Here is a 57,671-nt window from a genome sequence, read left to right on the forward strand (position 1 = left end):
TCAACGTCGACGGCATCGAGTGGGATCGCGCCAAGTGGGGGCGCCTGGCGAAGGCCATGTTCCGTGGAGGAGCCAAGGCGACCGCGTGGTGGGCGGACGAGCTCGTCTTCGACGCGCACGCCATCGGCGATCGTTGGCGCAGGGACTTCCGTCGTGACGGTGTCTTCATTCCCTACGGTGGCGATGTGCCGGAGGACCTCCCCATCGAGCCCGGCCTGACCCACCGCGGATACGCCCTGGCGGTCGCGAGATTCGTGCCGGAGAACACGGTGGGCGAGTTCCTCGAAGCGGCGGAGACCGTCGCGAAGACGCACCACGTGGTCATCGTCGGCTCAACCGGCTACGGTGGCGAGCTCGACGACAAGGCGCAGAAGCTCGCAGACGCGAACGCCAGGGTGCACTGGCTCGGCCACGTCAGCGATGACGACCGGTTGCACTCGCTCTGGCAGCACGCTGGAGCCTATTTCCATGGACACAGCGTTGGCGGCACGAACCCGGCGCTCGTTCAGGCGATGTCGTGCGCCGCACCGACCGTGGCGCGGAACACCGTCTACAACCGAGAGGTGCTCGACGACGCGGCGGTCTTCGTCGAGCCCACACCGTCAGCCATCGCGGACGGTGTCCTCCGCCTCCTGGGCGACCCAGCTCTGCAGGAGGACCTGAGCGCTCGTGCGTTCGCTCGCGGCCGAGCGGAATACTCGTGGGAAGGCGTGTGCGCGCGCTACGAGGAGAGCCTCGACAAGCTGGCGCGAGGGCGGTCTGGGAAGAAGTCAGCCGCCGGACGCCGCTGACCACTCGACCGGCACTCCGTCCGAGGTGGTCAGCACGACCTTCTCGAGATCGGGGTACGTGCCCTTGACCAGGGTGCCGATCTCAGCGACCAAGCGCCGCCGGTCGGTGTCGCTCACCGAGCCCGAGTCTGCGCGGAGCTCGACCTGGAGCCCGTCACTGACTGAGCCGCTGACCTCGCCCACGTACCAGCTCGCGGCGCCGCCATCGTGCGGTCGATCGAACCCGTCTGCGAAGTCCTGCACCTGCCAGAGCCGTTCGAGAAGCGCCTGGGCATCGCTCCCCGAGCCGCTGCCCTGCGGTGATCGCACCGGTGCCGACACGCGGAGGGCGACCGTCCCATCCTCCGTGATCTCACCGGACTGGGGCCAGGCAGTCACGACGATCCGGTCCTCCGGATCCCAGTCGATGTCACGCTCCGAGATGTAGATCGGCGCAAGGCCTGCCTCAGCGAGCCGCGCGGCCGCCTCGTCCACGCTGAGGCCCACGACGACCGGCACCTGGGTCGCCACGGCGCTCGTCGGCGGAAGGGCCTCGCTGGACGTCGGGGGCGGCTTCGGCTGGGTGCAGTCGCTGACCGAGAAGACGAGCACCCCGGAGAGAGCGACAAGCAGCACCCCGCACAGAAGGAGGAGTGCTGTCTTGAGCGGCGATTTCGACCCACCAGTTTCTGGCGCCGTCACGAGCTTCTACGCCGCGTCAGGTTGTGCGCAGCCGACGATGGCAAATTTCGCATAGCCACCTGTTTGGTACGCGAACTCGTAGAGCCACCCCGCAGGCTCAAGTACTGCTGGGGGTGCGACGACGTCTACGGCGATCCCGCTGCAGGACTCGAAGATGGTTCGCGCGCGGGCGACGTGTGGCGTCGCAGTAACGACAGCGACCGAGGTCCAACTGTCGCGTTCAGCAATCTCCGCAATTTTCAGAGCCTCACCCGCAGTGGTGGCGGGCACCGGCATGAAGCAGTCAGCTGTGCGATCACGGCACTCGGGAATGGAGGCCTTGTCGTAGGCCCAGCCGGGCCTCCCCGCCGAGATGATCATGCGATCGGCGCGGCCTTCGTCGACGAGCTGCTGGCCGAGCGCGACACGGTCGGGCGTCGCTGGCCCGAGGACGATGACGGCGTTGGCATGCTCGACCTCGTCCGAAGCCGGGAACACGTAGACGATCGTCGCCGCTACGAGCGCCGCGACGACGACGAACGCGCCAACGGACAGCCAGAGAACGAGCCGACGCACAAGAACCTCCAGAGCTAGTAGGAAGCACGTCGTCGTGACCACCGAATGATGATGAAACGATACCCGCTCTCTTGGTGACTCGCGTGTGAGCTGACGAGCAGTTCAGTCGCCGAACACGATCGTCTCCGTGAAGTCGGCCCCGTGAGGGACCTTGACGACCACGCGCCGCTTCGCGGTCGACAGGTACGTCTTCTCGTACACGAGGAACGAGAGCTCGGACGCCGACGCCCTGGTGCCCTCGGAGAACATGAAGGTGAGCCGATTCGCCCGGTTCGCGCCCGTGACGATGGTGAACCGGTCGGTCGAGACTCTGAGCGTGGACTTGAGCTGCGAGTTCACGACAAGCGGGCGTCCACTCACCGAGCTGTCGACCACCGCACCGACCACCGCAGACGGCTGTACGGAGAACTCGATATGGTCCTCCGGGCCCAGGAGCAGGGGGATGCAGTGGTATCCGGTTCTGCCGGGTGTCTGAACGCGTCGCACAAACCGGTCCTGCTCGCCCTGCATGCTGCCGAAGACCCGGCCGGCGTTGAACCGCAGGGTCGTCGTCATGACTGGCGACTTCGCCGAGCTCACGGCGGTCACGGTGAACGCCCCAGTGGATTCCCCGGCGCCCATCACCGCACCTGAGGCGCTTCTCGAGGTCGCGATCATCGGGGTGAGGGCTTCGGCGTACCCGGTCGCCGTCTTGCCAGCGTAGGTGCCCCAGCTCCGGTCGATGGCCTCGTTGTCCCTGACCACCTTGGAGCCCGAGAGCTTCGCGACGGGCTCGTTGGAGGACAGGACGACCGTGCCTCGGGTCGGAGTCCAGAGGATCCCCGGGCCGTAGCGCGGGCGAGCTTTCGTATCACCCTCGTACGCCATGTTCTCAAGTCTGTTCAATCCGTACTGGAAGCCCAGATGGAAGTTCTTCCTCTGCACGAACCCATACCAGCGGGGCAAGATTTCAGGTGCTGTCGGTGCGGTGTCCGCCAGCAGTGTATTGCTCGACGCGGCAGTGAAGTACGGGTAGTCGGCGGCGGAGGCGCGACGCTCAGCATCGCTCGGGGCGGGCGCGACGGTCTGCACCGTCCCGAGAAGGCGACGTGGGCTGAGCAGCTCGCGGCTCCCGGAGAGCACCCTCGCCGCCCAGTCCGTGATCGGGTACATGGCGGGGTCGCTCACCCAGTTGTCGAACCAGGCCTGCACCGCTTCCTGAGAGGGGTGCAGCGCGGCGAACTCGGGAGTCACCGCGAGCAGGTCGCGACTCGGGGTCAGCGAGCTCTGCGTCTGGTTCGACTTTCCGAGGGGCGCCTTCCAGGCTCCGGGAATCGCGTCGTAGGGCTGGAAGGTGAACACGGTGTTGCGGGCGGAAAGGCCGGCGTAGTGGAAGCCTTCCACGTAGTTCGGGGAGCCATCCGGTCCTGGCGTCGGCTCGAAGAACACTGTGTGTGTAACGAACCTAGTCACCTGCTGGGCGATGTCCTCCGTCGTCGTGGCGACGTCTGCTCGCCCCATCTCGCGAGCTAGGCGAGCGATGACTGCAAGGTCCGGAACTGCAACGTTCGCCGTATACCCGTAGTCGTAGGCCTTTCGCTCCACGGTGTGGCCGCTTGTCGAGATCCCACGCTCAGCAATGATGGCCAACGTAGCGGGCACGTTTGCCAAAAGCGCCGTTCGATCGTCTGGTATCTCGAAGGCCGCGAGCACTGCCGCGGCGATCATGCCGATTGGCTGATTGGCAACGTCGATCTCAGCGCGGCCCCAGAGCTGCGAGTTGGGGTCGAGACCAGTCGCCACGGCTTCGCCGATCATGCTTCGCAGCGATGAGAGCGCGGCGTCAATTGCACCATGGTCTGCTGCGGGGGCAGTCGCGCGATCTTTCGTGAGAAGACCGAAGGTGGAAGCCATGGCCTGCACCCCGAATGCAGTGGCAGCAAGACTAGACACAACCGTCGGGTTCGGAACGGCGGCATCGCTCTGTGCGCCTGAATCCTCAGGGAAGAAGCCATCCGCGAGCTGTGTTGCTGCGTAGGTTTCTATCGCAGCGAGGAGTCGAAGCCTCAGCTCACGGTTGCCCCGGTATTCCACATTCCACGGTTCGTCGCTCGCAAGGAAGTAGGCGAGCGTGGAGATGTGCTCCTGAGTGCGCGCGTTCCACCATGTTGACGCTGCTGCTCGCCAGTACTTGCCCGTGAACCACCCTCTTGGTGCCACGTGTCGACCGGCTCCCGCCGCCATCGGTCCATCGCCGACCATCGCGTTGGTCACCGCTGCCAGGGAGCGCTCGTAGTAGGCAGCGATCGCTGATGTCTCCGTGTACAAAGCCCGGTTTGCGGGCGACCAGGTCGAACTGAGCGTGCGTATTTTCGCCAACGACGCGGTCGCGGCATGTGCGGGGTTCTGCGCCGCGAACAATCCGACCGTAGAAACAGCGCCGCCGATGATGGCCGCTCGAAGGAGGCCTCGCCTACTCAACGCATGCTTGGACGGTTCTGTCATGCTCGGCACTCCTTGCTGATCAAGGCGAAGTCGGACGTGACGCGCACACCTGCGAGACTCGCTTTTGACTGGCGGGTCAGTGTTCCCCGAAAATCGCCGAGACTTGCCGAGTCAACTGGGGATGCCCCCTTCGCGCCGTTCCAAGCCTAACCGGGTTATGTTTCGAGTCAACGAACGGAGTCTGACGATCCCGTTCGATGCTCGAGCCTTTCCCCGCGCACCTGCATCTCCGAGCACGCGCCGCTAGCGTCGTCCCATGCCGACGAAGTTCCAACCCGCCTCACGCCATGCAGCCGGGTCGAGCACGTTCCTGCCGTCGATGATCGCGCGGTTCGCGACGAGCTGAGCTGCCGCGGCCGGGTCGAGCGCACGGTACTCGGCCCACTCGGTCACCAGCACGATCACCTCGGCGTCGCGGAGGGCTTCCTCGGTCGACTCGACGTACTGAAGCTGCGGGTGGCGCCGACGGGCGTTCTCGATGCCCTGCGGGTCCGTCGCGACGACGTTCGCGCCGAGCCCCTTGAGCTGCACGGCGACGTCGAGGGCAGGCGAATCACGCACGTCATCGGACTCCGGCTTGAAGGTCACGCCGAGCACGGCGATCTTCTTGCCGTTCACGGATCCGTCCAGCGCGTCCACAGCCAGATCGATGACCCGCTGGCGACGCCGCAGGTTGATCGCATCCACCTGCTTCAAGAAGGCGACCGACTCGCCACGTCCGAGCTCTTCGGCGCGAGCCGTGAACGCACGGATGTCCTTCGGGAGGCAGCCGCCGCCGAACCCGACACCCGCGTTCAAGAACTTGCGACCGATGCGCACGTCGTGTCCGATCGCATCTGCGAGCTCCTTGACATCGGCACCGACGACCTCGGAGATCTCCGCCATGGCGTTGATGAAGCTGATCTTCGTGGCGAGGAACGCGTTCGCCGCGACCTTGACGAGCTCTGCCGTCGCGTAGTCGGTGATGATGCGAGGTGTGCCGGTGGACAGGGCCTGCGCGTAGACCTCGTCGAGGACGTCGGCCGCGGTCTGGTCAGCGACGCCGTAGACGAGGCGGTCGGGCTCGAGCGTGTCCTTGACGGCGAAGCCCTCACGGAGGAACTCCGGGTTCCAGGCGAGCGTGGCGCCGCTTCCGTGCTCTGCGACGATGGCGGCGAGACGCTCCGCAGTCCCGACGGGGACCGTGGACTTGCCGACGATGAGGTCCCCGGCCTTGAGGTGCGGGAGGAGCCCGTAGAGCGCCGCATCCACATAGGTGAGGTCAGCTGAAGCGCTGTCCTTGGCCTGCGGGGTGCCCACCGCGATGAAGTGCACCGTGGCTGAGGCCGCCGCTGCGATATCAGTGCTGAACTCGAGGTTCCCGCTCGCCGTGGCCGACGTCAGGATCTCAGGGAGACCGGGCTCGAAGAAGGGTGGCTGACCGGCGGCCAGGGCCTCGATCTTCCGCTCGTCGACGTCGATGCCGATGACCTCGTGACCGAGCTCGGCCATCGCCGAGGCGTGGACGGCTCCCAGGTACCCGCATCCGATAACGGAAACTCGCATCTGCTTCTTCTCCATGAATCTCACCCGACTGACTGAAGACCGGGCTGGGGGATGATTTCTTGAGGAACGTGCGCGTTGCCCAGTGCTCGGAGGTGTCCGCGCACTGGGCAACGCATTCGAGGACTAGTTGTTGCGCCTGGACTTCGCGCTGATGATCGGCATCTGCCCCGTGCCGATCTTGCGGTACTCGGTCGTCGGGTTGCCGGCCTCATCCGTCCCGTAGTACGCACCGTAGGCGCCGTACGAGCCGTAGGCGTAGGAGTCAGGGCCCTTGGTCGGAACCTTCGTGACGACGATTCCCGAGACCTCGGAGCCGATGCCCTCGAGCTGGGCGACCGCGCCAGCGAGCGCCGAACGTGGGGTCTGCCCGCTCGCGACGACGAGGAGCGTGCCATGGGCGAGCTCGCTCAGCACCGCACCATCGGTGACGAGGAGCAGCGGGGGCGCATCGATGATGACGTAGTCGTGCTCGGCGAGCAGCTGGTCGTGGACCTGCTGCATGGTGTGCGAACCGAGCAGCTCGCTCGGGTTCGGGGGGATGCGTCCGGCGGGGAGCACGTAGAGGCGACCACGGCCCCAGCGCTGCAGGACGTCCTTGGGCTCTGCGCGGCCGCTCAGGAGGTCGGTCAGACCAACCGATCCGTCGACGCCCATGGTGGTCGCGACCTTCGGCTTGCGGAGGTCGCCATCGACCAGGACGACCTTGGCGCCCTGCTCGGCGAGCGCGATCGCGATGTTCGCGGACGTGGTGCTCTTGCCCTCCGAGGGGAGGGAGCTCGTCACGACGAAGCTGTGGCGAGTGTTCTCGATGTCCATGAAGCGCAGGTTCGTGCGCAGAGCACGGTAGGACTCGGCCTTCGGGCTCTTCGGCTCCTCGTGCACGATGAGCGGCCGCTTGCCGGCATCCGGGTCGAACGTGATCGTGCCGATGATCGGACGGTCAGTGATCTGCGCGATGTCGTGAGTGCTCCGGACCTTCGTGTCGACGAACTGGCGGAGGAAGGCGATTCCCAGACCGACCAGGAGCCCGATCAGTGCGCCGAATCCGACGTTCATGGGCACTCGAGGGCTGACGGCGGTTCCCGAGGGCTGAGCCGACTGCACAGGTTCGATCTTCACGAGGCTGGGCGACGCGCCATCCGGCTTCTCCAGCTCGTTGACGATCACATCGATGAAGTTCGTGGCCACGGAGTTCGCGATGGACGCGGCCTGGACCGGGTCCTCGTCAGTGACCGCGATCTCGATGACAACCGTGTTGAGCTCGTTGGTCGCCGTGATCTTGGAGGCGAGTTCCGCCGGCGTCATGTTGAGGCCGAGCTCCGCGATGACCCGTGAGGTCACGATCTCCTTGTTGACGACTGTCGTGTACGACTGCACTGCCTGCCGGGCGAACGAGGTTCCCTGGTTCAGCTCCTGGACAACAGCACCGTCAGAGGAGCGCACCGAGACGTAGAGTTCCGCCGTCGAGGAGTACTTCGGTGTCTGCAGCAGCGAGACGCCGGCACCGCCAGCGACCCCCGCAAGCGTGCAGATCAAGATGATGATCCAGTTTTTGTGCAGGATTCGCAGGTAGTCGCGCAGTTCCATAAAGGTCCGTCCGTGTGTCTCTTGCGCTCGTGCCGCTGCCGCTTTCGCGGCTGGCACGAAACGGGTGGCTCGCGGTTCGGAGCGCAGGGGGTATCTCAGGCAAGCTGGGGCGAGCCCGGCCTCATACTACTGGTGTGATGTTATTGGGCTGTAAATTCGTGAAATGTGATCAATCAGTCGCAGAGTGACCACACTTCGGTGCCGAGCGACGATCAGCCGCCGATCTCCACCGGAAGGCCGGCGTCGACCGCGTTCGCGATGAGCTGGTGGCCGGCGTCGTCCGGGTGCAGGCCGTCGAGCTCGAAGTACTGGAACTCGTCCTCGAAGAGGTGACCGACATCCAGGTACTGGCCGCCGACGGAAGTGACGTCAGCCTCGATGAGCTCGCTCGTGAGCGCCAGCTGGGCGGGGTACGCCGTGCTGACCCAGAACGGCGAGACCGCGAGGATGCGGGCATCCGGCAGACCGGCACGGAGATCGGTGAAGACCGACTCGACGCCGAGCTCCTGGTCGAGCTCCGACATGTTCAGACCGCCGGAGACGATGACCACGTCCGGCTCGGCCGCGATCGCCTCTTCGACCTGGAGCGCGTAGGAGTTCCACTCCTCGAGGCCCTGGCCGTAGCTCGCGCCGCTCACGCCGAGGTTCAGCTCTTCCCAGCCGTTGGCTGAAGCCAGCAGGGTCGTCCAGCGCAGCGACGGGTCGCTCGCGCCGACACCCTCGGTGTAGGAATCGCCGATGAACGCGACGGTCAGGCCGGTGCCCGCAGGGGTCGCGGATGGCGCCGAAGCGGATGGACCACCAGCGGAGCTCGTCACCGAACCGGCGTCTTCTGAGCTGGAGATCGTAAGAATAGGTTCTGCGCCAGCCCCCGCGGGGGCCTCACGTGGCATGAACGCCAAAGCCACCAACGCGACCGCAGCGAGAGCCACGACCACGAGCAGTGTCAGCTGGGGCCAACGACGCGCACTCTGGTTGCGTGTTTTCATTTCCATGTGATCGTACCGGCCCAGCGGCCAAGCTGATACTCCCCTGGGAACTTTCGATTGCCCCGACACGCTCAAATCCCCGGGATTTAGCCCCGGAATTGGTCCGAACTTTGTCTCGATTCGCCATGTTCCGGCCCAGAAAACCGGGAAGTGTAGCGTCGAGACACGGCGAGACGGGGAATTCATGGCAGCACACGACGCGGCGAGACAGCCCGCGGCGACCCTCCCCCGCCACCGCGAACGGTGGATCGACATCATCCGCGGCGCTGCCATCCTGCTCGTCATCGCCAACCACGCCATCGACGTGCCCATGCACATCGCAGACGTCACCCCGGGCACGGTCATCGACGACCTCACCCTGTACTTCGCGCCCTTCCGCATGACCTCGCTCATGCTGCTGTCTGGACTTCTCCTCCCCCTCGCCCTCGCCAAACCGCGTGGTCGCTACTACGCCGGCAAGCTCCGCACCCTCGCCTGGCCCTACGTGGTGTGGCTCGTCATCTTCTGGATCGCCACCGAGAACGCGACCGAGTGGATGCGCCCGGACGGCTGGATCACCCGCAGCTGGCTCTGGTTCATCCTCTGCCTGTTCCTCGCCTACCTCGCCGCGCCGCTGCTCACCCGGATCCCGAGCCCCTGGTTTGCCTCCGTGCCGGTGACCCTCTGGCTGCTGAGCATCGCCGCGCCGGACGGCACCCTCTTCGACCTCGCCTACTACGGCGGCTTCTTCTTCGCCGGCTACCTCGTCGCCGAGAACCGGCACCGGCTGCGCCGCTTCGACACGACGCCGACGATGCTCGCGCTCCTCGCCGGCAGCTCGATCTTCGCGGTGCTCCTCGTGCTCCAGGAGCACGGCCTGGCCCTCGGCGGCGCGGAGACACCGGCAACCGACGACAAGGGCGCCATCGAGCGCTTCGACCTGATCTGGGTTCCCGTCGTGCTCGCCGGGATCGCGGGCACCATGCTGCTCGCGAGACGCGTCCGCGGAGCGCTCGACGGCGCGCGCCAGTCCGCGCTGTCCCGCGCGCTGCAGTATGTCGGCCGCAACTCGATCGTCTTCTACCTCGTCCACTACCCGCTGCAGATCGTGGTCGTGAAGCTGCTCGATTCCTGGGGCGTCACCGCACAGCCCATGATGATGACCGCGTGCATCCTGGCCGCACTTGCCGTAGCGTTCGCCGCTGTCGCACTCCGCCGCCGCAGCCGCGTCGTGGATGCGCTCTTCGTCTTCCCGAGACGAGAGCAGCTGAGCCCGGCACGTGCACGGTGACCCCCGCCCGCGCCCCGTCTGAAAGCCCGATGACCACACCAGCCCACGCACTCGCACCCACCGAGCGGCCGTCGCCTCGAGGCCCATCGCGCCAGGCGACCCCGCCCGCCTCGGGCCGCGAGCACTGGATGGACCTCGTGCGCGGTGCCGCGATCCTGCTGGTCGTCACCTTCCACGCCAGCGCGATCCCCATCTTCCTCATCGACGTCGCGCCGACGAGCCTCATCAGCGACCTCAACACGTTCTTCGCCCCCTACCGCATGAGCACGCTGCTGCTGCTCTCCGGCATGCTGCTCGGCCGCTCCCTCGCGAAGACCGGCCCCGCGTACTTCGCGGGCAAGCTGCGCACGCTGCTCTGGCCCTACCTCGTCTGGGGCACGGTCTACTGGCTCGTCACCATGCAGGACGGCTGGACGCAGCCCAGCAGCTGGATAGCTCTCAGCTGGCTGTGGTTCATCTTCTACCTGGCGATCTACTACCTGGTCGCTCCCCTGCTCACGCGCATCCGCGGCCCCTGGTTCGCGGTCGTCCCGCTCGGACTCTGGGCGCTCAGCGCGATCCTCTCCACCCGCGGAATCGTCCCCCTCGTCCCGCTCGGAGACCTGGCCTACTACGGTGGTTTCTTCTTCGCCGGCCACCTCATCGCGCAGTACCGCGGCCAGCTCGCGCGCTTCGAGCGGTGGCCGGTGATCATCGCCTGCACGCTGACCGCCGTCGGCTTCGGGGCCCTGCTCATCGGCCAGACCCACGGCACCTACTTCGGCCTCGACCAAGCACTCCGCCTGGTCTCCGACACCAGCTCGACCGCGCCAAGTGACGGATCCCTCACCGCCGCAACGCGCCTCATCGACCGCTACGAGCTCGTGTGGATCCCCGTCGTGCTCGCCGGCGTCGCCGCCATCATCATGATCACGCGGCGCCTCACCGGCGCGACGCGCGGCCGCGACGGCGACAGCGCCCGCTGGCTGCAGTACATCGGCCGGAACTCGGTGGTCTTCTACGTGGTCCACTACCCCGCGCAGATCATGATCACCTCGTGGGTCGGCGACTGGGGCCTGCTCGACCCCACCTGGATGCTGATCATCAACACGGTCGTCGCGATCGGCCTCAGCTGCCTGTTCTGCTGGCTGCGACGGTGGCCAGCAGGTGACGCCGCATTCGTCTTCCCCAAGCTGCGGACGAGCGGGAGCCCCGCTACGCCTTGAGCGGGGCCCCGTTGTGCACGAAACCCGCCCAGGCGGACGTCACCATGTCGTCGAGCGTGTACTGCGCGGTCCAGCCGAGCTCGTTCGTGATCCGGGATGCATCGGCCACCAGCAGCGCAGGATCGCCGGGCCGACGCGGAGCCACCTCGGGCTCGAACGACAGGCCGCTCGCGCGGCGCACCGCATCCACCACCTCGAACACCGAGTAACCCTCACCGCGACCAACGTTGTACTCGGCAGACACCGGCGTCCCCGACGCGATGGCGTCGAGCACCGCCAGGTGCGCGTCCGCCAGGTCGACGACGTGCACGTAGTCGCGCACGCACGTGCCATCCGGAGTCGGGTAGTCGTCGCCGAACACCAGCGGCGCCTTGTCCTCCGCGAGCTTCTCGAAGATCATCGGCACGAGGTTCAGGGCGAAGCGGTCGGCCAGCTCATCGCTGCCAGCACCGGCCACGTTGAAGTAGCGCAGCGAGACGGCACTGATGCCCGCCGCCTTCGCCGCGGCCTGCACGAGCCACTCGCCGGCGAGCTTCGTCTGTCCGTACGGGTTGATGGGGTTCTTCACGTCAGACTCGCGGATCGGCTCGTCCGAGCCCGTGCCGAGTCCGTACACCGCCGCCGATGACGAGAACACGAGGCTCTTCACGTTGGCCCGCTGCATCGCCTCGAGCACGTTCGCGAGGCCACCCATGTTCTGCTGGTAGTACCACGCGGGCCTCGCGACCGACTCCCCCACCTGCTTCTTCGCGGCGAAGTGCACGACGCTCGTCACCTCGAGCGCCTGCATGATGTCGGCCAGCGCGTCCGCCGCACCCGTCGTCGAGATGTCGAAGTCGAAGTGCGGCGTGGCACCGACCTTCTCCGCCGTTCCCGTCGTGAGGTCGTCGATGACAACCACCTTGTCTCCGCGAGCCTCGAGGGCCGCGAGCACGTGAGCGCCGATGTAGCCGGCACCGCCGGTGATGAGCACAGTCATGGAGAATCCCCTCAGAGGTGCGCAATCGACGCGCTCCTGCGCGCCGTTGCCGATGTCGTCGAGCCCGCCGAAGCGCGCCCTCCGACATTCTGGCAGTTCTCGGAGCCGCCCGGGCCGACCGTGGCCGATCTCCCTGATCGCGCGACTAAACGAAGCGAAACGATCATGGGAACGGGCTCAGCCCTGCCGGGCTTTCATGCGCGGGTTCTTCTTGTTGATGACGAAGACGCGGCCGCGACGACGCACGATCTGCGCACCAGGGACCTTCTTGAGCGCCTTGAGCGAGTTGCGAACTTTCACGAGGACCTTCCTTCTTGAGAATGTTTCTCATTAGACTAGCCCCATGACCTCCGATCGACCAAGCGCCCAGACCGTCACCAGCTCGCTCGGCCTGACACTCGTCAGCGGGCTCGAGACCTCGGGCCGACAGCTCGTCACCGCGCTCATGTGCGGAGAACCGAGCGGACCGACACCCGTCACGGAGTTCGGCGACGAGCAGACGAACGCCCTGGAACTCGGCGTCGACATCGCCGACGACCTCCTCCGGCAAGCCGCGGACGGACGCAGGGGCAACATCATCGTCGAGCTCTCCTCGGACGCCGAGACGCAGAGCGTCGGCCTGGCCATAGACCACGTCATCGCCGAGGCACGCAGCCACCCCTCCGCGCCGGACACCGCCGACGTCACCGTCGGGGCCAGAGAGTTCATCACCGTCGCGAGCATCGGCGACATCCGACGCCTCCTCTTCCAAGAAGGCACGCCGCTACCCGAGGATGCCAACACCTCCGCCACGCTCGCCGAGCAGCTCGAGTTCGCCACCATCGTCGTGCTCACCGGAGCCGACGCACACCCCTCAGGCCTCATCAGCGAGACCTGCACGCTCATCCAGCAGCTCAACCCGACGGCGGTCATCACCACCCCGGCCGCGGCCTCGGATCTCGGCAGGCACCTCAGACCGATCCGACCAGGGCTCGCACACCAGCTCGCCTCGACCGCCGGATGGATGCTGCGCCTCGACGACCGCATGCACTTCCCGCCAGCCCGCGGCCACATCGACTGCACCGTCTTCACCGAGCCACGACCGTTCCACCCGGAGCGCCTCGCCGCCGGTCTCGCGAACCTCACCCCCGAGCAGGTCGGGCTCATCACCAGATCACGCGGCCACTTCCGCCTCGCCAACAGGACAGATCACGTCGGCGACTGGTCGAGCACGGGAGGCAACATCCAGCTCGGGGCATCGGGCGTCACGAGCGCTGACCCCGAAGCGCCCCTCGGCACCTCGATCGCCGTCTTCGGGCGCCAGCTCCGCACCGACGCCATCGCCAGCCTGCTCCACGAGTGCGCCCTCACCGACGAGGAGCTCATCGCGGGCCCCAGTGCCTGGCGCGACTACGACGACCCGTTCCCCGGATGGGAATGACCCTCCGACCGGACGAGCCCGCCCCACCGTCCGAGACCGCCCTGCGCGGGACCGCCCTCAGCGCGCGGAGAGCGGCAGATGCATCTCGAAGGTCGTGCCGCTGCCGACCGTGCTGGACGCCTCGAGGCGCCCACGGTGCGCCTTCACGATCGCGAGCGTGATGTTCAGGCCGAGACCCACACCGGGGACCGCCTGCTTCGTGGCCGTCGTCGCGCGGAAGAACTTCGTGAAGAGGCGGTGCATCTCCTCCTCGGGAATGCCCATGCCGGTGTCCGAGACGTAGACCACGACCTCGTTGCCGTCACGCCGCACCCCGACACGGACGACGCCGCCCTCCGGAGTGAACTTGACGGCGTTCGAGATCAGGTTGTCGATCGCCTGCCCGAGCCGCATCGCGTCCCCGGAGAGGACGACGTCCTCGCCGCCGGCCTCGCCGACCAACTCGACCGACGCCTGCGCAGCAGTCGGCAGGGCCGTCTCCAGGGAAAGCCGCACGACCTCCCCCAGACGGACCGGCGAGAACTCCATCGGCACCTTCCCCGCATCGACCTGCGCGACGAAGAGCAGGTCGCCGACCAGCGACAGCAGGCGCTGCGCATTGCGCTCCGCGACGTCCAGATAGTGGCGCTGCTCGTCGTTCAGCGGGCCGCTCTCCTCATCACGTGCGAGCTCGAGGTAGCCGAGGATCGAGCTCAGCGGCGTGCGCAGCTCGTGCGAGATGGTGCCCACGAACTCGTCCTTGAGCCGAGACGCCTCGTTGACCGGCGTCATGTCGTAGGCGATGAAGATGTGGCCGACCGTCTCACCATCTGGCGTCTTGCGAGGAGCACACGTCATGAGCGCCGGCATGGGTTCGTCCTCGGCGCGCACGAGCTCGACCAGCGTGCCGGCCTGCTCGTTGCATCCTGCGGTCTCGACCAGACGCCGCAGCAGACGGTTTCCGTCCTCGTCGTCATCGCCCTCGCCGCGGATCGCGGACGCGGAGTCCTCCGAGAGGAAGTCCGTGATGTTCCGCAGGCCGACGACCTCACTCGACCTCGGCCCAAGGAGATTGCGTGCACCGGGGCCCCACGCCACGATCGTCCCGTCGAGCTCCGTCACGATGGCGATCTCGTGGACCGCCGCGTTCCAGACGCTGAGGTTGAAGGCCTCCGAGGCGCGCAGCTCACGGGTGGCCACCTCTCGCGCCTTCTCGCTCGCCTGCACCTCCAGCAGGCGTCGCTCGCGCTCCTCGGCATAGAGCCTGGCGCTTTCCACCTGCACCCTGGCACGGTGGGACATCTCGTTGATGACGCTCGCGATGACCGCGAACACCAGCGGCGTGAAGACGATCCGCAGGATCTGCGGATCATTCCACGGCGCCGTCCCCATGAGGTAGGGAAGCGCGAGCGTCACCAGCAGCGTGCCGATGGCACACCAGATCGCCCGACGCCCGGGCTCGGTCGCGATGAAGATCAGCGGCAGGAGGACGAGGGACGTGAACATCGACAGCGCCCCACCGGTTCCCACGCGGAAGAGGCCAAGGGCGAGCATGGAAGCCATGGGGAGGATCAGCCGCGTGCACGGCGGAGCTGTGTCCCACGGAACCAGGAAGGCAGCTCCCGCGAGGGCGACGACGATCACCACCCCCGTCCACGCCGGAACGGGCTCCGTGATCAGGGCCCCGGGAACGAGGAGGATGGCCCCGAGCGCTATCAGCAGGCCGAGCACCGACGCGAGCTGACGGATGGCAGGCGACGTCGTGTCGACCGTGAACTGGCCGAATGGACTCTTCACCGAGACACTCATGACTGGACCTCTCTGAGCCTGGCGACGAGGCTGGCCAGCGAGAAGGGCTTCGTCAGATAGTCATCCGCCCCCGCCGCCTCACCAGCCTCCTGCGCCACGACATTGGCATTGGCCGACACGATGATGGCGTGCGCCCGAACGTCGCCCTCCTGGGCGCGCACACGCGCGAGCACCTCGAGCCCCGACAGCCCAGGCATTGAGACGTCCAGGAGCAGCAGATCCGGCACCGACTCGAGGGCGGCCCGCAGCGCGCTCACCCCATCGCCGTACGAGCCCACGATCTCGAAGCCGGCCCGCCGCGCGGCCGTCTCGAGCAGGAAGCGGATGTCGTCGTCGTCATCCGCGATCACCACCCTCGCCGCCATCAGGTGCGCCTCGCACGCAGACGCGCGACAAGCCCCTTGACCTGCTTGCCCGTGAACGGCTTCGGGAGCACATCGTCCGAGCTCGGGTAGTCGGTCTCGTCGAGCACCGAGGAGATGACGATCGCCACCTCGGGAACCAGCTCGCAGATCCGCTCGCGCACCTCCCAGCCGCTCCCGACCCCCAGCAGCAGATCGATCACCGCGACGTCCGGGACCTCCACGCGGATGCTCGCAAGGGCCTCGTCGAGCGTTGCCGCCGACTTCGCGGCGCACCCCGCCTTCCGGAACTGCGTGCGCAGCAGCTCGCGCTGGTCCGCATTGTCGTCCACGATCAGCACCCGCAACTGGTCAGCGCTCACAGGAAGAACACCTCTCTCACGACGACCAGCACTGCGACGCCGACCAACGCCAGCGTCGCCTGCAGGTACAGGCGGTTCTCCGCTCTGGCGTCCCGCTTGATCTCCTCCGTCAGACGGCGTTCACCCAACTCGCTCATGCCAGCACGGCTCCGCTCTTCTCCGTCTTGTCCCACGTCATCGCGGCGCCGCGCGCCTCCTTGATGTAAGAGTCGAACGTCACCGCGCACAGGATGGGTCCGTAGCCGATGAGGTAGACGAGGAACGGATTCACCACCCGGCCGAACTTCGTCGAGTCGATGAGCTTCATGCCCCACGCCGCGACCATGCACAGCGAGATCCAAGCGAAGATCGCCAGGTTCCACGCGTCGTATCCGCCCTCGGTGAGCGTCAGACCGAACATCGCCGGGATGCGCTGCTCGAACAGGCCGGGGAAGAACGCCGCCAGCAGCACGACCATCGAGATCAGCCCGGGGAAGAGCAAGACCTCACGCCACGCCACCCTGCCCACCTTCGGATCGAGCTGTGCGGCGAACAGCATGATGTACACGTATGCGCAGCCCACCACGATCCAGAGCGCGCGGAACACGAGCATGGCAAGCGGCGAATCCATCAGGTACAAGCCGATGAGGCCCACCGACGAGAGCAGCATCAGCACCGGCAGCAGGAACACGCTGAACCAGAAGAGGCCGAACGAGATCGTGCCGAGCTTGTGCTCCTTCGACGGGCGGAACCAGAGGTGGCTGTACCGCTTCGTCAGCTGCACGTTGCCCCTGGCCCAGCGAAGCCGCTGCTTCCAGAGATCCCCGACGTGACGCGGCTCCTCGGCCAGCACGACAGCGTGCGGCTCGAACACCACCTTGCGGCCAGAGAGCTGCGTCTCGAACGTGGTGACCGTGTCCTCCGCCAGCGAGCTCGTGTCGATCTGCCCGCCGATGGCAAGCAGGTTCTCGCGCGAATGCAGCTGCGCACCTCCAGCGAGGCAGGCCAGAGCTCCGAGCACATTCTGCGCACGACGGCTGCCGACCTGCGACAGGACGTACTCGAACGCGATGAACCGCGTCAGGTAGTTCTTGCGCAGGCTGCCCTCGCTGATGTACGCCGTGACCGACCCCACCTCGGGGTCGGCGAGATGCCTCGTCATCTTCCGCATCGAATCCGGAAGGTAGATGACGTCGGCGTCCATGATGAGCAGCGCCTCCATCCAGTCCTCGCTGAGCACGCGACGGAGCCCGTGGTTCAAGGTGTGCGCCTTGCCCTCCCCGCCCTTCTCGCGACGAAGGTGGAACACCCGGCCCGGGTACCGACCGGCACGCTCGAGGACGACGTCAGGGGTGTCGTCCGTCGACGCGTCGTCGACGACGTACACCCTGAGCCGCTCCGGCGGGTACTCCAGGGCCATGAGCCGGTCGATGGACCCGCCGATCACCGCCCCCTCGTTCCACGCCGGGACGACGACGGCCACGTTCGGCAGGTACGGCGCAGCCTTCTCGTAGTGGTTGAAACGAGCGTGCAGCGGCACGATGAGGAACTGGTAGGCCATCGTGAAGGCCGGTATAGCGCCGATGGCGACGAACACGACGAAGATCGTCGCCAGCACCGCACCGCCGATATCGAGCCAGGCGTCGGCGCTCACGCGAGCCCCCCGGCGTCCGACGAACCGAACGCGGGCACCTCCGCCAGCAGCTCGCGAACCCGGGCATAGACGCCGACGTCAGCAGCACGGTGGCTATCCGTCGAGGCGACCAGCGTCGCCCCCTCCGAGAGAGCAGCCTCGATCGCCCGCGAACTCGGGCATACCCACTTCTCGTTCACCTCGATGGAGGTTCCCGTCTCACGAGCGGCAGACGCCCACGCCGAGAGGTGCTCCGCAGAGAGCTGAGACTCTTCGATGCCCACCTTGGGAAGGATCGAGAAGGGATGCGCCAGCTGCGCACCGCCACCGGCCGTCCGCATCGCGCCGATCGTCGCCCCGATCAGCAGATCGAGTGCATCCTCGACCGCAAGACCAGCCGCCAGACGCTCCCGCGTCTCACGCGGCGACCACGGGCCATCCGGACCAGGGAACTGATGATCGGCGATGACGATGCCATCCACCCCTCCGGCCCCCACCCGCAAGTCGCTCGGCACGTCGAGCGTGCCCCGCGCATCCATGATCTTCGCCTCGACGCCGATCACCAGCTCGACCCCGGTGGTGCGCCTCGCCGCGACGACCGCAGCCACGAAGTCCGGCACCCAGGCCGTGCTGCCGCGCACGTGATCGGTCGCCCGCATCGTCACCAGGCCGCGCTGTTCGGCGGCACGGACGTTCGCCGAGATGGGACTCTCCGCGTCGTCCGAGAAATCGGAATGGACATGCCAGTCGCCGAGCAGCAGCGCTTCGAGACCGGGACCCGCCTTCGTGTCAGTCACGAGCGAGAACTTCGTCAAAGGGCAGGAACACATCCTCGAGGAAGCGGACATTCGCGACCTCACGGAACTCGACGCGCGACGGAACCGGCCGTTCGAGCGCGATATCCACTGCGAGCGACGGCATATCGACACCGGCCGCGATCGTCAACGGCATGGCGCCAGAGAACCTCGGGTTGATCTCCAGCAGCGCGGGGCGACCATCGGTGCTGTACCGCAGCTGCACGTTTGCCACCCCCACGAGCCCAGCCGCACGGGCGCAGGCGGCGGCCGTCTCCTCGAGCTCAGCGCGGTGCACCGTCCTGCCCGCGACCGCCACGCCGGAATCGACGCGAGCACGCAGACGGGGAACCGCCGCGATCGCCTCGCCGTCGGCACCCATCACGACGTCCACGGAGAACTCGTCGCCCGGGAGGTTCTCCTGAATGAGCAGCGCAGCATCCCGCGTCTTCGCCTCGAGCTCCTCCCGCGAATGCACGAGGTGCACGCCGCGAGAGCCCGCACCGCTGCGGGGCTTCACGATGACCGGGAACACCCAGTCGCGCGCGATGCCCTCGTCGTCGAGCAGAGCCGTGGCCGGCACCAGTGCGTGCGGCTCGCACGCCTGCACCAGCAGCCACTTGTCGAGGCACGTCGCGAGCGCCTCCGCGGAGGGCGCGGCGAGCACCGCGCCGAGCTCCGCGCGTCGCGCCGCGAGCGGCGGGAGCTCCACGTCGACGGTCGACACGAGCACATCGATGCCGTCTGCGGCGACCAGGTCGATCAGCGCATCGCAGAAGCCTTCGGAGAGGCCAGGAGGAACGAGCCTCCGGTGCGCCTCATCCACGAGGTACAGGCCACTCGCCCAGCCGTCCATATCGGCGGCGAACACCTCGAGGTCATCTCGACCGAGGAGAGAGCGGATGACCGCCACCCCAGCCGGCCCGCCGGCACCCGTGACCAGGACTCGAAATCTCATGCGCGGTTCTTCTTCTCAGTCTCAGTCGTGCCCAGATTATGCACCGTCGCGAACTCACCGTCGCCGCGCTCCGCAGTGATGCTACTCGCATCCCGGATCACCTCGAGCGGCTCGCTGTACGTGCCAGTGCCGAAGCGCGACCAGTACCGTGCGGCGGAGAGCACGAAGTCCGGCGCCAGGTAGTCGCGGATGTCGGCCTGCGACGCGAATTGCGCAAGCAGACCGAGCTTCATATCCGTGAATCCGTCGACCGTCACGAACCGCGTCGGACGGAAGTCGATCGTGGACGACGGGCTCTGATAACAGGCCACACTCGCCACCCTGCGACTCGCGACGAGCGTCGCCTCGTGCACGGCACGGTGGTCTTGATGCCGGTCATTCCGAGAATGCGTGTAGACGATCGTCGGGTCGGTCTCCGCGATCACCCGCTCGATGATGCCCACCGTCGGGTCATTGTTCGGAATGGCGGTATCCGTGAGGTCCTCGAGGAAGAGACGAGCACCGAGCGACTCCGCAGAGGCAAGCGACTCGTGCTGCCGATCCGCAGCGTCACCGCCGCGGCCGCCGCGAGACAACGTCAGGATCACGATCGAATCTCCGGCTGCCGCGTGCGCCGCCAGCGTGCCGCCGACGCCGATCTCCACGTCGTCCGGATGCGCGCCGATCGCGAGGACCCGACGGCGCGGGCTGCGCGCCCGCTTGACCCTCGCCGCCTCGACGAGACGCTGCACCGTGCTCACCAGCACCGCCCCAGGGATGGGCTTCTGCAGGAACTCGTCGGCGCGATCGCGCAGGGCGCGAACCGCGTACTCGACGGAGGCGTGTGCCGTCATGACGACGACGGGCAGATCTGGCTTGATCTCGCGCAGACTCCCGAGAACCTCGAGTCCGTTCGCCCCCGGCAGCTCGACATCGGTGAGCACCAGGTCGGGGTTGAAGTCATTCACGTGCATCAGCACCGCAACCGCGTCCCGAAGCACGCGGACCTCGCACCCGAGGCGCCTCCGGAGCACCGTCTCCAGGAACTCGGCGACGTCGCCATCGTCTTCGATGATGAGAATGCGGTACGAAGCCTCTGGCATAGTCGCCAACAGTAATCGGAAAAGCAACCAGCGGCACCCGCTTCCGGCGATTCTCGAATGCGAGCGAAATACCCGGAGAATGCGAAAAAGGAATGCCTATGAACTTGCCGCCTTTCCGACGGTGCGGCAGCTCAACGACGACCGCTACGCGGCGACCGCATCCTGCGATGCCGACGGCTCCTCGCCTCCCGGAGGAATGCGACACCACGACTCCGCGATAAGACCGATAACAAGCAGAGCCACCGCCCCGGCAAGCGAGAGGACCGCGTGCCAGATGGGCTCCTCAGGCGGCACCGTGCGAGTCACCGCGAACGCCAGGACGCCGAGCGCCGCACCGGCCAGCAGCGACGACGCGAGGCTCGCCGCCCGCGCGAACGCGAGAACCCGGAACGCGTACTGCGGATCGACACGCCTCCCCTTCACCTCACGTTGTGGCCCCCTGGTGCCATGTTCTTGACGCGCGCCGTCGTTCGACGACCGGTCTCGCTCGAGCCCGGGGGCCCGCCGCCGAGACTCGGCGTCGCGACGCTCACGCCACAGACGGCGCGTGTACGCGCGGATCGGCCACGCGAGCCACAGCAGCAGCCCCGCGAGAACAGCAAGCGTCAGCGGCATGGTCAGCGGGGGCGCCACGACGGCGCGCCCTGACGTCACGAGCCACGTCTCCACACACCAGGCCAGGACACCGCCGATGACGCCGAGCCCGACGAGCAGGCCCGGCCTCGTTCTGCTCGCCAGGTTCACTGAGCGATCCGCTCGACGCGATCCTCCGCCGCCGCCCGCAGCTCAGCGACACTGCCGTGAGGGGCGAGCTGCGCGCGCGGATCGACCTCCAGCCACGGAGCGAGCACGAACGCGCGCTGGTGCGCCCGCGGATGCGGCAGCACCAGCTCGCCGCTGCTGACCTCGCCAGCCACCTGGATGAGGTCGAGATCCAGCGTCCGGCTCCCCCACCGCGTCTCGCGGGTGCGTCCATGCGCATCCTCGATCGCATGCAGCGCCTGCAGAAGCTCCGTCGACGGCAGCTCGGTGTCGACGAGCACCACCGCGTTGCAGTACGCGGGCGCCTCCTCGCTGACCCCCTCGAGGGTGAGCGCCGGGGTCTCGTAGAGGCTCGAGGCCGCGACGAGCTTCGTGCCAGGCAGCTCGGTGATGCTCCGCAGCGCCGACCTCAGCGTCGCCTCCCGGTCGCCGAGGTTCGCGCCGAGCGCGATCACGGCCTGACGGACCCGACGGGCCCGCTCAGCGGGTGCGACGTTCGGAGCGCCCCCGGAGCCGATCACGATCGCCGCGTCCGACGCCGTTCGCGCCGCCGCCGCTGCCGCCGCCTCACGGGCGTGGAAGTCGTCCTCCGCGCTCGCCGACACCGCGTGGGCCGCCGACGACTCGAGGTGATCGCCCCGCAGCGTCGGCCGGTGCCGGAGGATGCTCACCGCCACGTCCTCGAAGTCCAGCGCGACCGGCGCCTGCGGCTTGTGCACCGTGATGCGCACGGCCACGGCATCGTCGAAGCCGAACGTCGCCGACGCGAGACGCTCCGCGAGCGTCTCGATGAGATCGACCGGCTCACCCGTCACGATCGCGTGCAGCGCGTGCATCCACTCCCCGTAGTGCAGGGTGTCGCCGATGTGGTCGCTCGACGAAGCCGCCGCCGCATCGACCCACGCCTCCGCGTCGACATAGAAATCCTGACCATCGCGGCGCTCGTGATCGAAGACACCGTGATGCCCGCGCGCATGCATGCGCGTGATGAGGATGCGGTCGAGCTCAGGCTCGGGCGCGCCGGGGCGAAGAGCCGCCACCGCACCAGGCGCCAGATCGGCGCCGCCGCCACTCGCATCCGCGACCCGTTCGCGCGTGAACGCGTGCTCGTGCGCCTGCCCGCCGGCCGCGACCGCCTGGGCCGCCCGCACCTCCGCACCGCGCCGCCGATCGAGGTCCGGCTCGTGCCCGCTCATGTGGTCAGTCATCCTGTGCTCCTTCACGCCAGGAGGCGACGACATCCAACGCCACCCGGTTCGCCTCGACATTGTGGACACGCACGCCCCAGATGCCCGCCTTCGCCGCCAGCGCCGTGATGACCGCCGTCGGCAGGTCACGCTCCGTCACCTGCGCGTCCGAGCGCAGCATCTCGCCCGTGAAGCGCTTCCGGGAGGCGCCCACGAGCAGCGGGTGCCCGAGCGCCACGAACTGCTCGAGCTCGCGCAGCACCGCCCAGTTGTCATCCCTGCGCTTCGCGAACCCGAGGCCCGGATCCAGGACGATCTGAGACTCGTCGAGCCCCGCCGCGACGGCGCGGTCTCGCGCACCGGCCAGCTCGGCCAGGATCTCCGCCGCCGGGTCGCGGTAGTCGGCGAGCTCGTTCATGCGCACCGAATGGCCGCGCCAGTGGCTCAGGATGAACGGGCTCCGGCTCTCGGCGACCACCTCGAGCATCGCCGGATCGGCCAGACCACCGGACACGTCGTTGACGTACTCAGCACCGAGTGCGAGCGCAGCCGCGGCCGTCTTCGCGTACATCGTGTCGATGCTCACCAGCACACCGAGCGCCGCCAGCTCCTTGACGACCGGCAGTACGCGGGCCGCCTCCTCCTCCTGCGGCACCCGCACCGCGCCCGGCCGCGTCGACTCGCCGCCGACGTCGATGATGTCCGCGCCCTGGTCGACGAGCTCCCGAGCGCGTCGCATGGCCCGCTTCGTGCGGCGCTTCTCGCTGAACAGGTCCTCGAACCTGCCGCCGTCGCTGAACGAATCAGGCGTGATGTTCAGGATGCCCAGGATGCGCGGACGCTTCGGGATAGCCGGCTGCAGCAGGTTCGTGAAGCGCTGCGGCAGGGCGAACGGCCTCGTGTTCGTCGTCACCGGCCCAGTGTCGTCGGCCTCATCCACCGAGCTGGCGACCGCGGCTGAGGCAGCGGCTTCGGTGTCGGCTTCGGTCGGCGTCTCCGCGGCCGGAAGACCCGCACCCGACTGCGCCTCCGCAGCCGAGGCCGACACCTCGAACGCCAGCGCCTGCTCGGACCCCGAGGCCTCCTGCTCGACGAACAGCGGCGCGTCGTCCTCGCCCGCCGTCGAACGAGAGCGGCGCACCGGATCGAACCGCGCACCGCGCAGCACCTGCCCCTGCACCGCGACTGGCTGATCGGATCCGGCAGCGCCCTCGGGAACCTCGGGCGCCGAGGTGACCTGCGCCTGGGACTGCGAGCCGATCAGCCCCATGATCTCCGCCCGGGCCACCGGGTCCGACAGCTCCCCGCGCGCCGACACTGTCACCACGGTGCCGGCCTGCTGGCGGGAGCCGCGAAGCCCCGCGCAGGCGTGACTCGCCTCGATCACCGCGAGGGCACCACGCGCATCCAGCGCCGACATCATGACGTCGACAAGCTCGTCGCCGAGCCGCTCCTGCAGCGTCGGGCGTGCGGAGAGCGTCTCGAGCATGCGGTGCAGACGGCCGAACCCCACGATCGACGCAGACGGCACGTACGCGAGGTGCACACGCCCCGAGAACGGCAGCAGATGATGCTCGCATACCGACCGGAACGCGAGATCTCGCAGCAAGACAGGCTGCGACACTCCCCCGGTCACAGCCACCCCAGCATCCTCTTCGAACGGCGACTCGATCTCCGCCACCGGGAACCTCGCACTCGCGAGCGGCCCGCGCGCATCCACACCGACACCGGCGAACAGCTCGAGCGCCGCCTCAGCCACACGGACCGGCGTGCGCTCGAGCCCCGGGCGATCAGGATCTTCACCGATCGCCGACAGGAACTCTCGGACAGCCGCCTGAGCACGCACCAGGTCGATGCGCCCCACCGACCCCGAATCGATGTCGTTCATCTGCAAGTCCTCACTCCGCGTGGCCCGCGGCGCGGGTCTGGTTCCATCCTCCCGCGAATCGAACCCCGCGCGCACCCCCGGCCTCGCCGCGCGCGTCACACTCAGCGGTCCCTGTGCGAGACGCCGCCAGATTGACAAGACCCGGTGGATCTCGAGAGGGTCGAAGGACCGACGAGCAGAGGAGTCACCATGACCGGCGACCGGCCCGGCTTCCGGAGCTTCGCATCCACCCCACTCGCCATCGCACTGTGGGTCGTCACCGTCGGCGCGACCGCGCTCTTCCTCGCGCTCGGATGGAACCTGCTGCAGATGGCCATCCTCATCGTGCCCCTCGCGGCCGTCAGCATCGGCGTGACCGTCTCCGCCCTCAAGAAGGCGAGAGGCGGCACCGGCTGAGCCGCGACCCACGCAGCGCGTGAGACCCACCCGCTGACGAAGAATGCAGGCTCCCAGATCTGGGAGCCTGCATTCTTCTCGCGTGGCGTACGCTCACCGTGCGGCGTGCGGCGCGTCGTGGGGCCTAGAAGCCGAGCTCGGCTCCGCCATCCTGCGCATGTTCGATCGGGTCCATCTGGTCGACCGGGATGTGCGGCTTGAGCGGCACCGGCGGCAGCGCGCTCACGGGACGGTCGGGGCTCGACAGCCACTGCGGGCGCTCCGGGAGCTTCCGAACGGGCTTGAAGATCTCGTCGAGGCGGATGTGGTCGAGCGTCTCCTTCTCGAGCAGCTCCGCCGCCAGCTGGTCGAGAATGTCGCGGTTGTCGTTGATGACCTTCCACGCCTCGTCGTGGGCCTGCTCGATGAGCAGGCGCACCTCGCGGTCGACGGTCTCCGCAACCGACTCCGAGTAGTTGCGCCCGGCTCCCGCCTGCTGGCCGTACACCGTCTCGGCCGACGACTCTCCGAGCTTCACCGAGCCGACGGATGCGGTCATGCCGTACTCCGTGACCATCTTGCGCGCCGTCTTCGTGGCCTTCTCGATGTCGTTCGACGCGCCCGTCGTGGGGTCGTGGAAGACGATCTCCTCCGCAACGCGTCCGCCCATCGCGTACGACAGCTGGTCGAGGAGCTCGTTGCGGGTGACCGAGTACTTGTCTTCCAGTGGGAGCACCATCGTGTAGCCGAGCGCGCGACCACGCGGGAGGATCGTGATCTTCGTCACCGGGTCGGTGTGGCGCATCGCCGCGGCAGCAAGCGCGTGCCCACCCTCGTGGTACGCCGTGATGAGGCGCTCCTGGTCGTTCATGACGCGGCTGCGACGCTGCGGGCCGGCGATGACACGGTCGACCGCCTCATCCAGCGCCTCGTTGTCGATGATCTGCGCGTTGGAGCGAGCCGTGAGCAGGGCCGCCTCGTTCAGCACGTTGGCGAGGTCTGCACCCGTGAAGCCGGGCGTCTTTCGGGCGATGACACGGAGGTCGACGTCCTGCGAGAGCGGCTTGCCCTTGGCATGCACGCCGAGGATGCGGGCGCGTCCGTCGAGGTCGGGGGCGTCCACGCCGATCTGCCGGTCGAAGCGACCAGGACGGAGCAGGGCCGGGTCGAGCACATCGGGGCGGTTCGTCGCGGCGATGAGGATGACGTTCGTCGACCCATCGAAGCCGTCCATCTCCACGAGGAGCTGGTTCAGCGTCTGCTCTCGCTCGTCGTTGCCGCCGCCGATCCCCACACCACGGTGGCGTCCGACCGCGTCGATCTCGTCGACGAAGATGATGGCGGGCGAGTTCTGCTTCGCCTGCTCGAAGAGGTCACGGACTCGGCTCGCGCCGACACCCACGAACATCTCGACGAAGTCCGAACCGGAGATCGAGTAGAACGGCACGCCAGCCTCACCGGCGACCGCACGGGCCAGCAGCGTCTTGCCCGTTCCCGGAGGGCCGTACAGCAGCACGCCCTTCGGGATGCGAGCGCCCACAGCCTGGAACTTGGCCGGCTCCTTGAGGAACTCCTTGATCTCCTGCAGCTCCTCCAGCGCCTCGTTCGCGCCAGCGACGTCGTCGAACGTGACCTGCGGGCTCTCCTTCGAGACCAGCTTCGCCTTCGACTTGCCGAACTGCATGACCCCACGACCGCCGCCGCCACCGAGGCCGCCCGCGAAGAGGATCCAGATGAAGAAGCCGATGAGCAGCAGCGGGAACAGGATGCTCACCGCCGAGAGCAGCCAGCTCGGCTGAGGCACGTCGTCGTCGTAGCCGCCAGCGGGAGCAGCCGAGTCGACCGCCGACACGACATCGTCGGCGCGCGCATCCACGAAGTAGAACTGCACGTTCTGGCCGTACTCGGGGTCGGCCTGCGCGAGCTCCATGTCGACGCGGTTGTCGCCGTTCACGATGACGACCTTGTCGGCCTTCTTCTCCTGAAGAAGCTGAAGGCCCTGCTGCGTCGTCACCTCGCGGGTGCCGCTGCCGTTGATGAGACTGAAGCCCAGGCCGATGACCAGCACGGCGAGCACCACGATGAAGATCGGGCTCTTGAAAATCTTGGTAACTTGCTTCATAAGTCGAGACTCGAGTGGCGTGCTCGGTGCCTTTCAGCCGGTTCTTCGCCAGCGCACCAGGGCGCTCAATCGAAAGTCATGGTACCCGCGGCCCCCGACACCGGCGTCCAGTGTTCGCTGCAGGCGCGCGGCGCATCCGCTCGAGCGTGCGCGCCTACTCGCCGCCGTATACGTGCGGCTGGAGCACGATGATGTCGCGCAGGTGGCGGTACTGCTCGTCGTAGTCGAGGCCGTAGCCCACCACGAACTCGTTCGGCACGTCGAAGCCGACGTAGCGCACGGGGACATCCGATTTGAGCCGCTCGGGCTTGCGCAGCAGCGTGCAGATCTCGACCGAGGCGGGGCCCCGCGACTCCAGGTTCTGCTTGAGCCACGACAGCGTCAGGCCCGAGTCGATGATGTCCTCGACGATGAGCACGTGGCGACCCGTGAGGTCCGTGTCGAGGTCCTTGAGGATGCGCACCACACCGCTCGACTCCGTGCCGGAACCGTACGAGCTCACCGCCATCCAGTCCATCTTCAGCGGAATCGTCAGCTCCCGCGACAGGTCGGACACGACCATGACCGCGCCCTTCAGCACACCGATGAGCAGCGGCTCGCACTCGGCGTAGTCGCTCTCGATACGGCGGGCGATCTCGGCGAGCTTCGCCTGGATCTCCTCCTCCGTGATGAGGACCTCGCGGACGTCGTTCGGAATATCAGTAGCGCGCATCCTGGCTCCCTGGGTGGTTCAGCGCTCGACGAAGCGAGCGCGGTGTGCGAAACGGTAGAAGCTAGGCGGTCTCGTCGAGGTGGTCGTCGTGCGCGGAGGCCGTCGCCCCGAACAGGATGCGACCCTTCTCGCGCTCGACCCGGATGCCAGGCAGATCGACGGGGCCCTGCCCGCGCCACTCCGTCGCCAGCGCCGTGACCGCCATCGTGTGCCCACGAGTGAGCGAGACGCCGAAGCCCTGCTCGGCGACGATGCGGCAGATGCGCTGACGCAGCGCCGGAGGCTGCGCGACGATGCCGCCGACATCGAGGGAGATGCGGCCGTCCGCATCGGTGTTGACGATCTCGTGCGCCCACTCGAGCGCAAGCGCATCCAGCGTCTCAGAATCCTCGCGGAGCGTCGTCGCCGTGCGAGCGAGCGCCTCCGAGATGCCGGGGCCGAGCTCCTTCTCGAGCAGCGGGAGAACCGTGTCGCGAACGCGCACACGCGTGTACGCGGGGTCGCTGTTGTGCGGGTCGATCCACGGCGAGAGCCCCTGGTCTTCGCACGCCTGCACCGTCACCGCGCGGTGGATGCCGAGCAGCGGCCGCAGCAGAGCGCCAGTGACCGGCGCCATGCCGTGCAGGCTCTTCGCTCCGGAGCCGCGAGCCAGGCCAAGCAGGACCGTCTCCGCCTGGTCGTCCAGTGTGTGCCCAAGGAGGACCCACGGCGCACCCGTCTCGACGCGCACCGCCTCGATCGCCTCGTAGCGGGCCACCCGGGCAGATGCCTCGGGACCGGCTCCGACGTCTTCCACGCTCACACGCACGACGCTCACCGGGGCGAGCCCGAGCTCGGCTGCCTGCTCTGCCGCGCGCTCCGCGACCCGCGCAGAACCCTCCTGCAGATCGTGGTCGATGATGACCGCGCCAGCCTCGACCTCGAGGCGCTTCGCCTCGAACGCCGTCGCGGCAGCGAGCGCCAGCGAGTCCGGACCACCACTCAGCGCGACGAGAATGCGGTCGCCCTTCTGCACGCGCCCGAGGAGAGAACCACGGACGGCTCGACGAAGGTCGGCAACAGCTGGAGTGAGGCGAGGGCGATCTGACACAGGTACAGCCTAAACGCGCCCGCGCGAACCGTCACGCTCGAAGCCGGAACATCCCAGAAGGACGAACCCGCGAGCCGCGGAAACGGGCAGACGGCTCAACGCTTGCGACCGAAGAGGAAGTAGGAGATGGGACCCACGAAGTTCACCAGCGAGAACGCGCCCCACGCGAGTCGCGAACCCCGCACCTGGCTTGGCTTGCGGCGCAGCAGGCTCAGCAGCGCGGCCCCGAGCAGCGTGAACTGCACACCAGCCGCCAACGCCGTCCCCAACGTCAACGCGTGCGGAAGCGCCTGGCCGGTCCCCTCCCGGAGCGGGATGAACGGATCGACGTGCAGCGCTTCCTTGAGATCAACCATGGAGACCAGCATGCCACGACCATGCACCCGGCGATCATTCCGGGGTCACACAGCACCCCCGCCGCGCCCGACGCCGAACCGCGCGACGCGAACCGCGCATCCGCAGCCCCGAGCGAGGCGCATCCACTACCCTGAAGCCGAACGAAACCAACGGTTTCGTGCGGCGAGCAGCGCCACACCGGGCCCGCCGACAAGCCACACAGAATGAGCGCCACCAGGCGCAACGAAGGAGCGCCATGGGCAGCTACGACGTCGTCATCGAAATCCCGCGCGGAAGCCACAACAAGTACGAGGTCGACCACGAGACCGGCCGCGTCTTCCTCGACCGCGTGCTCTTCACCCCGTTCGTGTACCCCGTCGACTACGGCTACTTCGAGCACACCCTCGCCGACGACGGCGACCCCCTCGACGCACTCGTGCTGCTCGAGTACCCGCTCTTCCCGGGTGTCGGACTCAAGGTGCGCCCCGTCGGCGTCCTCAACATGGCCGACGAGGCCGGCGGAGACGACAAGATCCTCTGCGTGCCGGCGAAGGACCCCCGCTGGGCGAAGATCCAGGACCTCGGCGACGTCGACGACTCCACCAAGGACCAGCTCAAGCACTTCTTCGAGCACTACAAGGATCTCGAGCCCGGCAAGTGGGTCAAGGTCGAGGCGTGGGGCGACGCCGCCGCCGCCGAGGCGATCATCGAGCGCTCCATCGCGCAGTACAAGCCCGCCGAGTAGGCGCAGCTCACCGGCCAGACCGGTGACCGGCTGACGAAGCCCCGCATCCACTGCAGAAGTGGCTGCGGGGCTTCGTCGTGCGCGGAGCTTCGCGCTGCGCTTGACCAACATGAGTGCAGATCCGGGTCTCACGGCACCAATCCGCTCGAATTAGCCCCAATCTGCACTCATGTTGGTCACAGCCGGGGCGACCGATCCCGCCGCTGTCCAGCTTCCGTGACGAAACCAGCCGCAGGGGCCACAGAGCACGCCGAAGCCCGAACCGTCACGCAAGTTGGACAGAGGCGGCGGGCGGGGACAGCGGCGGCCAGCGACCGACACGACGCAGCGGCGGCCAGCGGCGGGCAGGAACAGCAGCGGACAGCGGCCGGCACGGGCGGCGGCCGGGCGGCGGCGGGCGGCGGCGGGCGCAGAAGGCTCGCAGTCACGCAGAAGGGCGGCCCCCGCCGAAGCGAGGAGCCGCCCTCTCGTGCGCGCTGACGTCAGCTGACGTCCGTGCGGATCAGTAGTAGTAGATGCCTGCCGAGGCGAGCCACGGCTTCGGGTCCATCAGCGTGCCCCAGTACTTCAGCTCGAAGTGCAGGTGGCAGCCGGTGGACGAACCGGTGGTGCCGGCGTAGGCGAGCACGTCTCCCGCGTTCACGGTCTGGCCGACGTAGACGTTGATGCCGCCGTCCATGATGTGCGAGTAGGAGACCTCGGTGCCGTTGCCGAAGTCGAGCACGACGTGGTTGCCGAAGCCGCCGTTGTAGCCGGCGTAGGTGATCGTGCCGCTGTGCACCGCGTAGAGCGGGGCGCCGCAGGTGCCGCCGTTGACGCCGAGGTCGAGGCCGTTGTGCATGCGGTAGGTGCCGAAGATCGGGTGCAGGCGCATGCCGTACTCATCGGTGACGACGCCGCTGCTGATCGGGCCGTAGTAGCCGGCGAGGACACCGTTCGGGGTCTCGGGCGTCGTCGGTGGGACGACCTCCGGCTCCGGCTCGGGCTCCGGCTCGAGCTCGACGTCAGGCTTCTGCGGCTCTTCCGGGAGGATCTCGATGTCGGGCTTCGTGGGCTCCGGCTCGGGAGCCGCCGTGGGCGCTGCCGTCGGCTGTGGCTCAGCAGGGGTCGAGGGTTCCGGTGCAGCTGTCGGCTCCGGTGCCGTCGTCGGCTGCGGGGTGACCGGTTCCTGGCTCGGTGCCGGGGCCGGGGACTCGGCGGGCGTGGTCGGCTGCTGGGGCGTGACCGGAGCGGTGGGGTCGGCCGTCGCCGTCGGCGGGGTCGAAGGCTGGCGCGGGGGCGTGACCTGCTGCGGCGGGCGCAGCGTCTCGGGCGCGACGGAGGTGTCGGTCGGGTCAGCAGGCGCGAGCGGCGCGTTCACTGCCGGAGCCTCGCTGGAGATGTCCGGCTTCGGCGGGGCCTGCACGCCGGCGGCCTCAGCCTCGGCGACGGCCTGCGCGTAGGCCTCTTCCTGGTACGCGGCGGCCGCCTCGGCACGCTCGCGGTTGGTCTGCGCGACCTGCTCCTGACGCAGCTTCTCACCCGCCGCGTAGTCGGTGGCGGTGACATCGCGCTTCTCCTTGAGCGGAGCGAGCATGGCCTGGAGGTCGGCCTTCTTGCTGTCAGCGAGGTACTTCTCGTTCTGGAGGACGACCTGCTCGGCCTGCGCCGTGTCGAACTTCGTCTTCGCCTCGGACTCAAGCTTCGCCAGCTCGTCGTGCGCGGTGGTCGCCTGCGTTCCGAGCACGTCCGCTGTGTTCTTCTCGGTCACGGCCTGGTTGTAGATGCCGTCGGTCTGCTCGGAGAGCTTGCTGATGGTGCCGAGCTGGTAGAGGAGCGTGTCGGCGTCGCCGGGGTTGAGGAAGAGCGCCAGCTTGGGGTCGCCCGCGCCTCGCGTGCTCATGGCGGCGGCGAGCTGGCCCGCCTTCTCACGAGAGGTCGATGCCTTCTCTTCGGCAGCATCGGCCTGGTCCTGCAGGATGGTGACCTCGGCGAACTTCTCGCTCGATGCGGTCTGCGCCTTGCCGTGCTCTTCGCCTGCGGTCTTCGCCTGCGCGGCGGCTGCGGTGACCTTCGCGTCGAGGTCTGCGATCTGCTGCTCGATCTCGCTGATGAGCGCTTCCTGGCGGTCGACGTTGCCCTCTGCGGCGACGACGTCCTCCCAGGTCGCGTAGCCGTCATCGGCAGCGAAGGCTGGGCCGGCTGCGAGCGCGAACGCGGCGAGGACTGCTGCGGATGCCGCACCGACGAGCGGTGTGCGCCAGCGGTTGCGAAGTCGCAGGGGCTTCGGGCTCCTGGTGGCGGGCATGCGCTCTCCTCGTGATGAATCTTGGGTGCGGAACGAGGCGGACGCCTCTGCGGCAACGCGAGACCGCATCTACCACTGCAGCCACTCGTTTCACACCAACAACACGAGAAACAGTAACAAGTTTGTCAACATCTGCCTAGCGCGTCACAGAGACCCGGGTGACAAATCACGTACCGGGTCGCCGTCTGCACCGGGATTCCGCGCATCTCGGGGAACATCCGGTCACGACGAAGCCTGCGCTCGCCACCACCTGAGCACCGCACGACACGCCGAACAGGCACCGATGTGGCACCCGATTTGCCGCGAAGGAAAAACGCCCCTATGCTTTTCTCTCGGTAGTCAAGTCAGCTACAAGCACTCGGCCCCATCGTTTAGCGGCCTAGGACGGCGCCCTTTCACGGCGTTAACACGGGTTCGAATCCCGTTGGGGTCACGGTCGTGACAACACCAGGTGCTGAGATGCTGTACATTGAACTGTCGCAATCGAATACGGATGAATCAGCCCCGGCTGAGACACCACAGTAAGGCCCTGTAGCGCAGTTGGTTAGCGCGCCGCCCTGTCACGGCGGAGGTCGCGGGTTCAAGTCCCGTCAGGGTCGCCAAGCATCTTGCCCTCTTCTCGAAGAGGGCAATTTGCAACGGTGACGAACATCAGTGCGTCGCCACGAGGCCTCGGCCTCCGGCTCTGTAGCTCAGTTGGTAGAGCGCACGACTGAAAATCGTGAGGTCACGGGATCGACGCCCGTCGGAGCCACTGAAACCCCGCCTAGCTTCTACATGGCGGGGTTTCTTTATGTCTGCGCAGGCGCCAGGCGGTAGACACGCCGCGCCCGCCCCGCGGTGAAGCCGGCCCGCACGTAGCGCTCGAGCAGTGCATCCGTCGCCGCCGCGACCAGCACGGAACCGGCAGGCGCGTGCTCGATGAGGCGCCTCGCGAGCATGACTGCCGTCAGCCGCGTGCCAGGATGCTGCGCGAGGGCCGCGACCATCCACCGATCCCCTTTCGGGGTCTCAGGACCGGACGCCGACAGCGTCGTCCCACCCGGCTGCACCAGCGCGATCACGGCACCCGCGAGCAGCACGGCGTAGACGGAGAAGCCGAGCAGCAGCACGGTCGTGGCGTCGAAGACCAGGATGCAGGCCACCCAGAGCACGAACGCCGCGATCGTCACGAGCGCGACGACAAACCCGTCGAGGATGGGCCTCCGGCGCTCGAACAGCACGGTTCCCGTGCGCGTCCTGTCGAGGTAGAGGCCACCCCGCAGGGTCATCGGCAGGATCGAGAACGCGTAGATCGGCACCGACAGCACCGCCAACGGGACGTTCGGCGTGGACGCGCGGGCCGAGATCCACGCGGCACGCGGCAGATCCCGGACGGTCGACGGACGGGGGCGCGCTTGAGCGGAATGTGGGGGCATCCCGACCAGGCTAGCGGGGTGCCGTCAACGGCCCGCTGCAGCACATCCGTCAGCCAGATGCAGGTTCTTCGCGAGACGAGGGTGCGTCTCGCTCACTTCCGTGCGGGTGGGGGCGGAAGCAGGGGCAGGAGAACAGCGACGCGTCAGGCCGTGACGTTGACCGTGATCTCGTGGTGGCCGGTCGCGCCGTCGGGGACGACGTTGGCGCGCGCATCCGTCTGCACCTCGCCGTCGCTCGACGTGGCGCGGACCTTCACGGAGTGCTCGCCGGCCGGGGCATCCCAGTCGAGCTTCCACTGCAGCCACGTGTCGTCGGAGATGGGGGCCGCGAGCTCCGTCGGCATCCACTCCCCGTCGTCGATCTGCACCTCTACCGCTTCGATGCCCGTGTGCTGCTGCCACGCGAAGCCGGCGATCGTCGTGGGGCCCGCGTTGAGGCTGCCGCCGCTTGGCACGTCGATGCGGGAGCCAATCTTGATCGGGCCCTCCGCGCTCCAGCCGCGGTCGGTCCAGTACGCGTTGACGCGGTCGAAGCGCGTCACCTCGAGGTCGACGACCCACTTCGTCGCCGAGACGTACCCGTAGAGGCCTGGCACGACCATCCGCACGGGGAATCCGTGTTCGGCTGGCAGGGTCTCGCCGTTCATGCCGACCGCGAGGATCGCGTTGCGGTCGTCGGTGAGGGCGCCGATGGGGGTGCTCGCCGTCCAGCCGTCGACGGACTTCGAGAGCACCATGTCGGCGTCGGCCTGTGGTCCAGCGCGCTTCAGCAGCTCGCGCAGCGGGTAGCCGAGCCAGAGGGCGTTGCCGATGAGGCCGCCGCCGACCTCGTTCGACACGCACATGAGGGTCGTGATGCTCTCTTCGAGCGGCAGGGCGAGGAGCTCGTCCCAGGTGATCGTGACCTCGTTGTCGACGAGGCCGTGGATGCGCAGCGACCAGCCCTCCGGGTTCACGAGCGGCACGCTCAGCGCGGTGTCGATGCGGTAGAAGTCCTCGTTGGGCGTGACGACCGGTGGGAGACCGGGGATCTCGAACTGGGCTCCGGCGGGAACCGCCGCGGCGCGCACGGCCGCCTGCGGCAGCGCGATGGCCTCACGCACCGCCGTGACGGCGCGGGTCCCGGCAGAGAGTGCGGCACCGGATGCCGCGGCGATGGCACCGACGATGACGGAGGCACCGGTGTAGATCAGGAAGCGGCGGCGATCGACTCCGGCGGGCGTCGCGTCCCCGCGAACGTCGAGGTCTTCGTCCCCGTCGGACGCAGCGGCACGGCCCGTCGCTCCGACCGCGGAGCTCCGCGTCGCCGCGACGGCCGCCTCGCGGGACCGCTGACGCGCGCGCTGCTCAGCACCGTCGAGGGTCTTGGCGAGGAACTGCAGCGTCAGCACGGCGACGACCATCGCGAGCAGCGGAGGCACCGTGTCGAGCGGAGAGAAGGGAGTGCGGGTGGCGACAGCGACGGCGCCGATGGCGGCGATGAGTCCGAGGACGACCCGTCCCCACGGCGGGCGCCGCGACTCGAGCACCCCGGCGACCGCTGCGAGGAGGACGAGCACCACCGCGACGAGCGCGATGAGCGCGATCTTGTCCGCGGTTCCGAACAGGGCGATCGCGGTGTCCTTGGCCCACGGCGGGGCGAGGTCGATGAGCAGCGCGCCCACCGCGACGATGGGGCTCGCGGTGGTCTGCAGGAACGCAGCCGCGAGCTCTCCGAGGCCGACGCCGAGGGCCGCCGCGCCGATCCCGGCGAGGCCCGCCGGAACGGACTCGCGGAGGCGACGACGGCGCGTTCTCACCTGTTCGGGACTGGTTTCGAGGGACATGGCGGACACGCTACGCGCGCGAAACCCGGCCGGGCTGAGTGTGGGCGGATGGTGTGCATCCCCTGTGAATAGTGACCAGAGGCGGGCGCCAGGGGCCGCCTGCACAAGACCGGCTCGGGTGCGGTCACCCACCGCGCCTGGCAGACTGGGGGCTTTGCGCCGCGTCACCCGGCGCACGTGCATCCGGCGCCGCTCCGACCCCGGCGCCCGAGAAGGGCCGGTTTGTCAGCGCTCAACGTCCTCGCCAATCTGCTTCGGGGCGCGCTCATCGGCGTGACCGAGATCATCCCCGGCGTGAGCGGTGGAACCATCGCGCTGCTGATCGGCGTCTACGAGACCCTCATCGACTCGGCCGGCCACCTCGTGCGGGGCGTCGTCCGCGCCGTCGCCGACACGCTGCGCCGCCGAGGCCTGAACCGGGCTCGCGAGCACTTCGCGCAGGTGAGGTGGGGAATGGTGCTCCCGATCGGCATCGGGATGCTCGTCGCCCTCGTCGTCGCGGCCCGCCTCGTCGCCCCGCTCATCGAGGCGCACCCCATCCCCTCGCGGGCGCTCTTCGCCGGACTCATCGCCGTCTCCCTCATCGTCCCGGCGCGGATGCTCGGCGCCCGCTGGCAGCTGCGGGACTACGCCATCGCGGTGCCCGCCGCCGTCCTGAGCTTCGTGCTCACGGGGCTCCCCTCGGCCAACGACGCCGACCCATCTGCGCTCGCCATCTTCGTCTCCGCCGCCGTCGCCGTCTGCGCGCTGGTCCTGCCCGGTGTCTCCGGCTCCTTCGTGCTCGTCACGACCGGCATGTACGAGCCGACGCTGCGGGCCCTCAACTCGCTCGACCTCGGGTACGTCGCCATCTTCGCCGTCGGCGCCATCACGGGCCTCGCCCTCTTCGTCCAGGTGCTGCTGTGGCTGCTCTCCAAGCACCGCCGCGTGACGCTGGCCCTCATGACGGGCCTCATGGCGGGCTCGCTCCGCGCCCTCTGGCCCTGGCAGACCGAGGACCGCGAACTGCTCTGGGCTTCCGGGGACGTCGTCGGCCCCGTGCTCTGGTTCCTCCTCGGTGCCGCGATCGTCGCCGCCCTCCTCATCGCCGAGGGCCTGCTCGTGCGCCGCGCGCTCCGTCGCGCTCCCGAAGCGCATTCGTAGCTCGCGCCGGGCGTCCGGGCGCGATTTCACAGGCCAGCCCGCGCATTGTCGGTGGTGCTCGGTAGCATGAGACGCGCATCCACTCGACAGCAGGGAAGTGCCCGATGAGCCTCGTTCCAACGGACCCGTACGCCTCGCAGCCCGACGACGGCCAGTCGCGATCGTCGCAGGCGAACGGCACACCATCCTCGCCCGCCGCCGGCTGGTACCCCGACCCGACAGGACGACAGCGCTACTGGGACGGCGCGCAGTGGGGCCAGTACGCGCCAGCGCAGTCGCAGGCGACCGGGGCTCCCATGCTCTACCAGCAGACCGTCGTGGTCAGCGGAGGCAAGGAGGTCGGCATCACCTACGTGCTCGCGATCTTCCTCGGCGGGCTCGGCATCCACAACTTCTATCTGGGGCGCACCGGCATCGCCATCACGCAGCTCGTCCTGTACCTCGTCGGAATCGCCACCTCGTGGCTCGGCATCGGACTCCTGCTCATGTTCGGCGTCGCGATCTGGGTCATCGTCGAGCTCTTCCTCATCCCGCAGTTCGTGCGCGAAGCCAACGCTCGCCTCGCCGGGGCCGGCGCGTACGCGGCGAACCAGGGCTACGGTCCGGCCGGCGGCGGCGGATCGTACCCGGGTCAGTACTAGCGCACGTCCGGCGCCGGTCCCGGCTCAGCTGAGCGAGAAAGCCCGGTCGCCCCAGGCGGTACGGAGGTCCGCGTCGAGGTCGTCGACGACCCGATCTGCGTGGTCGATGACGAGGGTCGAGCGGGCCGCCCCAAACGCGGGCCACGGCACCGCGCCCGGCAAGCCCCCGTCGGTGGGCCGCCCCTCGCGCGCGAACGACGTCCAGAGGGCGAGCATCCGGTCAGACACCTCCCCGGCTTGCCTTCGCCCGCCGAGTTTGTACGCCAGTCCACGAGGGTCCGTGTCGAGGTTGCCCCAGACGAGCGAAAGCTCGGACGCATGCGTCGCGCCGAGTCGGAGCACTCTCAACAGCGGTGTCGAGAAGTCGAATCTGTAGAGGAACGTGGGGGCGATCCGCGAATGGCCCTCAGCTATCCACACCGTCGGCATCCGGAAGGCCACATCCCTCACCACGCCGAGGCCCACAAGCCGTTGCCGCACGCCCTCATAGGCCTCCAGGATGTGCTCGCGGTCTGGCATCTCGACGGTGGGGTTCTCGGCGGCGATGGAGGTGATCATGGTCGTCAGCGCTTGCTCACCGACCGGAAGCAGTGGTGAGTTCGAGGCCTTGAAGAACGTCGCCTCATCACGATTCGTTCCGATGATGAGCGGAACAGGCAGCCCTCGGCCCTCGCTGAGCACCGTCACTGGATGCTCCGGAACCAGATCTCCGTCGACGACAGGCGCGAACGCAAGCGTCCCTGGAAACTCGGTCGGGATCTCAGCGAACAGCTCGGCCGAGGTCTCGATGATGCTCGAGACCGGGAGCGCACGTAGCGCGGCAGCATCGTCGATGCCCAGCTTGGCGACGAATCGCTCGGCCACGACCTTCGCTCGTGCAAGGCCGTACATGCTCGTCGCCGGTGAACTCTCGACGATCGCCGCGGAGAGCAGGCCCCGCGCTGACGGCGTCGCGAGCAACGTCGAGACGATGCCTGCACCAGCTGACTCCCCGAAGACCGTCACCCGTTCGGGGTCACCTCCGAACGCGCCGATGTTCGTCTGCACCCACTCGAGCGCGCAGAGAACATCCCGCATCGCGAGGTTCGAATCGAACGCCTGCTCTGCTCCCTCGAGCGTCGAGAGCTCGAGGAATCCGAGACCGCCGAGACGGTAGCCGAGCGACACGACGATCAGGTCGCCGCGCTCCGCCAGCGCCGCCCCGTCGTAGATCGGCTCCGAGGTTCCTCCGATCACGTACGCGCCGCCGTGTACCCACACCATGACGGCCCGCGGGGCCGCACCAGGTTCACCGGCCGCCGTTGGGCGCCACACGTTCACGAACAGGCAGTCCTCATCCGTCATCGCTCGCTCCCCCATGTCGACAGCCTTCATGCGAAGCTGCGGGGCGATCGGCGGAAGGGCTCGTGCGTCCCGCACTCCCGCCCACGACTCCACGGGCACCGGGGCACGCCAGCGGCGATCACCTGTTGGCGCCTGCGCATAGCGGACACCGAGCCAGCGCTCGGTGCGTCCGCCTGAAGACCCGCGAAGCGTTCCGTCTCGCGTTTCGACGAGCGGATCCGAGACGGAGAGGCCTCGGGGGGTCGTGTTCGGTCCAGCGGCTGAGTCCATGAGCTGCTCCGGCGTTCGGGAGGGACGAGTGGAGTGCCAGCTTCCCACCGCGCACGCCAGCTGCGGCGTGCCGCGCAGCCGGCCGACTCGTGCGCGTCACGTCACGGGATGGACGCGTCCAGCCAGCCGAGCGGGACTACTCGAACATGCCCTCGATGGGGCCCCGGGCGAAGTAGATGAGGAAGCCGACCGCCACGATCCACAGCAGCGGAGACACCTTGCGGGCCTTGCCCGTGAGGGTCTGCACGAGCACCCACGAGATGAAGCCGGCGCCGATGCCGTTCGCGATGGAGTAGGTGAGCGGCATGATGACGATCGTCAAGAACACGGGGAGCGCGACGGAGAAGTCGTCCCACTTCAGCTCGCGCACCTGAGACACCATGAGCACACCGACGACGACCAGCGCCGCGGCGGCCACCTCGAGCGGCACGATCTGCGTCAACGGGGTGAAGAACATCGCGAGCAGGAACATGACGCCCGTCACGACGCTCGCGAGGCCAGTGCGGGCCCCCTCGCCGACTCCGGCCGCAGAGTCGACGAAGATCGTGTTCGACGAGCTCGACGTCGCGCCACCCGCGACGGCGCCGATGCCCTCGACGACCAGCGACGATTTGAGGCGAGGGAAGTTGCCCTGCTTGTCCTGCAGGCCCGCTTCGCGCGTGAGACCCGTCAGGGAGCCGACCGCGTCGAAGAAGTTCGTGAACACGAGCGTGAAAACGAGCATCACGCCCGCCAGGACGCCGATGCGCTCGAACGCGCCGAAATCGAACGCGCCGATCAGGCCCAGGTCCGGGACCGAGACGATCTGCGTCGGCAGCACCGGCACGTTGAGCGACCATCCGCCCTCGTTCTCGAACGCCGGGCCGAGCTTCATGATCGCCTCGACCACAACCGCGACGACCGTCGTGCCGACGATTCCGATGAGCAGCGCGCCCTTCACGCGGCGCGCCATGAGCACGCCCATCACGATGAGCCCCACCACGAAGATGAGCGTCGGCACCGTCGTCACCGAGCCGCCGACACCCAGCTGGACGGGCGGCGACGCGTTCCCCGAGGACGTGACGAAGCCCGCATCCACGAGCCCGATGAAGGCCAGGAACAGGCCGATGCCCACCGTGATCGCCGTCTTCAGCTGCGGCGGCACGGCGTGGAAGATCATCTCGCGCAGACGGGTCGCCGAGAGCACCACGATGACCAGGCCGTTGATGACGACGAGCCCCATCGCCTCAGCCCACGTCACCTGCTGCACGACGTTGACGGCCAGGAAGGAGTTGATGCCGAGCCCCGCTGCGAGACCGAACGGCAGGTTCGCGATGACACCGAAGAGGATCGTCATCACACCCGCCGTGAGCCCCGTGACCGCCGCCACCTGCGAGGCCTGCAGCCAACCGCCCTCCACGTCGAGCGTGGCCTGGTCCTGAGAGAAGCCGCCGAGGATGAGCGGGTTCAGGATGACGATGTAGGCCATCGTCATGAACGTGACGAGTCCGCCGCGGATCTCCCGCGGCACGCTCGAGCCCCGATGCGTGATCTCGAAGAACGTGTCGATGCGCTCCTTGAACGTCGAGCCGCTGCCGCGTCTCGTCGGCGCGACCATCGTCGCGCGGGCCGGAGCCGCCGCGTGACCGAGGTCGCCAGCTCCCGCCTGCTCGTGATCGCCTGCGGACTCGTGGCTGTCGCTCATGCGGCTCCCCTGATCGTGCTGCTCGCGTTAACAGGGACAAGCGTAGTCAGCGCGCGAGACCGGCGAGGCGCGCACCGAACGCAGCGACCGACCCCGCCGCGACCCCGGGCGCGCCGACCCTCACCCGATCCCCTAATCTCGTAGAGGTCACGCGCCGCTCCCCCGCGCAGGCCCAACCCCGCCGAACGACCTGGAAGCGAGACCACCGTGGCACTGCCCTGGAAACTGCACGGAGACGGCAAGAACGTCCCCGCGAGCGACATCGTGCTCCCCGAGGAGCGGCTCACCTGGCCGCGCACCATCGGCCTCGGCGCGCAGCACGTCGTCGCGATGTTCGGAGCGACATTCCTGGTGCCGCTGCTCACCGGCTTCCCGCCATCGACGACGCTGCTGTTCTCCGGCATCGGCACGATGCTGTTCCTCCTCATCACCCGCAACCGGGTGCCCAGCTACCTCGGCTCATCGTTCGCGTTCATCGCGCCGATCCTCGCCGCCGTCGCATCCGACGGGCAGGGCGTCGCCCTCGCCGGCATCATCGTCGTCGGCGCGCTCCTCGCCGTCGTCGGCCTCATCGTGAACCTCGCGGGCACGCGCTGGATCAACCTGCTCATGCCGCCCGTCGTGGCAGGAACGATCGTCGCCCTCATCGGCTTCAACCTCGCACCCGCCGCGAAGAACAACTTCGAAGCCTCCCCGATCGTCGCCTCCATCACGCTGCTGACGGTCATCGTCGTCGCCGTCGCCTTCAAGGGCATGATCGGTCGCCTGTCGATCCTCATCGGCGTGGTCGTCGGCTACATCGTCGCCGCGTTCATGGGCCAGGTCGACCTCGCCGGGCTCGACGAGGCCGCGTGGGTCGGGCTCCCCACGTTCACGGCCCCCGTCTTCGCCGCCGAGCACCTCCTCGTCTACCTCATGTTCGTGCCCGTCGTGCTCGCGCTCATCGCCGAGAACGTCGGTCACGTGAAGGGCGTCGGCCAGCTCACGAACCGCAACCTCGACCCCATGGCCGGCCGCGCGCTGCTCGCGGACGGCCTCGCGACCGTGCTCTCCGGCTTCGGCGGCGGCTCCCCCACGACCACGTACGGCGAGAACATCGGCGTCATGTCGGCAACCCGCGTCTACTCGACGGCCGCATACTGGGTCGCGGCGATCGCCGCCATCCTCCTCGCCCTCTCGCCCAAGGTGGGAGTGCTCATCGCGAGCGTCCCCGGCGGCGTGCTCGGCGGCATCACCACCGCCCTGTACGGCCTGATCGGCATCATCGGCGTGCGCATCTGGCTCGAGAACAAGGTCGACTTCTCGTCACCGACCAACCAGTTCACGGCGGGCGTCGGCCTCATCGTCGCGATCGGCGACTTCACCATCAACAGCGGTCAGGTCACGTTCGGCGGCATCGTCCTCGGCACCGTGGCGACGCTCGTCGTCTACCACCTCATGAGCGGCATCGCCCGGCTCCGTGGCTCCGACGCCGACGACGCTGGTGACGACCTCGTCGCCGGCGCCGACGGGGCAGCGGATGCGGAGCGCACAACGCGCTAGCCGCATCCCTCGCTACGCCCACCCCTCAACTCTGCCGAAAGCGGACTTGTGGTCGTCAAACCTCGAGTTTGACGACCACAAGTCCGCTTTCGACGTTCGGGAGAGGAGGGAGGGAGGGGGCTAGGAGAGGGCCAGCTCGAGGGCGTCAAGCCATGCGCCCCAGTGGGCTTTCCACAGCTCGATCTCGTCGACCACCTGCAGCTTCTCGTGCGCGATCGCGAGCTTCGTGCGCCCGTTCGGTGCAGCGTCGAACGTGAACAGGAGCCCACCGAACGGCTGCGCGTCGCGAGCGATGAGCACCTTGTAGGTCTTCGACGCGACCTTGGAGCGGAACTCCGTCTCGAAGCCGAGCAACGCATCCCGGGCCGCGTCGTCGGCGATCAGCGCCCTGAGCACCTCGCGGTCGACGGGCAGCGTTCGCGAGCGGTTCGCCGTGAACGTGCCGTCCGGCATCTGCCCCGCGAGACGCCGGCCCGTCATGCGCTCGAAGCTGACCGCGATGCCCTGGCTCCACCAGCCGTTTTGCGCCGAGTTCGCCATGACCCACTCGACGATGCGCGGATGCGCCGCGTCGCGCCCCACACCCGCGTCGATCGCGTCGATCCAGTCGTCCCATCCCTGCCCGGTCTGCGCGCGGATCGCCGCGTCGGAGTGCATCGGCGGCGCCACCCACTCGTGCCGGGACGCCTCGCCGATGCTCTCGGCGGCACCCGAGGTCGGCTCGGGCGCTGGGTGTGTGGGTGCCGCGGTGGATGCTCCGGTGGATGCGGCAGCACCCGCATTCTCGCTCGACTCGGCGCGTGCATCCGCCCCGCCACCGAGCAGCTCGGCACATCGCGCGAGCGTCTCCTGGAGCCGCGCTCGCATCTTCGCGCCGACGGCCTCTGGAATCTCCGCTTGTGATCTCACGTCGCATCCCCTCGTCCTTGGCCACACTACTCAGCGCAGCCCCGCCCGGCCGCAGTCCCCTCATCCGCTCAGCCCCATCCCCCACCCCAGCAGACATGGGCGGCAAGACGCGCGGGACAGCTCACGGAGACCCGCCACCGGCTTGGCGACCGCATTCGGATAACTGTCCACAGCCAATTTGGCAGCGCTACTGGTAGCGCTGCCATTTTTGGGCTAGTGTCACGAAGCAAGCTGGCGAACAGCCCCGGATCTCGGTCAGAGGCCCTCCACCCCACTCACGCCGCCAGCAGCATCCGCCAGATTTCAAAGGAGAAATCATGCACACTCGTCGACCCAAATCGCGCTTCAGGATGGGCACAGCACTCGTCGCCACGGCCTCCGCCGTGGTCCTCCTCGCCGGATGCACGAGCGCACCGGCAGAAGGTGGCGGCGGTTCCGCGGGAGGCGAGGACGGCAAGTTCGTCATCGGCTTCCAGCAGCCCCTCGGCGGCCAGGCCTGGCGCGAGATGGGCCTCGCCTCCCTCCAGGCGCTCGCGAACTCCCCCGAGTACATCGACAAGGTCGAGCTCAAGATCGTGCGCACCGACGACAACGACGCGGCCCAGCAGAACGCCGCCATGCAGAACCTCATCGCCGACGGCGTCGACCTCATCCTCTTCGACCCGGCCTCCTCCAGCGGCGCGGACCCCGCCATCGCGCAGGCGACCGCGCAGGGCATCCCCGTGATCGCCAACGGCGGGCCCTACGAGAGCGAGGACGTCTACACCGTCTCCACCGACTGGGCGAGCGCCGGCACCATCGGCGCCGAATGGCTGCTCGAGAACCTCACCGACAACAAGGACGTCGCGGTGCTCGAGGGCCTCGCCGGCGTCCCCCTCAACGAGGGCTCCATGCCGGGCGTCATCGACGCGCTCGAGGCCGGCGGCGCATCCGTCGTCGCCCAGGACACCAACGGCTGGAACGAGGCCACCGCGCAGGAGTCGATGGCCAACATCCTCCGCTCCAACCCGGACATCGGCGGCGTCTACTCCTTCCTCACGGGAGGCCAGGGCGTGGCCGAGGCCTACAAGGCCGCCGGCATCCCCTTCGTCCCCACCGTCGGCGGCTCCGGCTACAACGGCGAGGCCTGCGCCCTCGTCGAGTACGCCCCCGAGGGCTTCACGGGCAACATGATCTTCGGCCAGCCGTCGATCTACGCGAAGGGCCTCGAGCAGGCCGTCCTGCTCCTCGAAGGCCAGGAGATCGAACGCGAGCAGTTCTTCCCGCCGCTCGAGATCACCACGGAGAACGCCGCCGACTACTGCCTCGAAGATCGCCCCGCGAACTTCCAGCTCGGCTACGACTTCCCCGGCCTCGACCTGAAGCTCGAGGACGTCATGGAGTACTACTCCGGGTCCTAGGGCACCGCGGCAGCCCTCACCAGCAGGGCTGCCGCCAGCTCTCACTCGAACCGATCAGCGAGGACACATCGAGTCATGAATGCAAGTGAAGTGGGCGCCGCGGACGCCGCCGCGGCGCCCGGGCAGGCGGAAGCCACCCGGCCGGCACGCACCGGGAACGCGGGGTCGGGCGAGGCGCTCCTCGTCGCGACCGACCTGGTGAAGAGCTACGGCCCGGTCAAGGCCGTGCAGGGGGTGAGCTTCGTCTGCCACCCCGGCGAGGTGCTCGCCCTCGTGGGCGAGAACGGCGCGGGAAAGAGCACCGTCGCGAAGGTGCTGGCGGGCGCGGTCACCCCCACGTCCGGCACCATCACGGTCGAGGATGCGCCGCTCGCCTCAGGGAGCGTGCGACTGTCGCGTCGTTCCGGCGTGCGCTGCGCGTTCCAGGAGCTGGCGCTCGTGCCCGAATGGACCGTCGCCGAGAACCTGAGCCTCCCGGACGGGGCGCCGCTGCGCGGCTTCTCGCAGAAGAAGGCGATCGGCGCGGCGATCGCCCTGCTCGATTCGCTGGACCTCCCACAGATCGACCCACGGGCGCTCGTCTCCGACCTCTCGCTCGCCAACCGGCAGCTCGTCGAGATCGCACGCGCCTTCGCCGGCGAGCCGAAGCTGCTCATCCTCGACGAGGCGTCATCCGCCCTCACCCCTCCCGGTGTCGAGTGGCTGTTCACCCGCATCCGCGAGCTCACGGCACGAGGCGGCAGCGTCATCTACGTGTCGCACCGACTCGGGGAGATCGCCGAGATCGCAGACCGCGGCATCGTGCTGCGCGACGGCGGACTCGCGGGAGAGTTCTCGCGCGGCTCCTGGACCGACGACGAGCTCATCTCGCTCATGGCCGGCCGCAAGGCCGAGCGGTTCTTCCCCGACCCGCCCGCCCGGACCCGCGAGGGCGACGTCCTCGACGTGGAAGGGCTGCGCGCCGAAGGCGTGCACGGCATCTCCCTCACCATCGGCGCCGGCGAGATCGTCGGCATCGGCGGCCTCGCGGGGCACGGGCAGGCTGAGCTGCTGCGCGCACTGTTCGGCGCATCCGCCGCCACGGCAGACTCGTGGACGATCGACGGCGAGTCCGTCACCCGCCTCACGCCCGTCCGCGGCGTGCGCCGCGGCCTCGGCTACGTGCCGGAAGACCGCAAGAAGGAAGGGCTCGCGCTCGAGCTCGGCGTCGGAGAGAACCTCCTCGCGCCCTGGTTCAAGGCCTGGCAGCTCGGCGGCAAGCCACGGCTCGCCCGCGAGCGCGGCTGGCTCGACGGCGTGCTCGCCGCCCTCTCCGTGCGAACGCGCGGCCCCCTCGAAGCGGCCGGCTCGCTCTCCGGCGGCAACCAGCAGAAGCTCGTCTTCGGCAGGTGGATGAACCGCTCCCGGTCCGTCATCCTGCTGCACGACCCCACGCGCGGCATCGACGTGCGTGCCAAGCAGGAGCTGTACGGCGCGATCGTCGACCTCGCGAAGCAGGGTGTCGGAGTCCTCTGGTTCTCCACCGAGGTCGAGGAGCTCGTGCATGTGTGCCACCGGGTGCTCGTGCTCTACAACGGGCAGATCACCGACGAGCTCGCCGGTGAGCGACTGACCGCGGATGCGATCGTCGGCGCCGCTGTCGGCGTGACGGGCAGCATCCAGACCGTCTCGGCCGCCGAGCTCGAGGAAGCGGCGAGCGAAGCCGCGAAGACGCCAACGCGCGGCAGGGCAGCGCGCGAGAAGACAGCGAGGAGCAGCAGATGACCGCCACCGTCACCCCGCCGCCGGCGCAGCCGGTCACCCGGGCCGTCGCGCGCCGACAGGGACTCGTCAGGCTGCGACGCGAGGGCGCGTTCGCCCCCGCCGCGGCGTTCGTCGTGTTCCTGATCGTCTACCTCATCATCAACCCGGAGCTGCTGACGCGCTTCCAGCTGCAGACGGCCGCGAACCTCGTCGTGCCGCTCGCGTTCGTCGCGCTCGGCCAGCTGCTCATCGTGCTCGTCGGCGGCATCGACATCTCCATCGGCGCGATCATGAGCCTCTCCAACGTGGTCTTCGCGGCCCAGACCGAGGTCGTGCCCATCCCCATCGCCGTGCTCCTCGGCCTCGCGACCGGCCTCGCCTGCGGCCTCTTCAACGGATTCCTCGTCTCCTACGGGGGACTCCCCGCCATCGCGGTGACGCTGGCGAGCGCCTTCATCTTCGGCTCGCTCGCCCGCGAGGTCATGGACAGGCCGGGCGGCAACATCACCACCGAGTTCCACCTCGCGACGAGCGGCGAGGCCATCCCCTTCGTGCCCGTCGCCCTCGTCTGGCTGACCATCATCGCCGTGCTGCTCTGGTTCGTCCTGCAGCGCAGCGCCCTCGGCAGGCACATCTACGGCGTCGGATCGAACATGGACAGCATCCGCGCCGCGGGCCTCAACGCCCGCCTCACGAAGCTCGCCGCCTTCGGCATCGCCGGCGTGCTCACCGCCACGGGTGCCATCATGCTCGCCGGCTCCACCATGACCGGCGACCCGCGAAGCGGCGACCCCTACCTGCTCTCCTCGATCGCCGCCGTCGCCCTCGCCGGCGCCAGCTTCACGGGCGGACGCGGCAGCATCCTCGGCACCATCCTCGCCGGCATCACCCTCGGCCTCATCGGCAACCTGCTCTTCTTCGCAGGCATCAACTCGTACTGGCAGTACGTCATCTCGGCGCTCATCATCGTCTCGGTCGTGGGCATCCCCGTCGTCTGGCGAAAGCTGTCGTTCGCTCGGAAGGGAGCACGGTCATGACCGCAACAGTTCCGGCCGCAGTCGGCAACGCGGGGACGGCAGGCGCGGGAGCCCCCGGCCCCGGCGACCACGAGGTCGAATACGCGCCGTCCAAGTCGCTGCTCGCGCGAGTCCCACGCAGCGTGTGGCCGCTGGTCGCGTTCCTCGTGCTGTTCCTCATCGGCGGCATCATCCGCCCGAACCTCATCACGATCGAGTCGCTCATCGGCACGGCGACCTTCGCGATCATCCTCTCCATCGCCTCGTTCGGGCAGACGTTCGCCGTCATCCAGGCCGGCATCGACCTGTCCGTCCCCAACACGATCGCGTTCTCCGCGCTGTCGTTCCTCGCCATGGTCGGCCCCCTCGGCCCGTTCGGCGCGTTCCTCGGCGCGCTCCTCGCAGGCGCCGTCATCGGACTCCTCAACGGGCTCGTCATCGCGAAGCTCGGCCTCACCCCCATCGTCACGACGATCGCCATGAACGGCCTCCTGTTCGGCGTGATCCTGCTGCAGTTCAACTTCTCCGAGCTGACGCAGATCCCCGACTTCATCACGGCGATCACCTCCGCGCAGATCAGCGTCCTCGGCCTCTCCATGGCCGCGGTCCTCCCCCTCGGACTCGTGCTCATGGTCGTGCTGCAGCTCGTCCTCAGCTACACCGGATGGGGACGCTCCCTCTTCCTCGTCGGTGCGGCCCCCGAGACGGCGAGGCTCGCAGGCCTCCCCGTCGACCGCATCCGCATCACCGGGTACGTCATCTCGGGCATGCTCGCCGCCTTCGCCGGCATGGTCATCGTCGGCTACTTCCAGCAGGCGTCCGCGACCATGGGCGACAGCTACCTGCTCTCCTCCGTCGCCGCAGTCGTCGTGGGTGGAGCATCCATCTTCGGTGGCCGAGGATCGGTGGTCGGCACGGTCGGCGGCGCGCTCGTGCTCGGCCAGGTCGCGACGCTCGTCACCGTCCTCAACCTGGGCTCCAACGTGCAGCAGCTCATCTACGGCGCCATCATCCTCGTCGTGATCTCCCTCTACGGACGCAAGCGCGGCTAGCCCGCATTCCGCCTCGCTGGCGCAGAGTTGTGGCCTCCTGCTGTTCCCGCCCCCGGGAGCGACAGGAGGCCACAACTCTGCCGCGGGGTGGTGCGGCGAGGACTCCCCTCGCCGCAGCCCTGACCGTTCGCCAACCTCGCGTGCCGGCTGCGTCGCCCCCAGAACGTGGGTACGCTCTCTGTGCTCCGGAAGTCCGCGAAGCGCACCTCCCCGTCGCACCGCCGACCCGAAGCGTCTCCCCCGTCCGACCAGCATCCAGCGCAGGAGAACACCCGTGTCGACCTTCGTCTCCCTCATCCGAGCCAGCACACTCAGCGACGCCGCCGAGTACGCCTACGCCTCCGCCGTCGAGCCCAGCGCCCGCCTCATCTTCCCCGCCGGCGCCTGCCCGCTCAACGACGACGGCACGACCGCCGCGATCGGGGACTACGCCGGGCAGGCAGCCAAGTGCGTCGAGAACCTGCGCGTCGCCCTCGCCGAAGCCGGGGCCGAGCTCAGCGACGTCGCCAGCACCCGCGTGCTCGTCGCATCCACCTCGCAAGCCGACCTCGTCACCGCGTGGGAGGTCGTCCGCGACGCGTTCGGCGACCACGACGTCCCGAGCACCCTCCTCGGCGTCACCGTGCTCGGCTACGACCACCAGCTCGTGGAGATCGAAGCCGTGGCCGCCGTCGCGCCTGCGGAGTAACCCGCCGTCGGCGTCCTCCTGAGCGGGTCGCTGGGGTTGCTCCCATCTGCGGTCAGCAGTATGGGCAGCGGGTGCGAGACGTGCACCCACCTGACAGGCGCGGACGGGCGCAATCCGCCCGCCGTGCCGCCCGCGTATCGATCAAAGGAGATCGCCGTGTTCAAGAGCCCCTACCCAGACGAGCAGATCCCGAACGTCTCGGTCTTCGACTTCCTCTTCTCCGAGCTCAGCGAAGCGGATGCCGCCCGCACCGCGATCGTCGACGGCACCACCGGCGCCGAGACGACCTTCGGGACCCTCAAGCAGCACATCGAGCTCATCGCGGGCGCGCTCGCCGGGGGCGGGCTCGGACTCGGCGACGTCGTCGCCCTCCACTGCCCGAACGTGCCCGCCTTCGCATCGGTGTTCCACGGCATCCTCCGCTCCGGCGCGACAGCCACCACCATCAACGCGCTCTACACCGCGGAGGAGATCGAGACGCAGCTGCGCGACTCCGGCGCGAAGCTCCTCTTCACGGTGAGCCCCCTCCTCCAGCAGGCGCACGCCGGCGCCATCGCCGCCGGCCTCGAGCAGGACGCCATCATCGTCCTCGACGGCGCAGAGGGCTACCACGACCTCCGCGAGCTGCTCGGCGCGGGACTCCCCGCCCCAGAGGTGAGCTTCGACCCCGCCACGCACGTCGCCGTGCTCCCCTACTCATCCGGCACGACGGGCAAGCCGAAGGGCGTCATGCTCAGCCACACGAACCTCGTCGCCAACGTCGTGCAGACCTACCCCGTCCTCGACGTCGAGGACGACGACGTCGTGCTGGCGCTCCTCCCCTTCTTCCACATCTACGGCATGACCGTGCTCCTCGACATCGCCATCAAGAAGCGGGCCAGACTCGTCACCATGCCGAAGTTCGAGCTCGGCGAGTTCCTCCGCATCATCGAGACGCATCGATGCACGTACCTGTTCATCGCGCCGCCCATCGCAGTCGCCCTCGCGAAGCATCCGCTCATCGACACGTTCGACCTGTCGAGCGTGCGGTCCGTCTTCTCCGGAGCAGCCCCCATCGACGCCGCCCTCATGAAAGCCGTCGCCGACCGCATCGGTACCCGCACGAGGCAGGGCTACGGGATGAGCGAGGCGAGCCCCGTCACGCACGTGCTGCCGCCCACGGAGACCGGCATGTCGCTCGGGTCCGTCGGCGTGCCCATCGCCAACACGGAGGTGAAGCTCGTCTCGGTCGACACGGGCAAGGAGATCGACGCAGTCGAAGACGGGCAGAGCGAGCCGGGCGAGATCTGGGTGCGCGGACCCCAGATCATGCTCGGCTACCTCGGCCGCGACGACGCCACCCACGAGGCGGTCGACAGCGACGGCTTCCTGCACACCGGCGACATCGCCACGGTCGGCCCACTCGGCGAGTTCACCATCGTCGACCGGCTCAAGGAGCTCATCAAGTACAAGGGCTACCAGGTCGCGCCCGCCGAACTCGAGGCGCTGCTGCTCACGCACCCCGACATCACCGACTCGGCCGTCGTCGGGGCGCTGGATGCCGACGGGCAGGAGATCCCGAAGGCATTCGTCGTGCGCCGCGAGGGCTCGCCCCTCGACGAGGCGGGCGTCGAGGCCTTCGTCGCGGGCCACGTCGCGCCCCACAAGAAGGTGCGGGCCGTCGCGTTCATCGACGTCATCCCGAAGTCGGCCTCGGGGAAGATCCTTCGCAAGGACCTCCGCGGCCGCTGACGCGCGCGAGCGCCGCGCCCGCCCGCGCGCGCCGAGAGCTGAGTTGTGGTCGTCAAGACGGCCGCAAAACGACCACAACTCAGCCCTCGGCGAGAAGAGCAGCGCGAGGGGGAAGTGCGCGGGCGGGGAGGGGGGAAGGGGGCGCGGCGGGGGCTAGGCGCTCTCGCGGGCCACGATCTCGAAGCCGAGGTCGACCGTCTCCCCCTGGGGAGCATCCGCGCCACCACGACTCATGCGCGCCAGCAGCAGCTCGCCCGCCTTCGTGCCGATCTCACGGTTCGGCACAGCCACCGTCGTGAGCGTGGGCGTGAGGTGCGACGACAACTCGAAGTCGCCGAACCCCGTCACCGCGAGCTCACCCGGCACGGAGACCCCGCGGCGAGCACACTCCAGCACGGCACCCGCCGCGAAGACATCGCTCGCGAACATGAGCGCATCGGTCTCGGGATGCTCGCGGAGCGCCGCGTCGAGCAGGTCACGGCCAGTCTCGAGGTCCACCGACGCGACCCCGGAGTCGACGACCCGCACCGGCTCGCCCAGGTACAGCTCGGCGACCGAGGCCTCGAAGCTCTCGCGTCTCGCCGCGGCGCGGAAGTCGCCGGACTGGAAGGAGCCCGCGAACGTCGGATGCTCGTACCCCTTGCCCTGCACATACTCGACGAGCGCGCGGATGGCGTCCTCGTTGGAGAAGCCGATCAGGTTGTCGACGGGGTTCTCGCTCGAATCCCACGCCTCGACGACGGGGATCCCGGATGCACGCAGCAGCGTCGATGCCGCATCCGTGTGCTGGGCGCCGACGATGAACATGCCATCCGGCCGACGCCCCAGGAACGCGCGGACGAGCTCCTCCTCATGCTCGGGGCTGTACCCCGTCGTGCCGATGAACAGCTGATAGCCGAACGGCGAGAGCATCGCCTCCAAGCCGTGCAGCGCATCCGCGAACACGGACGCGGAGATCGACGGGACGATCGCAGCGACGGTCATCGACCGGTTCGACGCGAGGTTCGACGCGGCCAGGTTCGGCACGTAGCCGAGCGCGCCGATCGCCGACTGCACCCGCTCGAGCGTGTCAGCGGACACCAGCTCCGGCGTCCGCAGCACCCGCGACACCGTCTGCGGCGAGACGCCCGCAGACGCGGCGACGTCGGTGAGCGTCACCTTCTGCGTCGACCGCCTGGTCACAGCAGCCTTCTGGCCGCCAGGTTGCGCATGAGCGCTGCGATCCCGAATGTCCACGGCGCACACCCCTCACTGCTCTGTACCTGGCCCACCAGACTACCGAGGGCAGGTGAGGAGATGCGCACGACGTCCCCGGCGTGGTGCGTGAAGCCGTGGTCGGGCTGATCGCGGTCGACGATGGGCGCGAACATGGTGCCGAGCATCAGCACGGCCCCGTCCGGGTACTGGTGGTGGGGGCCGAGCAGCTGGGCGGCGAGGTCGGCGGGGTCGCGGGAGATCTGGGCGAGGTCCGACGACCCGTGCAGCGTGAAGCCGTCGAGGCCCACGATGTCGAGCTCCACGGTCATCCCCCGCACCGAGTCGAGGTCGAAGTCGCCGTCGAACAGACGGATGAACGGGCCGAGTCCGCACGACGCGTTGTTGTCCTTCGCCTTCGGCAGCAGCAGCGCCGAACGGCCTTCGATGTCGCGCAGGTTCACGTCGTTCGCGAGCGTCGCGCCCACGATCGCGCCCGTGGATGCGATGAGCAGCGCCACCTCCGGCTCCGGGTTGTTCCACTCAGAGGAGGAGTGCACGCCCACCTGGACGGCCGTGCCCATCGCGGACAGCGTCGGGCCCTTCGTGAAGATCTCCGCGTCGGGTCCGATGCCGACCTCGAGGTACTGGCTCCACAGGCCCTCTCCCACGAGGTACGCCTTGAGGGCCGTCGCCTCCTCCGAACCTGGCTTGAGGCTCGCGAGGTCCGTGCCGATCTCGGCGAGGATCTGCTCGCGCATCCGTGCCGCCGCCTCGATGTCGCCGCGCACCCGCTCCTCGATGACCCGCTCGATCATGGAGACCGCGAACGTCACGCCGGCTGCCTTCAGCACGTGGAGGTCGACGGGGGCGAGGAGCCACGGCTTCGACTCGTCGCGGGTGTCGGGCTCCGTGTTCGCGAAGAGCTCCTCGAGCGACCCAAGGCTGGGCGCATCCGTTGCCGCAGCCCGCACGGCCGCGGCCGGGTCGGGGGCCTCGGTGATGTCGCTCACCGTCGCGAACGTCCGGCTCAGGTCGAGCACGCCCGCCTCGGTCACGAGAACCGGAGACGGGCCGCCGACGGCCGGGTCCCAGACGCGACCGACGAGAGTGCCGGTCGTGCCGTCGGCCGGGAGCGCCTGGGCTGCGCTGCCCGACCATCCTGCTGCCGCCTGCTGGCCTGCTGCCGTCTGCTGCGATGTCATGTGAGCTCCTGAGGTTCTGGTCGTGAAGATTGTCGTGGGGCGTGGGGCGTGGGTCTCGGGTCTCGGGTCTCGGGTCTCGGGTCTGCACGCCACCCGATTCGGGACGGGTTTCACGCTTCGGGACGGTTTGCATCCCATCCCGAGGCGTGAAAGCCATCCCGAATCGAAAGTGGGCGGGTCAAGCGAGGTCCTCGAGTTCGGGCCGGAGGTGGCGTGGCGTGCGGTGGCGTGGCGTGGCGTTCCGTGGCGAGGCGTGCGGTGGCGAGGCGTGCCATGCGCCACCCGATTCGGGACGGGTTTCACGCTTCGGGACGGTTTGCATCCCATCCCGAGGCGTGAAAGCCATCCCGAATCGAAAGTGGGCGGGTCAAGCGAGGTCCTCGAGTCCGGGCCGGAGGTGGCGTGGCGAGGCGTCGCGTGGCGTGCCGTGCGCCACCCGATTCGGGATGGGTTTCACGCTTCGGGATGGTTTGCATCCCATCCCGAGGCGTGAAAGCCATCCCGAATCGAAAGTGGGGTGGGGGCTGGTGGGGTGGACGAGGACTCGGAGACGGGACGGGACGGGACTGGACGGGACGGGACGGGACGGGACGGGACGGGATAGACGAGACGAGACGAGACGAGACGAGACGAGGTGCGGCGGGGTGGGACAGGACGTGCGGCAGCATGACGCGAGCCGTGGCTAACGGCGGCGGAAGGTGCCCTGGCGCTTCTCGGCGAAGGCGGCACGGCCCTCGTCGGCGTCGGCGGTCGCGAAGGTGATGGTCTGGAGGTCGCGTTCGTAGGCGACGGCCGCGTCCTGGCCCATGTTGAACGAGGCGCGGAGGTTGGCCTTCGCCGTCTCGGCGGCGATGGGCGGGCGGGATGCGATGGTCGCGGCGAGCTCACGGGCGCGTGCGAGCAGCTGCTCCCCCGGCAGCACCTCGGAAACGATGCCCCAGGCGTGTGCCTGCTGCGCGGAGATGGGGTCGCCGGTGAGGAGCATGAGGGCGGCGTTGCTGGCGCCGGCCGAGTGGGCGAGGAAGGAGGCCATGCCGCCGCCGCCGATCCAGCCGAGCTTGATCTCTGGGGCGGCGAGCGACGCGGTGTCGGCGGCGAGGCGGATGTCGCAGATCATGGCCGTCTCGAGTCCGCCACCGAAGGCGTAGCCGTTGATGGCGGCGATGATGGGCTTGCGCAGCGCTCGGAGTGCGTCGCAGTAGTCCTCGCGGTTGCGGAAGTCCCACGGGGTCGCGTACTTGTCGAGGGAGCGGATGTCGCTGCCCGCGCAGAACGAGCGCTCGCCGGCCCCGGTGAGGATCACGACCCGCACGTCGTCGCTCTCGTTGGCCCAGGTCGCGACGCTGACGAGGGCGTCGGACATCTCCTGCGTCACCGAGTTGAGCTTCGCGGGGCGGTTGATGGTGACGGTCGCGGTGAAGCCGTCGAGGTCGACGAGGATCTCGTCGGTCTCCAGCTGGGGAACGCTGCCGGTCATGGGGTGACTCCTGAGGTGGTTGGGGCGGCTGGGTGGATGCGCGCGGCTGGGGCATCGATGCGCGTGGATGCAGCGAAGGCCGCATCCAGCGCGTCGAGGCACCGCTCGGCGGGGGCTGACGAGGCTGCAGCGTCGATCGACGAGGAGGCGTCGCCGAGCAGCGCGTCGCGGAGCAGCGCGGACGCCGCGGTCTGGAAGGCGATGTACCCGTCGTAGCGGGGCCGCACCCAGGACTCTTCGATGGTCGTCGCGGTGTTGGCGTAGAAGTCGTGCGAGGCCTCGTTGACGGCGTCGTCGTGCCAGGCGGAGCGGAGGCCGGGCTGGCCGTCGTGCTCCGGGATGAAGGTGCGCTGCGTCTCTGCGTCGAGCAGCCACGCGAGGTGGGCGGTGAGCTCCGGGGTGACGCGGCAGCGTCTCGAGATGGCGATGCCGGTCCCGCCGATCGTGGAGCCGAGGCGGGCGGAGGTGCCCCAGCGGGGTGCATCCCGGAACTGGAGGGTGGGTGAGGAGGAGGTGACGTAGCCGTAGACGAGCGGCACGTAGGCGAGCGAGTCGGTGCTGCTCATGCGCTCGAGGAGGGCGATGGGGTTCTCGCTGTGCGTCGCCGCGGGTGAGCGGCGGGCGATGGTCGCGAGCAGCTCGAAGGCGTCGCGGGCGAGGCGGCGGGAGGAGAAGAGGGAGCCACAGTCGGGGGCGTCGGCAAGCGGCGCGCCAGCCCCCGCGAGCACGGACGCGAAGGTGAGGAAGGCGTGGGGGCCAGCCAGCGAGAGGGCCACGCTGGTGCGCTCCGAGAGGGCGAGGACGTCGTCCCAGGTGGTCGGAATCTCGCCCGCGAGGAGGTCGGCCCTGGCGGCCGAGACCTGCGTCGCGGCGTCGAGCGGCAGCGCCCACTGCGAGCCCTGGAGCGAGTAGGAGGTGAAGCTCGGGCCGATGGCGTCGGCGGCCACGCGGTCGAGCAAGGCGGCGTCGAAGATCTCCTCGAGCGGCACGAACGAGCCGCTCGCGAGCGCTTCGCCGAGGTGGGGGTGGTCGAGCACGATGAGGTCGTAGCGCTCGGCCAACTCGGCGATGGGGGCCGATTCGAAGCCTTCGAGCGGATGCGCGTCCCACTCGATCAGCGCCTGTCGGCTTCCAGGGGCTGCGGCGGTGAGCGTTGCCGCTGCTTCGAGCGCGTTCCGGCCGCGGGGGTGGTCCCAGGTGAGGCCCCGGTAGCGGGCCCCGCCCGTGCTGGTGTCCGGGGAAGACGGCGAGCTCTCGCTCATGATCGTTCCCCGGCGGCTTCCGCGTGGGCCGGCGCCGGGGCGGCCGCGGGGGCGGCCGCTGCGACACTCTCCGGTGCGCCCTGTCCCGGCAGCGCCGCGTCCGATCCGCCCGGCAGGACGGCGCCGTCGGCGAGCACGGCCCCGTCGAGGTGCTCCTGCACGTTCGTGAGGGTGTCGCGCACGGCGATGGCGCCGCGCTCGGCGAGCTCAGTGATGTGCGCGGCGGCGTGACCGAGCTCGCCCAGGATCTCGCGTGTGTGCTCGCCGGTGAGGGGCGCGCCACGGTCGATGCGGGCGGGCGTCTTGGAGAACTTGTAGGGGAACCCCGGGGTCTTGACGAGCCCTTCGGTCGGGTGCTCGTATTCGACGAAGGTGCCGTTGTGCGCGATCTGCGGGTCGGCGACGAGGTCGGCGTAGCCGTACACGGGGCCGGCCCAGATCGAGGTCTTCGAGAAGGCGTCGAGCCAGTGCGCGCTCGTGTCGGTCGCGAGGCGGGCGGCGGTCTTGGCGAAGACCTCGTCGCGGAGGCGCCACGAGTCGTCGAGCGTGTGGAGGCCGATGAAGCTGTCCTCCCCGATCGTGCGGCCGAGCTCCTCGAGGTCGGGCATTGCGAGCACGATGAAGCCGTCCGAGGTCGCGAAGGAGCCGTAGGGCGAGCGGATGTAGACGTGCGCGTGCGGTTCGGCGCTGCGCTGCTGGGGCACACCGCCTGCGGTGAACACGGACAGCTCCTGCATCTGCAGGGTCGTGATGGCGTCGAGCATGTTGACGGTCACGAGCTGACCTTCGCCCGTGCGCTCCCGGTGGAAGAGCGCCGCGAGCACGCCTTCGAAGGCGGTGGATGCGGTGATGGCGTCCACGAGGTACTGGCCGGCGGCCTGCGGGGGTTCGCCGTCGCGGCCCGTGGAGAGCATGGCACCGCTCATGGCCTGGAGCAGAAGGTCCTGGCCTGGGCGCATCTTGTAGGGCCCGTCTTCGCCGTATCCGGAGACGGACACGTAGACGATGCTGGGGTTGATGGCGCGCAGCGTCTCGTAGTCGACGCCGAGGCGGGCGGCGACGCCCGGCCGGTAGTTCTGGAGGAACACGTCGCTCGTGGCGACGAGCTCTCGCAGCACTTCGCGGCCGTCGTCGGACTTGAGGTCGAGCGCGATGGAGCGCTTGTTGCGGTTGAGGGAGAGGAAGGAGACGTTGATCTCGTTGCCCGCCGCGCCTCCGGCCGGTGCGTGGCGCTGCCATTCGCCTGCTGGTGGTTCGACCTTGATGACGTCGGCGCCGAGGTCGCCGAGGCGCTGCGCGGCGAAGGGGCCGGCCATGGCGATCGAGCAGTCGAGCACACGGATCCCGGAGAGGATCCCACCGCCTGCCCCGGAGTCTGCTTGGTGGGTGTCGCTGGTGCCGTCTGCGCCGCTCATGGTGTTCCTCGTTTCGGTGGATGCGCCGCTGGCAGCGCTAACATGTTCAGTGTAGGACGCCCGGAGCCAACCTCGTCGTCAGCCCCGGGCATGGAGGTTCATTCCGGCTGATCGCCGATAGCGCGAATAGCGGCCTCGGCCGCGCTCGTCTCCGCGACACCGTCGAGCACGCGGATCGTCGTCGAGTAGCTGCGCGACTCCCCGTGCTCGAGGAACAGGGCCGTGCCATCCTGGCGCGAAGCCGCATCCCCGGACACGTGGTGCGTGCTCGGCTCGAGCCCGATGCCGTACTGGCCGCTGCGCAGGTTCTGCCACTCGAAGAAGTGGGGCATGCCCGCAGCCTCCCAGCTCAGCTCGATCCCCCGCTCGCCACCGGCCGTGATGAGCGCGACGCGGTGCCTGCCGTCGTCGCCGACCACGAGCTCATGCTCGGTGACCTGCTCCACGAACCCGTCGATCGGAGCGGGCATGACCCGGTAGCTCGCGCCCTGCTCGGCCACCGAGTCCGACTGCCAGAGGTGCTTCGTGATGGGTGCGACGAACCTCGCACCCTCATCCAGGAAGGGCCAGCCGACGTTGATGTGGTACAGGAACATGTGAGGCGTCGGGTCGAACCCGAGGTTGTCGACGACATCGTCGAAGCGCACCTCGCGACCGTCGAAGTCGAGCTCGATCGTGCGCGTCAGGCGCAGATGCTCGCCGAACGCCGTCGCCTGGATCACCTCGCCGACGACCCGCAGCAC

The 57,671-nt window shown here is 68.6% G+C and carries 50 protein-coding genes and 3 tRNA genes (2 of these 53 only partly in view); 18 read left to right on the forward strand and 35 right to left on the reverse strand.

Annotated features, from left to right (window positions below):
• On the forward strand, positions 1 to 791 hold the 3' portion of the coding sequence (locus ITJ61_RS08975) for a glycosyltransferase (protein WP_104240289.1). It extends 343 nt beyond the left edge of the window; 791 of the gene's 1,134 nt are visible here — the last part of the coding sequence; its start codon lies off the left edge, out of view; the stop codon is at positions 789 to 791.
• On the opposite strand, the gene ITJ61_RS08980 is transcribed toward ITJ61_RS08975, so the two are convergent.
• The 6 genes from ITJ61_RS08980 to ITJ61_RS09005 form a co-directional block, all read right to left on the reverse strand.
• Positions 771 to 1,472, reverse strand: a complete 702-nt coding sequence (locus ITJ61_RS08980; RefSeq protein WP_146081276.1) for a PASTA domain-containing protein — start codon at positions 1,470 to 1,472, stop codon at positions 771 to 773. The two genes, ITJ61_RS08975 and ITJ61_RS08980, sit on opposite strands and share 21 nt — an antisense overlap.
• A 6-nt stretch (positions 1,473 to 1,478) precedes the next feature.
• Positions 1,479 to 2,069 carry a YdcF family protein gene (locus ITJ61_RS08985; RefSeq protein WP_104240287.1) on the reverse strand — a complete coding sequence of 197 codons (591 nt, stop codon included), beginning with the start codon at positions 2,067 to 2,069 and terminating at the stop codon, positions 1,479 to 1,481.
• A gap of 60 nt (positions 2,070 to 2,129) precedes the next feature.
• Positions 2,130 to 3,824 (reverse strand): hypothetical protein, encoded by a 1,695-nt coding sequence (locus ITJ61_RS08990; protein WP_146081919.1) that lies wholly within the window; start codon positions 3,822 to 3,824, stop codon positions 2,130 to 2,132.
• A gap of 930 nt (positions 3,825 to 4,754) precedes the next feature.
• Positions 4,755 to 6,056, reverse strand: a complete 1,302-nt coding sequence (locus ITJ61_RS08995; protein WP_104298280.1) for a UDP-glucose dehydrogenase family protein — start codon at positions 6,054 to 6,056, stop codon at positions 4,755 to 4,757.
• A 123-nt stretch (positions 6,057 to 6,179) separates the two neighbouring features.
• Positions 6,180 to 7,643, reverse strand: a complete 1,464-nt coding sequence (locus tag ITJ61_RS09000) for a polysaccharide biosynthesis tyrosine autokinase (protein WP_104240285.1) — start codon at positions 7,641 to 7,643, stop codon at positions 6,180 to 6,182.
• A 212-nt stretch (positions 7,644 to 7,855) separates the two neighbouring features.
• Positions 7,856 to 8,461, reverse strand: a complete 606-nt coding sequence (locus tag ITJ61_RS09005; RefSeq protein ID WP_181057711.1) for an SGNH/GDSL hydrolase family protein — start codon at positions 8,459 to 8,461, stop codon at positions 7,856 to 7,858.
• A gap of 355 nt (positions 8,462 to 8,816) precedes the next feature.
• Between ITJ61_RS09005 and ITJ61_RS09010 the strand changes: the two genes are divergently transcribed.
• Together ITJ61_RS09010 and ITJ61_RS09015 are read left to right on the forward strand one after the other, a co-directional pair.
• Positions 8,817 to 9,902, forward strand: a complete 1,086-nt coding sequence (locus ITJ61_RS09010) for an acyltransferase family protein (protein WP_194685997.1) — start codon at positions 8,817 to 8,819, stop codon at positions 9,900 to 9,902.
• A gap of 29 nt (positions 9,903 to 9,931) precedes the next feature.
• Entirely contained in the window at positions 9,932 to 11,107 is a 1,176-nt protein-coding gene (locus ITJ61_RS09015; RefSeq protein WP_194685998.1) for an acyltransferase family protein, read from the forward strand.
• On the opposite strand, the gene galE is transcribed toward ITJ61_RS09015, so the two are convergent.
• The gene (gene galE / locus ITJ61_RS09020) at positions 11,097 to 12,086 is read right to left on the reverse strand and encodes a UDP-glucose 4-epimerase GalE (RefSeq protein ID WP_104305933.1); all 990 of its coding nucleotides are present in this window, start codon (positions 12,084 to 12,086) and stop codon (positions 11,097 to 11,099) included. The genes ITJ61_RS09015 and galE overlap by 11 nt on opposite strands.
• A 177-nt stretch (positions 12,087 to 12,263) precedes the next feature.
• Positions 12,264 to 12,386, reverse strand: coding sequence for a type B 50S ribosomal protein L36 (gene ykgO, locus ITJ61_RS09025; RefSeq protein ID WP_104240281.1), 123 nt, complete (start codon positions 12,384 to 12,386; stop codon positions 12,264 to 12,266).
• A 43-nt stretch (positions 12,387 to 12,429) separates the two neighbouring features.
• Here ykgO and ITJ61_RS09030 point away from each other — a divergent pair, with 43 nt between their 5' ends.
• Positions 12,430 to 13,506 carry a GTP-binding protein gene (locus ITJ61_RS09030; RefSeq protein ID WP_194685999.1) on the forward strand — a complete coding sequence of 359 codons (1,077 nt, stop codon included), beginning with the start codon at positions 12,430 to 12,432 and terminating at the stop codon, positions 13,504 to 13,506.
• A gap of 57 nt (positions 13,507 to 13,563) precedes the next feature.
• On the opposite strand, the gene ITJ61_RS09035 is transcribed toward ITJ61_RS09030, so the two are convergent.
• The 11 genes from ITJ61_RS09035 to folP all read right to left on the reverse strand — a co-directional run bounded on the left by ITJ61_RS09035 (position 13,564) and on the right by folP (position 24,301).
• The gene (locus tag ITJ61_RS09035; RefSeq protein WP_194686000.1) at positions 13,564 to 15,282 is read right to left on the reverse strand and encodes a sensor histidine kinase; all 1,719 of its coding nucleotides are present in this window, start codon (positions 15,280 to 15,282) and stop codon (positions 13,564 to 13,566) included.
• A gap of 8 nt (positions 15,283 to 15,290) precedes the next feature.
• On the reverse strand, positions 15,291 to 15,659 hold the full coding sequence (locus tag ITJ61_RS09040; protein ID WP_104240278.1) for a response regulator transcription factor: 369 nt from the start codon (positions 15,657 to 15,659) through the stop codon (positions 15,291 to 15,293).
• A complete protein-coding gene (locus ITJ61_RS09045) occupies positions 15,659 to 16,018 on the reverse strand; it encodes a response regulator (RefSeq protein ID WP_104305858.1) in 360 nt (119 codons plus the stop codon). The genes ITJ61_RS09040 and ITJ61_RS09045 overlap by 1 nt, the downstream gene beginning before the upstream one ends.
• Entirely contained in the window at positions 16,015 to 16,155 is a 141-nt protein-coding gene (locus tag ITJ61_RS09050) for a hypothetical protein (RefSeq protein ID WP_160071101.1), read from the reverse strand. The genes ITJ61_RS09045 and ITJ61_RS09050 overlap by 4 nt, the downstream gene beginning before the upstream one ends.
• The gene (locus ITJ61_RS09055) at positions 16,152 to 17,651 is read right to left on the reverse strand and encodes a glycosyltransferase (protein WP_258063743.1); all 1,500 of its coding nucleotides are present in this window, start codon (positions 17,649 to 17,651) and stop codon (positions 16,152 to 16,154) included. The genes ITJ61_RS09050 and ITJ61_RS09055 overlap by 4 nt, the downstream gene beginning before the upstream one ends.
• A complete protein-coding gene (locus ITJ61_RS09060; RefSeq protein WP_104342476.1) occupies positions 17,648 to 18,427 on the reverse strand; it encodes a PHP domain-containing protein in 780 nt (259 codons plus the stop codon). Before ITJ61_RS09060 ends, ITJ61_RS09055 begins: the two co-directional genes overlap by 4 nt.
• Positions 18,420 to 19,382 carry an ATP-grasp domain-containing protein gene (locus ITJ61_RS09065; protein ID WP_104240276.1) on the reverse strand — a complete coding sequence of 321 codons (963 nt, stop codon included), beginning with the start codon at positions 19,380 to 19,382 and terminating at the stop codon, positions 18,420 to 18,422. The genes ITJ61_RS09060 and ITJ61_RS09065 overlap by 8 nt, the downstream gene beginning before the upstream one ends.
• Positions 19,379 to 20,464 (reverse strand): response regulator, encoded by a 1,086-nt coding sequence (locus ITJ61_RS09070; protein ID WP_181059684.1) that lies wholly within the window; start codon positions 20,462 to 20,464, stop codon positions 19,379 to 19,381. Before ITJ61_RS09070 ends, ITJ61_RS09065 begins: the two co-directional genes overlap by 4 nt.
• 144 nt (positions 20,465 to 20,608) lie before the next feature.
• Positions 20,609 to 21,208, reverse strand: coding sequence for a DUF3180 family protein (locus ITJ61_RS09075; RefSeq protein ID WP_194686001.1), 600 nt, complete (start codon positions 21,206 to 21,208; stop codon positions 20,609 to 20,611).
• Positions 21,205 to 22,434 carry a 2-amino-4-hydroxy-6-hydroxymethyldihydropteridine diphosphokinase gene (gene folK, locus ITJ61_RS09080; protein ID WP_181059685.1) on the reverse strand — a complete coding sequence of 410 codons (1,230 nt, stop codon included), beginning with the start codon at positions 22,432 to 22,434 and terminating at the stop codon, positions 21,205 to 21,207. The genes ITJ61_RS09075 and folK overlap by 4 nt, the downstream gene beginning before the upstream one ends.
• A complete protein-coding gene (folP, locus tag ITJ61_RS09085) occupies positions 22,427 to 24,301 on the reverse strand; it encodes a dihydropteroate synthase (RefSeq protein ID WP_194686002.1) in 1,875 nt (624 codons plus the stop codon). Before folP ends, folK begins: the two co-directional genes overlap by 8 nt.
• Positions 24,302 to 24,490: 189 nt before the next feature.
• On the opposite strand from folP, the gene ITJ61_RS09090 reads away from it, so the two are divergent.
• Complete coding sequence (locus ITJ61_RS09090) at positions 24,491 to 24,697, forward strand: hypothetical protein (RefSeq protein WP_104298191.1); 207 nt, start codon at positions 24,491 to 24,493, stop codon at positions 24,695 to 24,697.
• Between the two features lie 124 nt (positions 24,698 to 24,821).
• On the opposite strand, the gene ftsH is transcribed toward ITJ61_RS09090, so the two are convergent.
• From ftsH to ITJ61_RS09110, 4 genes are all read right to left on the reverse strand, one after another.
• On the reverse strand, positions 24,822 to 26,798 hold the full coding sequence (gene ftsH, locus ITJ61_RS09095) for an ATP-dependent zinc metalloprotease FtsH (protein WP_104240270.1): 1,977 nt from the start codon (positions 26,796 to 26,798) through the stop codon (positions 24,822 to 24,824).
• 154 nt (positions 26,799 to 26,952) lie between these two features.
• Positions 26,953 to 27,510, reverse strand: a complete 558-nt coding sequence (gene hpt, locus ITJ61_RS09100; RefSeq protein WP_104240269.1) for a hypoxanthine phosphoribosyltransferase — start codon at positions 27,508 to 27,510, stop codon at positions 26,953 to 26,955.
• A 61-nt stretch (positions 27,511 to 27,571) separates the two neighbouring features.
• Positions 27,572 to 28,600, reverse strand: a complete 1,029-nt coding sequence (gene tilS, locus ITJ61_RS09105; protein WP_104240268.1) for a tRNA lysidine(34) synthetase TilS — start codon at positions 28,598 to 28,600, stop codon at positions 27,572 to 27,574.
• 95 nt (positions 28,601 to 28,695) lie between these two features.
• Positions 28,696 to 28,956: a PLDc N-terminal domain-containing protein gene (locus ITJ61_RS09110; RefSeq protein WP_104240337.1), complete on the reverse strand. Its 261-nt coding sequence runs from the start codon at positions 28,954 to 28,956 to the stop codon at positions 28,696 to 28,698.
• Between the two features lie 236 nt (positions 28,957 to 29,192).
• Here ITJ61_RS09110 and ppa point away from each other — a divergent pair, with 236 nt between their 5' ends.
• Positions 29,193 to 29,681, forward strand: coding sequence for an inorganic diphosphatase (gene ppa / locus ITJ61_RS09115; RefSeq protein ID WP_104240267.1), 489 nt, complete (start codon positions 29,193 to 29,195; stop codon positions 29,679 to 29,681).
• Between the two features lie 502 nt (positions 29,682 to 30,183).
• Here ppa and ITJ61_RS09120 read toward each other — a convergent pair.
• A complete protein-coding gene (locus ITJ61_RS09120; protein ID WP_104240266.1) occupies positions 30,184 to 31,968 on the reverse strand; it encodes a peptidoglycan DD-metalloendopeptidase family protein in 1,785 nt (594 codons plus the stop codon).
• 360 nt (positions 31,969 to 32,328) lie between these two features.
• Here ITJ61_RS09120 and ITJ61_RS09125 point away from each other — a divergent pair.
• The 3 genes from ITJ61_RS09125 (at position 32,329) to ITJ61_RS09135 (ending at position 32,722) form a co-directional block, all read left to right on the forward strand.
• Positions 32,329 to 32,401, forward strand: a tRNA-Glu gene (locus ITJ61_RS09125).
• Between the two features lie 92 nt (positions 32,402 to 32,493).
• Positions 32,494 to 32,570, forward strand: a tRNA-Asp gene (locus ITJ61_RS09130).
• A 79-nt stretch (positions 32,571 to 32,649) separates the two neighbouring features.
• Positions 32,650 to 32,722 (forward strand) — tRNA-Phe (locus ITJ61_RS09135).
• Between the two features lie 37 nt (positions 32,723 to 32,759).
• On the opposite strand, the gene ITJ61_RS09140 is transcribed toward ITJ61_RS09135, so the two are convergent.
• Together ITJ61_RS09140 and ITJ61_RS09145 are read right to left on the reverse strand one after the other, a co-directional pair.
• A complete protein-coding gene (locus tag ITJ61_RS09140; RefSeq protein ID WP_194686003.1) occupies positions 32,760 to 33,386 on the reverse strand; it encodes a hypothetical protein in 627 nt (208 codons plus the stop codon).
• Between the two features lie 143 nt (positions 33,387 to 33,529).
• A complete protein-coding gene (locus tag ITJ61_RS09145) occupies positions 33,530 to 35,212 on the reverse strand; it encodes a molybdopterin-dependent oxidoreductase (protein WP_194686004.1) in 1,683 nt (560 codons plus the stop codon).
• A gap of 222 nt (positions 35,213 to 35,434) precedes the next feature.
• Between ITJ61_RS09145 and ITJ61_RS09150 the strand changes: the two genes are divergently transcribed.
• Together ITJ61_RS09150 and ITJ61_RS09155 are read left to right on the forward strand one after the other, a co-directional pair.
• Positions 35,435 to 36,355, forward strand: coding sequence for a DUF368 domain-containing protein (locus tag ITJ61_RS09150; RefSeq protein WP_194686005.1), 921 nt, complete (start codon positions 35,435 to 35,437; stop codon positions 36,353 to 36,355).
• 104 nt (positions 36,356 to 36,459) lie between these two features.
• A complete protein-coding gene (locus ITJ61_RS09155) occupies positions 36,460 to 36,996 on the forward strand; it encodes an NINE protein (RefSeq protein WP_194686006.1) in 537 nt (178 codons plus the stop codon).
• 24 nt (positions 36,997 to 37,020) lie between these two features.
• On the opposite strand, the gene ITJ61_RS09160 is transcribed toward ITJ61_RS09155, so the two are convergent.
• Entirely contained in the window at positions 37,021 to 38,610 is a 1,590-nt protein-coding gene (locus tag ITJ61_RS09160; protein WP_194686007.1) for a carboxylesterase/lipase family protein, read from the reverse strand.
• 136 nt (positions 38,611 to 38,746) lie between these two features.
• A complete protein-coding gene (locus ITJ61_RS09165; protein ID WP_104240336.1) occupies positions 38,747 to 40,207 on the reverse strand; it encodes an NCS2 family permease in 1,461 nt (486 codons plus the stop codon).
• A 294-nt stretch (positions 40,208 to 40,501) separates the two neighbouring features.
• Here ITJ61_RS09165 and ITJ61_RS09170 point away from each other — a divergent pair, with 294 nt between their 5' ends.
• Entirely contained in the window at positions 40,502 to 41,836 is a 1,335-nt protein-coding gene (locus ITJ61_RS09170; RefSeq protein WP_104305849.1) for a uracil-xanthine permease family protein, read from the forward strand.
• Between the two features lie 120 nt (positions 41,837 to 41,956).
• On the opposite strand, the gene ITJ61_RS09175 is transcribed toward ITJ61_RS09170, so the two are convergent.
• Positions 41,957 to 42,745 (reverse strand): hypothetical protein, encoded by a 789-nt coding sequence (locus ITJ61_RS09175; RefSeq protein ID WP_194686008.1) that lies wholly within the window; start codon positions 42,743 to 42,745, stop codon positions 41,957 to 41,959.
• A gap of 317 nt (positions 42,746 to 43,062) precedes the next feature.
• On the opposite strand from ITJ61_RS09175, the gene ITJ61_RS09180 reads away from it, so the two are divergent.
• The 6 genes from ITJ61_RS09180 to ITJ61_RS09205 all read left to right on the forward strand — a co-directional run bounded on the left by ITJ61_RS09180 (position 43,063) and on the right by ITJ61_RS09205 (position 50,375).
• Positions 43,063 to 44,145, forward strand: a complete 1,083-nt coding sequence (locus ITJ61_RS09180) for a substrate-binding domain-containing protein (protein WP_104244993.1) — start codon at positions 43,063 to 43,065, stop codon at positions 44,143 to 44,145.
• 75 nt (positions 44,146 to 44,220) lie between these two features.
• Positions 44,221 to 45,909, forward strand: coding sequence for a sugar ABC transporter ATP-binding protein (locus tag ITJ61_RS09185; RefSeq protein ID WP_194686009.1), 1,689 nt, complete (start codon positions 44,221 to 44,223; stop codon positions 45,907 to 45,909).
• The gene (locus tag ITJ61_RS09190; protein WP_194686010.1) at positions 45,906 to 46,925 is read left to right on the forward strand and encodes an ABC transporter permease; all 1,020 of its coding nucleotides are present in this window, start codon (positions 45,906 to 45,908) and stop codon (positions 46,923 to 46,925) included. Before ITJ61_RS09185 ends, ITJ61_RS09190 begins: the two co-directional genes overlap by 4 nt.
• Positions 46,922 to 47,956 carry an ABC transporter permease gene (locus ITJ61_RS09195; protein ID WP_194686011.1) on the forward strand — a complete coding sequence of 345 codons (1,035 nt, stop codon included), beginning with the start codon at positions 46,922 to 46,924 and terminating at the stop codon, positions 47,954 to 47,956. The genes ITJ61_RS09190 and ITJ61_RS09195 overlap by 4 nt, the downstream gene beginning before the upstream one ends.
• 274 nt (positions 47,957 to 48,230) lie before the next feature.
• On the forward strand, positions 48,231 to 48,644 hold the full coding sequence (locus ITJ61_RS09200; protein ID WP_104244985.1) for a RidA family protein: 414 nt from the start codon (positions 48,231 to 48,233) through the stop codon (positions 48,642 to 48,644).
• 156 nt (positions 48,645 to 48,800) lie between these two features.
• Entirely contained in the window at positions 48,801 to 50,375 is a 1,575-nt protein-coding gene (locus ITJ61_RS09205) for an AMP-binding protein (RefSeq protein ID WP_219820172.1), read from the forward strand.
• 153 nt (positions 50,376 to 50,528) lie between these two features.
• Here ITJ61_RS09205 and ITJ61_RS09210 read toward each other — a convergent pair whose 3' ends face one another.
• The 6 genes from ITJ61_RS09210 to ITJ61_RS09235 form a co-directional block, all read right to left on the reverse strand.
• Positions 50,529 to 51,557, reverse strand: a complete 1,029-nt coding sequence (locus ITJ61_RS09210; protein ID WP_323744324.1) for a LacI family DNA-binding transcriptional regulator — start codon at positions 51,555 to 51,557, stop codon at positions 50,529 to 50,531.
• Complete coding sequence (locus ITJ61_RS09215) at positions 51,554 to 52,774, reverse strand: fumarylacetoacetate hydrolase family protein (RefSeq protein ID WP_104244997.1); 1,221 nt, start codon at positions 52,772 to 52,774, stop codon at positions 51,554 to 51,556. The genes ITJ61_RS09210 and ITJ61_RS09215 overlap by 4 nt, the downstream gene beginning before the upstream one ends.
• 682 nt (positions 52,775 to 53,456) lie before the next feature.
• Entirely contained in the window at positions 53,457 to 54,251 is a 795-nt protein-coding gene (locus ITJ61_RS09220) for an enoyl-CoA hydratase/isomerase family protein (protein WP_194686012.1), read from the reverse strand.
• Entirely contained in the window at positions 54,248 to 55,513 is a 1,266-nt protein-coding gene (locus ITJ61_RS09225) for an extracellular solute-binding protein (protein WP_194686013.1), read from the reverse strand. Before ITJ61_RS09225 ends, ITJ61_RS09220 begins: the two co-directional genes overlap by 4 nt.
• On the reverse strand, positions 55,510 to 56,928 hold the full coding sequence (locus tag ITJ61_RS09230) for a CaiB/BaiF CoA transferase family protein (protein ID WP_194686014.1): 1,419 nt from the start codon (positions 56,926 to 56,928) through the stop codon (positions 55,510 to 55,512). Before ITJ61_RS09230 ends, ITJ61_RS09225 begins: the two co-directional genes overlap by 4 nt.
• A 98-nt stretch (positions 56,929 to 57,026) precedes the next feature.
• A protein-coding gene (locus tag ITJ61_RS09235) for an aldose 1-epimerase family protein (RefSeq protein WP_323744325.1) crosses the window boundary here: on the reverse strand, positions 57,027 to 57,671 show its 3' portion. Its footprint extends 543 nt past the window's final position; only the last 645 of its 1,188 coding nucleotides appear in the window; its start codon lies off the right edge, out of view — the gene reads right to left on this strand; the stop codon is at positions 57,027 to 57,029.

Origin of the sequence: Pseudoclavibacter sp. VKM Ac-2888, assembly GCF_015351285.1 — a bacterium.
Classification (GTDB): domain Bacteria; phylum Actinomycetota; class Actinomycetes; order Actinomycetales; family Microbacteriaceae; genus Pseudoclavibacter.

Coding starts and splice junctions, on each gene's coding strand:
- ITJ61_RS08990 (WP_146081919.1), bottom strand. CDS start 3,824: ATGATCGGCGAAGCCGTGGCGACTGGTCTCGACCCCAACTCGCAGCTC.
- ITJ61_RS08995 (WP_104298280.1), bottom strand. CDS start 6,056: ATGCGAGTTTCCGTTATCGGATGCGGGTACCTGGGAGCCGTCCACGCC.
- ITJ61_RS09000 (WP_104240285.1), bottom strand. CDS start 7,643: ATGGAACTGCGCGACTACCTGCGAATCCTGCACAAAAACTGGATCATC.
- ITJ61_RS09010 (WP_194685997.1), top strand. CDS start 8,817: ATGGCAGCACACGACGCGGCGAGACAGCCCGCGGCGACCCTCCCCCGC.
- ITJ61_RS09015 (WP_194685998.1), top strand. CDS start 9,932: ATGACCACACCAGCCCACGCACTCGCACCCACCGAGCGGCCGTCGCCT.
- galE (WP_104305933.1), bottom strand. CDS start 12,086: ATGACTGTGCTCATCACCGGCGGTGCCGGCTACATCGGCGCTCACGTG.
- ITJ61_RS09030 (WP_194685999.1), top strand. CDS start 12,430: ATGACCTCCGATCGACCAAGCGCCCAGACCGTCACCAGCTCGCTCGGC.
- ITJ61_RS09040 (WP_104240278.1), bottom strand. CDS start 15,659: ATGGCGGCGAGGGTGGTGATCGCGGATGACGACGACGACATCCGCTTC.
- ITJ61_RS09050 (WP_160071101.1), bottom strand. CDS start 16,155: ATGAGCGAGTTGGGTGAACGCCGTCTGACGGAGGAGATCAAGCGGGAC.
- ITJ61_RS09065 (WP_104240276.1), bottom strand. CDS start 19,382: ATGAGATTTCGAGTCCTGGTCACGGGTGCCGGCGGGCCGGCTGGGGTG.
- ITJ61_RS09070 (WP_181059684.1), bottom strand. CDS start 20,464: ATGCCAGAGGCTTCGTACCGCATTCTCATCATCGAAGACGATGGCGAC.
- folK (WP_181059685.1), bottom strand. CDS start 22,434: ATGACTGACCACATGAGCGGGCACGAGCCGGACCTCGATCGGCGGCGC.
- folP (WP_194686002.1), bottom strand. CDS start 24,301: ATGAACGACATCGATTCGGGGTCGGTGGGGCGCATCGACCTGGTGCGT.
- ITJ61_RS09090 (WP_104298191.1), top strand. CDS start 24,491: ATGACCGGCGACCGGCCCGGCTTCCGGAGCTTCGCATCCACCCCACTC.
- ftsH (WP_104240270.1), bottom strand. CDS start 26,798: ATGAAGCAAGTTACCAAGATTTTCAAGAGCCCGATCTTCATCGTGGTG.
- hpt (WP_104240269.1), bottom strand. CDS start 27,510: ATGCGCGCTACTGATATTCCGAACGACGTCCGCGAGGTCCTCATCACG.
- ITJ61_RS09110 (WP_104240337.1), bottom strand. CDS start 28,956: ATGGTTGATCTCAAGGAAGCGCTGCACGTCGATCCGTTCATCCCGCTC.
- ppa (WP_104240267.1), top strand. CDS start 29,193: ATGGGCAGCTACGACGTCGTCATCGAAATCCCGCGCGGAAGCCACAAC.
- ITJ61_RS09120 (WP_104240266.1), bottom strand. CDS start 31,968: ATGCCCGCCACCAGGAGCCCGAAGCCCCTGCGACTTCGCAACCGCTGG.
- ITJ61_RS09140 (WP_194686003.1), bottom strand. CDS start 33,386: ATGCCCCCACATTCCGCTCAAGCGCGCCCCCGTCCGTCGACCGTCCGG.
- ITJ61_RS09145 (WP_194686004.1), bottom strand. CDS start 35,212: ATGTCCCTCGAAACCAGTCCCGAACAGGTGAGAACGCGCCGTCGTCGC.
- ITJ61_RS09155 (WP_194686006.1), top strand. CDS start 36,460: ATGAGCCTCGTTCCAACGGACCCGTACGCCTCGCAGCCCGACGACGGC.
- ITJ61_RS09160 (WP_194686007.1), bottom strand. CDS start 38,610: ATGGACTCAGCCGCTGGACCGAACACGACCCCCCGAGGCCTCTCCGTC.
- ITJ61_RS09165 (WP_104240336.1), bottom strand. CDS start 40,207: ATGGTCGCGCCGACGAGACGCGGCAGCGGCTCGACGTTCAAGGAGCGC.
- ITJ61_RS09180 (WP_104244993.1), top strand. CDS start 43,063: ATGCACACTCGTCGACCCAAATCGCGCTTCAGGATGGGCACAGCACTC.
- ITJ61_RS09185 (WP_194686009.1), top strand. CDS start 44,221: ATGAATGCAAGTGAAGTGGGCGCCGCGGACGCCGCCGCGGCGCCCGGG.
- ITJ61_RS09190 (WP_194686010.1), top strand. CDS start 45,906: ATGACCGCCACCGTCACCCCGCCGCCGGCGCAGCCGGTCACCCGGGCC.
- ITJ61_RS09195 (WP_194686011.1), top strand. CDS start 46,922: ATGACCGCAACAGTTCCGGCCGCAGTCGGCAACGCGGGGACGGCAGGC.
- ITJ61_RS09215 (WP_104244997.1), bottom strand. CDS start 52,774: ATGACATCGCAGCAGACGGCAGCAGGCCAGCAGGCGGCAGCAGGATGG.
- ITJ61_RS09220 (WP_194686012.1), bottom strand. CDS start 54,251: ATGACCGGCAGCGTTCCCCAGCTGGAGACCGACGAGATCCTCGTCGAC.
- ITJ61_RS09225 (WP_194686013.1), bottom strand. CDS start 55,513: ATGAGCGAGAGCTCGCCGTCTTCCCCGGACACCAGCACGGGCGGGGCC.
- ITJ61_RS09230 (WP_194686014.1), bottom strand. CDS start 56,928: ATGAGCGGCGCAGACGGCACCAGCGACACCCACCAAGCAGACTCCGGG.